58 protein-coding genes and 8 pseudogenes are annotated in these 54,361 nt (G+C 62.5%); 25 read left to right on the top strand and 41 right to left on the bottom strand.

All coding sequences use genetic code 11. The features are described 5' to 3' along the window. The first annotated feature begins 61 nt into the window (after positions 1-61). Positions 62-1,414: an aminotransferase-like domain-containing protein gene (locus tag DEM27_RS30685; RefSeq protein WP_109462049.1), complete on the top strand. Its 1,353-nt coding sequence runs from the start codon at positions 62-64 to the stop codon at positions 1,412-1,414. Positions 1,415-1,577: 163 nt separating this feature from the next. Here the strand turns inward: DEM27_RS30685 and DEM27_RS30680 are convergent, their stop codons facing one another. Together DEM27_RS30680 and DEM27_RS30675 are read right to left on the bottom strand one after the other, a co-directional pair. Continuing rightward, positions 1,578-2,444 (bottom strand): nucleotidyl transferase AbiEii/AbiGii toxin family protein, encoded by an 867-nt coding sequence (locus DEM27_RS30680; RefSeq protein WP_109462048.1) that lies wholly within the window; start codon positions 2,442-2,444, stop codon positions 1,578-1,580. Further along, on the bottom strand, positions 2,441-3,259 hold the full coding sequence (locus tag DEM27_RS30675; protein ID WP_109462047.1) for a type IV toxin-antitoxin system AbiEi family antitoxin domain-containing protein: 819 nt from the start codon (positions 3,257-3,259) through the stop codon (positions 2,441-2,443). Before DEM27_RS30675 ends, DEM27_RS30680 begins: the two co-directional genes overlap by 4 nt. A 143-nt stretch (positions 3,260-3,402) precedes the next feature. Between DEM27_RS30675 and DEM27_RS34835 the strand changes: the two genes are divergently transcribed. Then, on the top strand, positions 3,403-4,035 hold the full coding sequence (locus DEM27_RS34835) for a hypothetical protein (protein ID WP_245446233.1): 633 nt from the start codon (positions 3,403-3,405) through the stop codon (positions 4,033-4,035). Between the two features lie 6 nt (positions 4,036-4,041). After that, complete coding sequence (locus tag DEM27_RS30665; protein ID WP_109462046.1) at positions 4,042-5,121, top strand: helix-turn-helix domain-containing protein; 1,080 nt, start codon at positions 4,042-4,044, stop codon at positions 5,119-5,121. A gap of 37 nt (positions 5,122-5,158) precedes the next feature. On the opposite strand, the gene DEM27_RS30660 is transcribed toward DEM27_RS30665, so the two are convergent. Continuing rightward, positions 5,159-5,686, bottom strand: coding sequence for a hypothetical protein (locus DEM27_RS30660; protein ID WP_128755603.1), 528 nt, complete (start codon positions 5,684-5,686; stop codon positions 5,159-5,161). 233 nt (positions 5,687-5,919) lie between these two features. Between DEM27_RS30660 and DEM27_RS30655 the strand changes: the two genes are divergently transcribed. Together DEM27_RS30655 and DEM27_RS30645 are read left to right on the top strand one after the other, a co-directional pair. After that, positions 5,920-6,273, top strand: coding sequence for a hypothetical protein (locus DEM27_RS30655; protein WP_109462044.1), 354 nt, complete (start codon positions 5,920-5,922; stop codon positions 6,271-6,273). A gap of 324 nt (positions 6,274-6,597) precedes the next feature. Further along, positions 6,598-7,323, top strand: coding sequence for an IS6 family transposase (locus DEM27_RS30645; RefSeq protein WP_109462042.1), 726 nt, complete (start codon positions 6,598-6,600; stop codon positions 7,321-7,323). A 98-nt stretch (positions 7,324-7,421) separates the two neighbouring features. Here DEM27_RS30645 and DEM27_RS30640 read toward each other — a convergent pair whose 3' ends face one another. The 7 genes from DEM27_RS30640 to DEM27_RS30610 form a co-directional block, all read right to left on the bottom strand. Then, the gene (locus DEM27_RS30640; protein WP_109462041.1) at positions 7,422-8,033 is read right to left on the bottom strand and encodes a cupin domain-containing protein; all 612 of its coding nucleotides are present in this window, start codon (positions 8,031-8,033) and stop codon (positions 7,422-7,424) included. A gap of 50 nt (positions 8,034-8,083) precedes the next feature. Beyond that, on the bottom strand, positions 8,084-8,842 hold the full coding sequence (locus DEM27_RS30635) for an SDR family NAD(P)-dependent oxidoreductase (protein ID WP_109462040.1): 759 nt from the start codon (positions 8,840-8,842) through the stop codon (positions 8,084-8,086). A gap of 24 nt (positions 8,843-8,866) precedes the next feature. After that, positions 8,867-10,045: an amidohydrolase gene (locus tag DEM27_RS30630; protein WP_109462039.1), complete on the bottom strand. Its 1,179-nt coding sequence runs from the start codon at positions 10,043-10,045 to the stop codon at positions 8,867-8,869. After that, complete coding sequence (locus tag DEM27_RS30625; protein WP_109462038.1) at positions 10,042-11,910, bottom strand: dipeptide ABC transporter ATP-binding protein; 1,869 nt, start codon at positions 11,908-11,910, stop codon at positions 10,042-10,044. The genes DEM27_RS30630 and DEM27_RS30625 overlap by 4 nt, the downstream gene beginning before the upstream one ends. Next, a complete protein-coding gene (locus DEM27_RS30620) occupies positions 11,910-12,821 on the bottom strand; it encodes an ABC transporter permease (protein WP_109462037.1) in 912 nt (303 codons plus the stop codon). Before DEM27_RS30620 ends, DEM27_RS30625 begins: the two co-directional genes overlap by 1 nt. Before the next feature lie 8 nt (positions 12,822-12,829). Beyond that, the gene (locus DEM27_RS30615) at positions 12,830-13,819 is read right to left on the bottom strand and encodes an ABC transporter permease (protein WP_109462036.1); all 990 of its coding nucleotides are present in this window, start codon (positions 13,817-13,819) and stop codon (positions 12,830-12,832) included. A gap of 68 nt (positions 13,820-13,887) precedes the next feature. Next, positions 13,888-15,417 carry an ABC transporter substrate-binding protein gene (locus tag DEM27_RS30610; RefSeq protein ID WP_205908992.1) on the bottom strand — a complete coding sequence of 510 codons (1,530 nt, stop codon included), beginning with the start codon at positions 15,415-15,417 and terminating at the stop codon, positions 13,888-13,890. Positions 15,418-16,038: 621 nt separating this feature from the next. Here DEM27_RS30610 and DEM27_RS30605 point away from each other — a divergent pair. The 14 genes and pseudogenes from DEM27_RS30605 to DEM27_RS35045 all read left to right on the top strand — a co-directional run bounded on the left by DEM27_RS30605 (position 16,039) and on the right by DEM27_RS35045 (position 30,705). Continuing rightward, entirely contained in the window at positions 16,039-17,190 is a 1,152-nt protein-coding gene (locus DEM27_RS30605) for a transporter substrate-binding domain-containing protein (RefSeq protein ID WP_109462034.1), read from the top strand. Then, positions 17,191-17,895 carry an ANTAR domain-containing response regulator gene (locus tag DEM27_RS30600; protein WP_109462033.1) on the top strand — a complete coding sequence of 235 codons (705 nt, stop codon included), beginning with the start codon at positions 17,191-17,193 and terminating at the stop codon, positions 17,893-17,895. Between the two features lie 281 nt (positions 17,896-18,176). Next, positions 18,177-19,424, top strand: coding sequence for a transporter substrate-binding domain-containing protein (locus tag DEM27_RS30595; protein ID WP_109462032.1), 1,248 nt, complete (start codon positions 18,177-18,179; stop codon positions 19,422-19,424). 65 nt (positions 19,425-19,489) lie between these two features. After that, positions 19,490-20,359, top strand: a complete 870-nt coding sequence (urtB, locus tag DEM27_RS30590; RefSeq protein WP_109462031.1) for an urea ABC transporter permease subunit UrtB — start codon at positions 19,490-19,492, stop codon at positions 20,357-20,359. 27 nt (positions 20,360-20,386) lie between these two features. Continuing rightward, a complete protein-coding gene (gene urtC / locus DEM27_RS30585) occupies positions 20,387-21,514 on the top strand; it encodes an urea ABC transporter permease subunit UrtC (RefSeq protein WP_109462030.1) in 1,128 nt (375 codons plus the stop codon). Then, complete coding sequence (urtD, locus tag DEM27_RS30580) at positions 21,511-22,275, top strand: urea ABC transporter ATP-binding protein UrtD (RefSeq protein ID WP_109462029.1); 765 nt, start codon at positions 21,511-21,513, stop codon at positions 22,273-22,275. Before urtC ends, urtD begins: the two co-directional genes overlap by 4 nt. Then, entirely contained in the window at positions 22,268-22,963 is a 696-nt protein-coding gene (gene urtE / locus DEM27_RS30575; RefSeq protein ID WP_109462028.1) for an urea ABC transporter ATP-binding subunit UrtE, read from the top strand. Before urtD ends, urtE begins: the two co-directional genes overlap by 8 nt. Before the next feature lie 11 nt (positions 22,964-22,974). Next, positions 22,975-24,009: an aliphatic amidase gene (locus DEM27_RS30570; protein ID WP_109462027.1), complete on the top strand. Its 1,035-nt coding sequence runs from the start codon at positions 22,975-22,977 to the stop codon at positions 24,007-24,009. Positions 24,010-24,077: 68 nt separating this feature from the next. Next, on the top strand, positions 24,078-25,409 hold the full coding sequence (locus DEM27_RS30565) for a purine-cytosine permease family protein (protein WP_109462026.1): 1,332 nt from the start codon (positions 24,078-24,080) through the stop codon (positions 25,407-25,409). 58 nt (positions 25,410-25,467) lie between these two features. After that, on the top strand, positions 25,468-26,487 hold the full coding sequence (locus DEM27_RS30560; protein WP_109462025.1) for an alpha/beta fold hydrolase: 1,020 nt from the start codon (positions 25,468-25,470) through the stop codon (positions 26,485-26,487). Positions 26,488-26,532: 45 nt separating this feature from the next. Then, a complete protein-coding gene (locus DEM27_RS30555; RefSeq protein WP_109462024.1) occupies positions 26,533-27,345 on the top strand; it encodes a CbbQ/NirQ/NorQ/GpvN family protein in 813 nt (270 codons plus the stop codon). 7 nt (positions 27,346-27,352) lie between these two features. Continuing rightward, a complete protein-coding gene (locus DEM27_RS30550; RefSeq protein ID WP_109462023.1) occupies positions 27,353-29,560 on the top strand; it encodes a nitric oxide reductase activation protein NorD in 2,208 nt (735 codons plus the stop codon). Between the two features lie 90 nt (positions 29,561-29,650). After that, a pseudogene (locus tag DEM27_RS30545) lies at positions 29,651-30,250 on the top strand (transposase); the annotation flags it as partial. 326 nt (positions 30,251-30,576) lie between these two features. Then, a complete protein-coding gene (locus tag DEM27_RS35045) occupies positions 30,577-30,705 on the top strand; it encodes a hypothetical protein (RefSeq protein WP_280954545.1) in 129 nt (42 codons plus the stop codon). 11 nt (positions 30,706-30,716) lie between these two features. Here DEM27_RS35045 and DEM27_RS35040 read toward each other — a convergent pair whose 3' ends face one another. Together DEM27_RS35040 and DEM27_RS35035 are read right to left on the bottom strand one after the other, a co-directional pair. Next, the gene (locus DEM27_RS35040; protein WP_205908990.1) at positions 30,717-31,124 is read right to left on the bottom strand and encodes an SDR family NAD(P)-dependent oxidoreductase; all 408 of its coding nucleotides are present in this window, start codon (positions 31,122-31,124) and stop codon (positions 30,717-30,719) included. Then, the gene (locus tag DEM27_RS35035; RefSeq protein ID WP_205908989.1) at positions 31,121-31,597 is read right to left on the bottom strand and encodes an SDR family NAD(P)-dependent oxidoreductase; all 477 of its coding nucleotides are present in this window, start codon (positions 31,595-31,597) and stop codon (positions 31,121-31,123) included. The genes DEM27_RS35040 and DEM27_RS35035 overlap by 4 nt, the downstream gene beginning before the upstream one ends. A 129-nt stretch (positions 31,598-31,726) precedes the next feature. Between DEM27_RS35035 and DEM27_RS30535 the strand changes: the two are divergent. Then, positions 31,727-32,267: pseudogene (locus DEM27_RS30535) on the top strand (LysR substrate-binding domain-containing protein); the annotation flags it as partial. Positions 32,268-32,603: 336 nt separating this feature from the next. On the opposite strand, the gene DEM27_RS30530 reads toward DEM27_RS30535, so the two are convergent. The 10 genes from DEM27_RS30530 to DEM27_RS30485 are packed head-to-tail and all read right to left on the bottom strand — an operon-like array spanning position 32,604 to position 40,192. Further along, positions 32,604-33,245, bottom strand: a complete 642-nt coding sequence (locus tag DEM27_RS30530) for an ATP-binding cassette domain-containing protein (protein ID WP_109462022.1) — start codon at positions 33,243-33,245, stop codon at positions 32,604-32,606. A gap of 8 nt (positions 33,246-33,253) precedes the next feature. Next, positions 33,254-34,009, bottom strand: a complete 756-nt coding sequence (locus tag DEM27_RS30525) for an ATP-binding cassette domain-containing protein (RefSeq protein ID WP_109462021.1) — start codon at positions 34,007-34,009, stop codon at positions 33,254-33,256. Further along, entirely contained in the window at positions 34,002-34,835 is an 834-nt protein-coding gene (locus tag DEM27_RS30520) for an alpha-D-ribose 1-methylphosphonate 5-phosphate C-P-lyase PhnJ (RefSeq protein WP_109462020.1), read from the bottom strand. Before DEM27_RS30520 ends, DEM27_RS30525 begins: the two co-directional genes overlap by 8 nt. Continuing rightward, on the bottom strand, positions 34,828-35,820 hold the full coding sequence (locus DEM27_RS30515; RefSeq protein WP_109462019.1) for a carbon-phosphorus lyase complex subunit PhnI: 993 nt from the start codon (positions 35,818-35,820) through the stop codon (positions 34,828-34,830). Before DEM27_RS30515 ends, DEM27_RS30520 begins: the two co-directional genes overlap by 8 nt. After that, positions 35,804-36,379: a phosphonate C-P lyase system protein PhnH gene (gene phnH / locus DEM27_RS30510; protein ID WP_109462018.1), complete on the bottom strand. Its 576-nt coding sequence runs from the start codon at positions 36,377-36,379 to the stop codon at positions 35,804-35,806. Before phnH ends, DEM27_RS30515 begins: the two co-directional genes overlap by 17 nt. Then, positions 36,376-36,810: a phosphonate C-P lyase system protein PhnG gene (gene phnG, locus DEM27_RS30505; protein WP_165823696.1), complete on the bottom strand. Its 435-nt coding sequence runs from the start codon at positions 36,808-36,810 to the stop codon at positions 36,376-36,378. The genes phnH and phnG overlap by 4 nt, the downstream gene beginning before the upstream one ends. After that, a complete protein-coding gene (locus DEM27_RS30500) occupies positions 36,803-37,342 on the bottom strand; it encodes a hypothetical protein (protein ID WP_245446232.1) in 540 nt (179 codons plus the stop codon). Before DEM27_RS30500 ends, phnG begins: the two co-directional genes overlap by 8 nt. Beyond that, complete coding sequence (locus tag DEM27_RS30495; protein WP_109462016.1) at positions 37,339-38,085, bottom strand: ABC transporter ATP-binding protein; 747 nt, start codon at positions 38,083-38,085, stop codon at positions 37,339-37,341. Before DEM27_RS30495 ends, DEM27_RS30500 begins: the two co-directional genes overlap by 4 nt. Next, complete coding sequence (locus DEM27_RS30490) at positions 38,082-39,098, bottom strand: FecCD family ABC transporter permease (protein ID WP_109462015.1); 1,017 nt, start codon at positions 39,096-39,098, stop codon at positions 38,082-38,084. Before DEM27_RS30490 ends, DEM27_RS30495 begins: the two co-directional genes overlap by 4 nt. Then, on the bottom strand, positions 39,095-40,192 hold the full coding sequence (locus DEM27_RS30485) for an ABC transporter substrate-binding protein (RefSeq protein ID WP_109462014.1): 1,098 nt from the start codon (positions 40,190-40,192) through the stop codon (positions 39,095-39,097). The genes DEM27_RS30490 and DEM27_RS30485 overlap by 4 nt, the downstream gene beginning before the upstream one ends. 85 nt (positions 40,193-40,277) lie before the next feature. On the opposite strand from DEM27_RS30485, the gene DEM27_RS30480 reads away from it, so the two are divergent. Continuing rightward, the gene (locus DEM27_RS30480; protein WP_109462013.1) at positions 40,278-41,198 is read left to right on the top strand and encodes a LysR family transcriptional regulator; all 921 of its coding nucleotides are present in this window, start codon (positions 40,278-40,280) and stop codon (positions 41,196-41,198) included. Positions 41,199-41,503: 305 nt separating this feature from the next. Here DEM27_RS30480 and DEM27_RS34460 read toward each other — a convergent pair whose 3' ends face one another. The 5 genes and pseudogenes from DEM27_RS34460 to DEM27_RS30460 all read right to left on the bottom strand — a co-directional run bounded on the left by DEM27_RS34460 (position 41,504) and on the right by DEM27_RS30460 (position 43,883). Next, positions 41,504-41,764, bottom strand: coding sequence for an SRPBCC family protein (locus tag DEM27_RS34460; protein WP_205908988.1), 261 nt, complete (start codon positions 41,762-41,764; stop codon positions 41,504-41,506). Between the two features lie 9 nt (positions 41,765-41,773). Continuing rightward, positions 41,774-42,667, bottom strand: a pseudogene (locus tag DEM27_RS35030) (phosphoenolpyruvate hydrolase family protein). 10 nt (positions 42,668-42,677) lie between these two features. Then, a complete protein-coding gene (locus DEM27_RS35025) occupies positions 42,678-43,169 on the bottom strand; it encodes an ABC transporter permease (RefSeq protein WP_205908987.1) in 492 nt (163 codons plus the stop codon). Beyond that, positions 43,141-43,572, bottom strand: a complete 432-nt coding sequence (locus DEM27_RS35020) for an ABC transporter permease subunit (RefSeq protein WP_205908986.1) — start codon at positions 43,570-43,572, stop codon at positions 43,141-43,143. The genes DEM27_RS35025 and DEM27_RS35020 overlap by 29 nt, the downstream gene beginning before the upstream one ends. A gap of 2 nt (positions 43,573-43,574) precedes the next feature. Next, positions 43,575-43,883 carry an ABC transporter permease gene (locus tag DEM27_RS30460; protein ID WP_109462012.1) on the bottom strand — a complete coding sequence of 103 codons (309 nt, stop codon included), beginning with the start codon at positions 43,881-43,883 and terminating at the stop codon, positions 43,575-43,577. On the opposite strand from DEM27_RS30460, the pseudogene DEM27_RS30455 reads away from it, so the two are divergent. Beyond that, positions 43,870-44,376, top strand: a pseudogene (locus tag DEM27_RS30455) (type IV secretory system conjugative DNA transfer family protein); the annotation flags it as partial. The gene DEM27_RS30460 and the pseudogene DEM27_RS30455 overlap by 14 nt on opposite strands. Here DEM27_RS30455 and DEM27_RS30450 read toward each other — a convergent pair. Continuing rightward, complete coding sequence (locus DEM27_RS30450; RefSeq protein WP_109462011.1) at positions 44,357-44,785, bottom strand: hypothetical protein; 429 nt, start codon at positions 44,783-44,785, stop codon at positions 44,357-44,359. The pseudogene DEM27_RS30455 and the gene DEM27_RS30450 sit on opposite strands and share 20 nt — an antisense overlap. Positions 44,786-45,203: 418 nt before the next feature. Between DEM27_RS30450 and DEM27_RS30445 the strand changes: the two are divergent. Next, a pseudogene (locus tag DEM27_RS30445) lies at positions 45,204-45,473 on the top strand (IS5/IS1182 family transposase); the annotation flags it as partial. Positions 45,474-45,499: 26 nt separating this feature from the next. Here the strand turns inward: DEM27_RS30445 and DEM27_RS34815 are convergent. The 6 genes and pseudogenes from DEM27_RS34815 to DEM27_RS34810 all read right to left on the bottom strand — a co-directional run. Continuing rightward, a pseudogene (locus tag DEM27_RS34815) lies at positions 45,500-45,879 on the bottom strand (thiolase family protein); the annotation flags it as partial. A 48-nt stretch (positions 45,880-45,927) separates the two neighbouring features. Further along, the gene (proC, locus tag DEM27_RS30435) at positions 45,928-46,758 is read right to left on the bottom strand and encodes a pyrroline-5-carboxylate reductase (protein ID WP_109462010.1); all 831 of its coding nucleotides are present in this window, start codon (positions 46,756-46,758) and stop codon (positions 45,928-45,930) included. Positions 46,759-46,861: 103 nt separating this feature from the next. Further along, positions 46,862-47,584, bottom strand: a complete 723-nt coding sequence (locus DEM27_RS30430; protein ID WP_109462009.1) for a GntR family transcriptional regulator — start codon at positions 47,582-47,584, stop codon at positions 46,862-46,864. After that, entirely contained in the window at positions 47,581-48,636 is a 1,056-nt protein-coding gene (locus DEM27_RS30425) for an ABC transporter ATP-binding protein (protein WP_109462008.1), read from the bottom strand. The genes DEM27_RS30430 and DEM27_RS30425 overlap by 4 nt, the downstream gene beginning before the upstream one ends. Beyond that, the gene (locus DEM27_RS30420; protein WP_109462007.1) at positions 48,633-49,655 is read right to left on the bottom strand and encodes an ABC transporter ATP-binding protein; all 1,023 of its coding nucleotides are present in this window, start codon (positions 49,653-49,655) and stop codon (positions 48,633-48,635) included. The genes DEM27_RS30425 and DEM27_RS30420 overlap by 4 nt, the downstream gene beginning before the upstream one ends. Before the next feature lie 36 nt (positions 49,656-49,691). Continuing rightward, positions 49,692-50,333: a M24 family metallopeptidase gene (locus tag DEM27_RS34810; protein ID WP_245446235.1), complete on the bottom strand. Its 642-nt coding sequence runs from the start codon at positions 50,331-50,333 to the stop codon at positions 49,692-49,694. 100 nt (positions 50,334-50,433) lie between these two features. Between DEM27_RS34810 and DEM27_RS30410 the strand changes: the two are divergent. Next, positions 50,434-50,856 (top strand): annotated as a pseudogene (locus DEM27_RS30410) (MFS transporter); the annotation flags it as partial. Between the two features lie 457 nt (positions 50,857-51,313). Here the strand turns inward: DEM27_RS30410 and DEM27_RS30405 are convergent. The 4 genes and pseudogenes from DEM27_RS30405 to DEM27_RS35365 all read right to left on the bottom strand — a co-directional run bounded on the left by DEM27_RS30405 (position 51,314) and on the right by DEM27_RS35365 (position 52,335). Then, positions 51,314-51,802: a thiamine pyrophosphate-dependent enzyme gene (locus tag DEM27_RS30405; RefSeq protein ID WP_280954544.1), complete on the bottom strand. Its 489-nt coding sequence runs from the start codon at positions 51,800-51,802 to the stop codon at positions 51,314-51,316. After that, entirely contained in the window at positions 51,765-52,055 is a 291-nt protein-coding gene (locus DEM27_RS33745; RefSeq protein WP_128755601.1) for a hypothetical protein, read from the bottom strand. The genes DEM27_RS30405 and DEM27_RS33745 overlap by 38 nt, the downstream gene beginning before the upstream one ends. A gap of 144 nt (positions 52,056-52,199) precedes the next feature. Next, positions 52,200-52,265: pseudogene (locus DEM27_RS35370) on the bottom strand (hypothetical protein); the annotation flags it as partial. Beyond that, positions 52,246-52,335, bottom strand: coding sequence for a hypothetical protein (locus DEM27_RS35365; RefSeq protein ID WP_474176028.1), 90 nt, complete (start codon positions 52,333-52,335; stop codon positions 52,246-52,248). The pseudogene DEM27_RS35370 and the gene DEM27_RS35365, both read right to left, overlap by 20 nt. A 4-nt stretch (positions 52,336-52,339) precedes the next feature. On the opposite strand from DEM27_RS35365, the gene DEM27_RS35360 reads away from it, so the two are divergent. Further along, the gene (locus DEM27_RS35360) at positions 52,340-52,636 is read left to right on the top strand and encodes a hypothetical protein (protein ID WP_474176027.1); all 297 of its coding nucleotides are present in this window, start codon (positions 52,340-52,342) and stop codon (positions 52,634-52,636) included. Here the strand turns inward: DEM27_RS35360 and DEM27_RS30390 are convergent. From DEM27_RS30390 to DEM27_RS30380, 3 genes are all read right to left on the bottom strand, one after another. After that, entirely contained in the window at positions 52,633-53,199 is a 567-nt protein-coding gene (locus DEM27_RS30390; protein ID WP_109462003.1) for a hypothetical protein, read from the bottom strand. The two genes, DEM27_RS35360 and DEM27_RS30390, sit on opposite strands and share 4 nt — an antisense overlap. 249 nt (positions 53,200-53,448) lie before the next feature. After that, entirely contained in the window at positions 53,449-54,081 is a 633-nt protein-coding gene (locus DEM27_RS30385) for a Rossmann-fold NAD(P)-binding domain-containing protein (RefSeq protein WP_109462002.1), read from the bottom strand. Position 54,082: 1 nt separating this feature from the next. Further along, positions 54,083-54,361 (bottom strand): hypothetical protein (locus DEM27_RS30380; protein ID WP_205908984.1); only part of this gene is annotated, 279 nt, incomplete at its 5' end.

Raw genomic sequence — 54,361 nt, 5'->3', positions numbered from 1 at the left:
ATTACTGGTCGAAGCATCAGTCCCAGTGATACAATCATGACATTGATCACTGGAGATTACCGTGCCCGTATCGAAGCCCATTCAGCTGACCCTTTCCGAAAGCAAGGACCCATTGCATGAAAGACTTGCGGATGCGGTCGAGAAATTGATCGCTTCCGGCAAGTTGGGCCGCGGCGCGAGGCTGCCGACACATCGACAGATTTCGACAAGCGCCAACGTTGCCATCGGCACGGTGACCAAAGCGATTGACCTGCTGGAGCGACGTGGCGTCGTGCGTAGCGAAACGGGTCGAGGGACCTTCGTTAGTCTCGCTCCCGACGTCGAAAATGCTCAGATAGACCTTAATTTCAACGTTCCCCTTCCCGTTATCAGTGAGGATGAGTTTAGGGCGGCGGCAACGCTCGCCTCGGCTAGACTTGGAAGCGTTCCCAACGGCGGCTATCCCGAACCGGGAGGCGGGAGCGAGCAACGGGTGGTTATTGCCGATTGGTTGGCGACGACACGGCTAACGGTCGATCCCGGAAACGTCGTAATCACCGTCGGCGGGCAGCACGCGATCCACCTTGCTTTCGCCGATCTTGTCGGAAGAACACAGACTATTGCCACCGAGGCCGCGACATTCTCCGGCGCGATCGCCGCCGCTGCCAATCTCGGCCTGACGATAAAGGCCGTTGATCATGATGAGCAGGGTATGATCCCTTCCAGTCTAAAGAGCGCACTGCTCGAGACGGCGTGCAAAGCCATTTACCTAACCCCTGTCTGTCAGAACCCGTTCGGCTTCGAGATGGGGATGAAAAGGCGGCAGGAGATCGTCGAGGTGTGTCGCCGCGCAGATGCCTATATCGTTGAAGACGACATTTACAGCATCTACGGCCAAGCAAGCATCAGACCCTTTGCCGAGATCGCTCCGGAGCGGGTTTACTACGTCAATGGGCTGTCAAAATCCCTAACACCTTTGGTGCGTGTCGGCGTCTTGATCCCGCCAAGTGGGCAGCGAGGGACAGTAATCTCACGCGTTCGCGCCGAGCTTTGGGGCGCCTCACCTTTCGATATCGAGGTGGCCCGCGCGCTCACGCAGGCTGATGTCCTTATAAAAGCCAGAGACCTTCTTCTCACCGAAGCAAAAGTCCGAGTGGAGTTGACCCGTAGGATACTGAAATTGCCTGACGTCCCGATGCCACAAGGCGCGCCGCACATCTGGCTGCCTATGGCAGCTGCCCAGGCTGAGAAGTTCGCCCGGCTCGCCCTTGAGAAGGGCGTTCGCGTGACCCCGCCCGATGCAACCGCCGTAGGGGGTGAAAAAGCAGGGGGCGTGCGGCTTTGTTTGATGGCGCCGCCGCAAAGAGCCAGTGTCGAGCGCGCGCTACACCTGTTGGCGGACTTGCGAGATGGACCGACAGCGCAAGTTGTGTAGGGGGATAGTCTTTATCCAGACAACAATGAAGGCGGCGGCCATGTCCCGCTTGAATTCTATGCAAATTAAGGTCTTGAAAGGAGTCGAACCATCGACCCGCTCGTCAAGCGGCGCGATGACGGCGCTCAGCATAATTATTTCAATGTTTTAGGCTAACTGTCGACTACAGCAGAAGCTTGGGGAATTTCTTCGCTCGAAGTTGCTCTATTGCCTTCTCCGACGATTTCCATGGATCACCCTTAAGCAGGGGCAGGACATCGTTCCAAATCACGCCGAATGCATGAATGGCATCGTCGTCCGTGAACTCCACTCCTGGGGGAAGCAACGGCGCGATGTCCTCCGTCAAGCTTTTTGTCAGCTTTTCAAGCATTCGTTGCTCAGCGTTCGCGCGCGTGATTACATTCTCCTCGAGCGAAAGGTAGTGCTCGAAAGCAGCCACGAGCCGTCCAGCGTCGAGAGAAAGCTCGCGCCAGCCTTCATGTAGATCAAAGAGATCGCGGTTCTTTCGCCGCTGCAGGAGGGCCCTGAGCTTTGTGCCAAACAACTCCTCCTTGTCATAGGACACGATATCCGCGGTGCCGACGAACCACTCATTCTCTACCTTGAACGGGTACGCGCGAGTCCCAAACAACGATTTGTGCTCACGGGTATTGATCTCCACCTTCAGCTTGAGCGAGGTTTCAGGCTCCGCCTCCGGTGCGAAGCGGAAGATGAGGTGCGTAGAATGACCCGCCTGCTCTCTTTTGAACTTCCCCAACCATGAAAGGGCGTCGCGGATTGCATCGATCGTAGGCCCAATCGGTTCGGCCGTGATCTGAACCAAGTCGATATCTTCTGAATAGCGCAAGGGCCGCTTGAAAAGCAGTTTGTTGATTGCCGTTCCGCCTCGGAAGGCGATCTTGCCTTGGAGCTTCGGTGCCGAAAAAAGGTCACAGAGCGCGCGCGAAATAATGAGATCTTGTTCGATCTGGCGAGAATCCGGCCATGGTGCCTGCGAAGCCCAGGCTGTTAGATGCGCGTTCGGGATCAAAAGTCGATCTCCACGGTTTCATTGATGTCGAGACGCCACCGCTCATCCTTTGTTTCGGAGAAGGAAAGTCCCTCGATCAAGGGCCTCACTGATGGGTCGAGTGGCGTATACTTGTCGGTTTGCTGCGCGAATGGTTGTAACGCATCTGCCTGTTTTTTGTGGTTCGACAGATCGAGCAAATAGCCGAGACGTCGGACTGACGTATTTTCAAAGTGCTGCGCGATTACTGCTAATCTCTTCGGATTGGCTCGGTCGCCGATGTCCTTCGCAATTTGCGCCACCCCATTGATACCGGTGGCACGCTTGAAATAACGGATGCAGTCTAGGAGGGTTAGCTCCACGCCTGCAGCTTGGGCGTAGCCGGCATCTGTTTTAAGGGACGCCAGCCATTCCTTTCGATTGGTCTCGCTAAAGATGCCAGGTGCCAAATAGATGAACTGGATGCGGTGGCGCCCGATTACGATTGAACGGAACTGCTGCGGGACGACAACCTGAAACACCATCGCGGCCTGGTGCGACGAGCCGTGCATCGCGGCCGCGCGTAATAGCGATATCCGGTAGTCGAGGCCCAGATATTTCATCAACGGGTCGATCCAGCGCGCTGGATCCGGAGCGCCAGCAATCCTGTCCTCGGGCCGCAGGATGATGTAAAATCCATGCCTCGGGTTGGCTAATTTCTTTTTTGAAATTTGCCGCGTCAATGCTGCGGTGAAGGCGTCCGAGCTAAGAGGCAGTTCAGCCAAGGCCTCTTCGCGGGTGAACGTAGAGTACCCGCTTATCAGCTTTTCTTCGATGTAATCGTCCAGAGATGGCATCCGTCAATCATACGCAAAAACAAACGAAATCATAGGGATTTTGCATATGATTGACGACAACATTATGTTGGAAGACCGGTGCTTGACCGCGTAACTTTTTTCCCTCACAAATGAGGCGGAAAAAAGTTACGTGGAGATTCGGCATGGCTGCGGTGATCTATCAGGAAGCTCGCGATTGCGATCGTCGACTCTCGCAGTATTTCAATTCCAATCGCTCGCAATGGGTCGATATCGTCAAGGCGATGGTTGCCGCCCGCGGTTCTTGCACTGCGCACAATCCCAAAGCGTCTGCCGGCTTCTTTGCCTGGGATGCCGGGATCACTCGCATGCGTCAGATGTTTTGCCGGGAAGGCTGGAACGCGCTGGATGAAAGTGGCGTCGAACTCATCGTAAATCATGATTTCCGCCGCAAGGTGACGGTAATGAACGCTGACAAAGGCGTCTGCGACCCTCTGCGCTCTCCCCGCAATCGTACCGAAAAAGGCCCGATGGCGGAGAAGATTACCGACCTGAACAATCAGCTTGATCTCTTCCGTCGAGACAATCCGCGTGAGGTCAGGCGCGACATATACGATCTCTGGCAGCTGTGCGTGTTCGATGACGGGAAGGATGTCCGGGCAGAGCTTTCACGCCCCATTGAATTTCGTGGCGGCTTCTATATCGGCTACAGCGAGCGCATATGGATCATTCGTCCCGGCGAGTGGGAACGGATTGCTGTCGAGATGCCGGCCGAGGATGACGGACAGGATTTCGATATCACGGTGCGCAGGAAGTAAGCAGGTATGCTCACACCTGGTCGTCTCAGCCTCGCTCGGAAGCGGAGGGGGCTGACGAAGAAGGGATTCGCGGAGGTCTTGGGCGTAACGCCACACACGGTGTTACGCTACGAGAGCGGTGAAATGTCGCCTTCTCCTGAAACTCTGGAGCGGATTGCTCAAATTCTGAACTTTCCTCCTGCCTTCCTCTGTGCGCCTGATGTTGATGAAATAATCAGTGACGCCGCGAGCTTTCGCAGCCTTACGTCGATGACTGCGAAGGACCGTGACGCGGCGCTTGCCGCTGGCACGCTGGCCTATCTCTTCTCCGACTGGGTCGATGAGAACTTCAGCCTGCCAGAGCCATGTCTGATCGACCTGAAGGGTGAAAGCCCAGAAGTTGCCGCACGCTCTCTCCGGCAAGAATGGGGCTTAGGCGAGCAGCCGGTCAAGAATATGGTGCATCTCCTCGAGGCCAAAGGTGTGAGGGTCTTTTCGCTTGCCGAGAACACGCGAACCGTCGATGCGTTTTCGGTGTGGCGAGGCACCCGGCCCTTCATCTTTATGAATACAATAAAGACTGCTGAACACGGACGCTTCGATGCCGCCCACGAGCTAGGTCATTTGGTCTTGCACCGACATGGAGGTCCGAGTGGGAGACGAGCAGAGGATGAAGCAAATCGCTTTGCTTCATCCTTCTTGATGCCGGCCGCAGACGTCATTGCCCGGCTGCCTCGCATCCACACGCTCAATCAGATCGTTGAAGCAAAAAAAAGATGGGCAGTTTCGGTCATGGCCATGATCTATCGCCTTCATGCGCTAGAGATCATATCCGACTGGCAGTACCGTATGTTCTGCATACAAGCATCAGACCACGGATACCGAACGTCAGAACCATTCGGGATTCAACGGGAACAATCAGTCGTATGGCAAAAAGTGCTAACCGCACTTTGGACTGAACGGATCACGAAAAACGAAATTGCTGAGCGTCTGTCGATTCCAACCGCTGAGATTGAGAATTTGCTCTTTGGGCTGACAGGAGCTGCTTCAGCAAGCAGCGATAGAGGCGGTCGCCCTCCCTTGCGCCTCGTATCGGATCCAAATTGAGGCCATTCGGAGCACCCTTGGCGCAAGCACTTGACTTCTAGCTCAGCCACTCCTCTAGAAGGCGGGCAACGTCGTAAGCCATTGGTTCGCCGCGGTCATCATCTGCAAGCGCGGCCAATGCTGGTCGTAACGAGCCGGGGATGCGGTCGCGCAAGTCACCGACCCTTTCGAGAGAAGCATCATAGGTTGGCAACTGCTCTCCGCGTGGAATCCGCTGCGATGGAGCCAGAAGGTCAAGCGCAATGGCCACGTCTCGGGCCGCACCGCCGAAAGCTCCAAGCGGAACACATGGCAGGCCGGCTTCGAGGGCATAAATTGCCTCTTCGACAATACCCGGCGTGGCCCCCAGGAAAGCGTCTTGCGGATAGCCTAGCAAACCCATCTTGCCGCCGAGGATAATTCGCGCGTCGGAAACTTTGGTCATCGCTTTCCGCGCTGAGGAATAAGCCGTGACACTGTCAGCAGCCTTTCCAGCACTAAGCCAGCTCGCGAACTGTTCGCTGTCAGCAAGCCTGATCCTTGATTTACCTTCACCGATCCGCAAACCATCTTCAACGGCACGCACCGGAAGCAGCCTGTTTTCCAAATGAACCAGCGTCTGAACGACAGCCGCTCCCTCTCCCCGACGGCAAGCCTTGTGGGAGGCAGTTCAAGACCCCGAGGGTTCGGGGTCGAAGGTATGGCGCGACACTAAAGGCTGTCTACCGGAGGTAGCCTTATTCTACTCAGCTACTTCCTGAACCACGACTTAGGTCCGACCAAGCCATATGCTGTGAAGAGGGTGGTGGAGATCTGCATATGCATACTGCTCGCTTCATCGAGATCGGCGGCCAGAACTTGTCCGTTTCTAATAACGACCATTTCATGCGGCTCAATCCCGCTGTTGTCGATCAGGACAGCTTCGTCGGCAATCTTGAGAGCCTCGGAGAGTTTCCTCAAGGATCCGTCGTAGCGCCTGCGGATGTCGTCTTCTGGAATGTCGTGGCCGCCAGCCTCAACCCGCTGTTTGACACGCTCGATGTTCCTCTCGACGGAATCCAGGATCGTGTAATACAGGCTGACCGACCAAAAGTCACTTCGCCCGCTTACGCGGACTCTCGCCGGCCGCGTTGCCTATATGGGAGTGACGCGACCGCCAGCAAGGATTCCTAGCCAAATTTTAATTCATGCTGATAGACCGGCCCGAAATCATGATCCGTATTGTTTATCTAAACAACTGGATGCGGCTGGCATTAGCCGTGCAGTAAAACATCAGAATCTCAATATATCCGCCCTCAACATTCGAGCTTTCTTTGTCCGATAATGCTCGCTTATCGGTCATTTATTGCAACTCGGATAGCAGTCGGTCAAATCGGCAAGCACGAGGACGGGTCTGTCGTAAATTTTCCCAATTAACTGGCTGTTGACTAAGCTTGGAGAAACTCCGTTCACTGTGTAGCGGAGCTTCGCGTTGGTTCTGAATTCCATGGCGAAAAGCTGAAGTGCCAATCGAAGGATGATTTTAAAGGACGGCATTTCGAGGCGTGGCTGATTCTGCAGGCGGTGGCCAGGTACCTTCGCTGTCCGCTCAGCTATCGAGATATTGAGGAGATGTTCCGCGAGCGCGGCTTTGAGGTCGACCACAGTACCGTCAATCGTTGGGTTCTGGCCTACGCACCTGTCATCGAGAAGCGGTTGCGCCAGTTTCGCCGGCCCCATTGTGGTTCGGTCCGGATCGACGAAACCTATGTCAAGATTCGTGGCAAGTGGCGCTTTCTGTATCGCGCCATCGATAAATGCGGCAGCCCGGTCGATTTTCTGCTGACGGCCAAGCGTGATCTCGATGCCGTCAGGCGCTTCTTCCGCAAGATGCTGAAAGACGATCCATTATTGTCGCCCGGCAAGATCGGCACGGATGGTGCCAATACGTTTCCGCCGGCGATTAAAGCGTCGGTTGACGATGGGCTGCTGCACCCGGATCCCGTGCACGACGTCACCAAGCATCTGCAGCAAGGCATCGAGAGCGACCACTTCCGGGTGAAGAAGACCATGCCCAGGATCGGCGGCTTCCAATCCTTCAACACGGCACGTCGAACCATTGCTGGGTTCGAAGCGATGCTGTGGCTGCGGAAGGGCTTTGGCTTTGCCGGTGCGTGGACCGTCAGCGATCAGAACGATTTGCTCGCGCGCCTCTTCGGACTTCAAAAAGTTAACAAAGCGTGAAAAACACGGCTCTCTGGGGCGAGTGCGACCTGCCGAAATGATTGCGACACGCCCCCGCTTGAGACATCACCCTTGGATGTCGCGGAGCGAGAGAGACATTAAAATGTCGGGGGTGTGCAGACCCAGAGGATGCTGGCCGCGTCGTCCCCGATGTTCCGGTAGGAATGGGGGATGTTCGAGCGGAAGCAGAAGCCATCTCCGGTTTCCAGGCGAAATGTGTCACCGTTGAGGGTCAGTTCGACGGTCCCCGTGAGGACATAGCCGACTTCTTCGCCTTCATGCGTGATGGTCTCGCCACTCTGCCCGCCCAGTTCCAAGTGGTGGATGTTGCACTGGAGCAGGTGGCCGTCCTTGTAGGGAATGATGCGTTCGAGCATCAGGCCGCGGGAGGTTCCCTTATGCTTGTCAAGGGTGATGAAGGGCCGTGTACCCTTGCGGAAGATGACGGATTCATCATCAGCCGGCTCATCGAAGAGCCAGCTGATGTTGGTCTCCAACACCTGCACGACGCGGTGGATCATCGGGAGGGAGGGCAGGACCTTGCCGTTTTCCACCTTTGACAGGAGGCTCTCCGAGCATCCGCTGCTTTCGGCGAGTTCCTTCAGCGTCAGCCCCTTCATCTGCCGCGCAAGTCGCAGCCGCACCCCGAGGCTTTTCTTCGTGTCGCTGAGGCTGTCGCGCTGAGAGCCCTGGCTCTTCTCCCGCTTCATTCCGCTTCCTTCTTGGCCCTGGATCGTGCTGGGTTGCTTGTCGTTGAAACTCAATGGGCCATGCCGCCATCGACCATCATCTGCTTTGCAGTGATATAGCGGGATTCCTCCGACGCCAGAAACACATAAATCGGCGCCACTTCGTCCGGCGTACCCTGACGGCCGAGCGGCACGATTCGCTTGACGACATCGCCATGGGCTTCGACACCCCCCATAAGAGCGATGGCCGGGTTGTTGAACGGTGTGTCGATCCAACCGGGCAGGACGGAGTTCACGCGGATATTGTCCGGTGCCAGTTCCTGCGCAAGCGCGACGGTATAGGCGATCACGGCGCCCTTCGCTGCGGCGTAACCCGTCATTCCCGGCGCGCCGCGCAGGCCCGCCAGCGACGAGGTGGTGATGACGCTGCCGCCGCCCGCCCTGCGAATGAAGGGGACGGCATATTTCGTCGCGAGGAACGTGCCGCGGGCATTGACGTCGAACACCGCGTCCCAGTCGGCGGCTGCGAACTGCTCGGCATGGCCAAGCTTTTGCAGCCCGGCGAAGAAGACCAGCGTGTCGATCCCGCCCATCTGGCTCGCCGCGGTGGAGACGGCATCGCGCACGCTCGCCTCGTCACGCACGTCGCAGGTGACGGCTGAGGCGTGGCGGCCCGATCTCGCAAGGCTTGCGATCGTTTCCTCGGCGGCCGGCAGGTTGATGTCGGCAATGACGATGTCGGCTCCGTTGTCCACGAATTGGACGGCAGCAGCTCTGCCGATGCCGGTGGCGGCGCCGATCATCAAGGCTTTCTTGCCCGAAAGTCTCATCTCTTTTCTCCTCTGGTCAGGTCGTTATGCGGGGTGTTTCTGGCAGGCCTGCGCCAAGGCGACCCAGTATTGCGCGCCAAGCGGCAGAATCTCGTCGTTGAAGTCGAATTCCGGGTTGTGCAGCGCCGTCGAGCGGCCGTTGCCGATCCAGGCATAGGCGCCCTTGCGCGCGGCGAGCATGAAGGCGAAATCTTCGGAGGCCATGCTCGGCAGGAACTGCGTGATTGCCACGCCGCCAGCCGGCACCAGTTCTGCAGCATTCAGCATGATGCCGGCGGCGTCGGGGTCGTTCGCCGTCACGGGATACTGCGACCTGAGATCGAGAGCGATTTCGACCGCATGGGTGCGGGCGATACCCTCGATGATCTCGTGCATCCGCCTGTGTGCCGTGCGTGCGACGTCGGGATCGAAATAGCGCAGCGTCCCGCGCATCTCGACATTGTCAGGCAGTGCGTTCAGGGAATGACCGCCGTGGATCTGGGTGATCGAAAGCACGAGCTGCTGGTGCGGGTCGATGGAACGGCTGACGATGGCCTGCAAGGCCTGCGTCAGGGCGCCCGCCGCCACGATCGTATCGGTGCCGAGATGCGGCAGGGCCGCGTGTACGCCGTTCCCGGTGATCGTAATCGTGAAGAGATCCATGGCCGCCATCATCGGCCCCGGCTGCACCGCGATCCTGCCCGCTTCGATCGAGGGCCAGTTGTGCAGGCCGAACACGAGGTCGCATTGCGCATGGTCGAAAAGCCCGTCCTCGACTATCGCCCTGCCGCCGCCTGCCGCCTCCTCGGCCGGTTGGAAGATGAAATGCAGCGTACCGGCGAAATCCTCCTGCCGGGAGAGGTAGTCGGCAGCGGCGAGCAGCATGGCCATATGCCCGTCATGCCCACAGGCATGGGTGGCACCGGCGCGGGTGGAGCGGTAGGGCAGGGACGACTGCTCGTTCAATGGCAGGGCGTCCATATCCGCGCGAAAGCCTATTTTCGGCCCCGATCCCTTTCCGTGCAGGCTTGCCACCACGCCGGTTCCAGCGAAACCCTGCCGGGTCTGCAGCCCCATCTCATCGAGACGTGCCGCCAGAAAGGCGGCCGTGTCCCGTTCCTCGAAGGCAATTTCCGGGTTCCGGTGAAGATGGTGCCGCCAGGCGCGGTGGATGGCTGCGCGCTCGTCGAAGAATGCCGGCGCCCGTTCGAGGAAGGAGGTCATAGGCTGTCCATTTGTTTCAAATCCGATCCGGGGCGCCCTGGCGTCATGACAGAAGGCATCGGTAGGCGCTCCAGGCCGAGATGGCACGCGGCTGCACTTGTGCCGGCTCTGGTCGATAGCGGCGGCTCGACGCTCCGACAGGTTTCGATGACGAAGGGACAGCGGCTGCGGAAAGAGCAGCCTTCGGGGATATGGATCGGATCGGGCGGCTCGCCTTCGAGCAGGTAATCCTTCGGCAGGAATGGTTTTGCCTCGACTGTGCTCACCGAGCTCAGAAGCGTACGTGTATAGGGATGGGCGGGCTCATCGAAGATTGTCTCGTTATCCCCGATCTCGACGATCTTGCCGAGATACATGACCGCGATCCGCGCGCAGGCGCGCCGCACCATGGCAAGGTCGTGGGAGATGTAGAGGTAAGTGATGCCGTGTTTGCGCTGGAGATTGTCGAAGAGGTCGAGGAGCTTGGCCTGCTCGACCTGATCGAGTGCGGACAGTGTCTCATCGAGAATCAGCACGCTCGGTTCGAGAACCATTGCCCGCGCGATGTTGACACGCTGCCGCTGCCCGGCGCTGAGGCCGACAGGCAGGGCGTCGTAGAGGTCGGGCGAGAGCCCGACTTCCTGCATCACGGCGCAAACACGCTCCCTCAAACCGTTCCCGGAGGCGAGCCGGTGGATGCGCAGCGGCTCGGCGATGGTCGTGCCGATGGAAACATGCGACGGGATGGAATTGTAGGGGTCCTGCAGGAGGAGCTGGAACCGGCGGCGCATCGAAAGCAGGGCATCGCCGTGCAGGGTGGCGACATCGACACCGTTCACCTCGATCGCGCCGCGATCCGGCGGCTCGAGCGAGGAAAGGAGGCGCGACAGGGTGGATTTGCCGCAACCGGATTCACCGATGAGTCCAAGGCTTTCGCCGCGGCGAACCTCGAAGGATACACCGCGGACCGCCTGCACGCGGTTCTTCTTGAACAAGGAGGCGCGATCCTTCACCTCGTAGGTCTTGGCGACGTCACGCACGCTGAGGACGACGGGCTCGACATGGACCTGCGGCACGCCACTCACGCCATGCCAGAGACGCGGGACCTTGGCGAGCAGCTCCCTTGTATAAGGATGGTCCGGGCTCTTCTGGATCCTGCCGGTATCCTGCGCCTCCACGATCTTTCCCTTGTCGAGAACAACGACCTCGTCAGCGATATCGACGATGGTGCCGAACGAGGAGGAGACGAAGACAATGGAGGTACCGAAGTCCCGCTGCAGGTCGCGTAGCAGGCGGAGGATTTGAGCGGCGACGGTTACGTCCAGCGGCTGGGTGATGTTGTCGGCGACCAGCAGCTTCGGGTTGGAGATCAGCGCATCGACGATCATCGCCCGCTGCATCATGCCGCCCGAGAACTGGAAGGGATATTCGTCGAAGCGGGAGCGGGCAGAAGGAATGCGCACGGCATCGAGCATCGCAATGACGCGCTTCCTTGCTTCCTGGCCGGACAGGCCCGGCTCGATGGTCCGCAGTTTCTCCTCGATCTGGTGGCCCACCGGTACGGTCGGGTCGAGCGCGGTGGTCGGGTTGGCTCCGATATAGGCGATCTCGCGACCGCGCAGGCGGGCCATTTGCGTCTCCGGCAAGGCAAGTAGGTCAAGACCTTGATAGATTACCTTGCCGGCAGTCACCTGGAGCGGCGCACGCACCCAGTTCACCAGGGCGCGCGAGAGGAGTGTCTTGCCCGAGCCGCTTTCACCGATGATGCCGAGAACGGATTTGGGTTTCACCGCGAAGGTGATGTTCGAAAGCAGCGCGCGCGCGCCGTCCCCCGTGCCGAGGCAGATGCTGAGGTTTTCGACTGTCAGGAGAGGTTCCGTTCCCATCACGCTGCTCCCTGTAGAACGAGGTTCCGGCTTCTCTCCAGAACGCCGCCGATGAGGTTCAGGCTACCCAGCGAAAGCGCCAGCAGGCAGCCGGGTACGATGGTGATCCACCACGCATTCAGCAGGTACTGCGTACCGCCGGAGATGATCGTGCCGAAGGTTGGCGTCGGCGGCTGGATGCCGATGCCGATGAAACCGAAGATCGCCTCGAAGATCATCATGCGGGCCACGTCCAGGACCGCGACGAAGGCGATGGGTGGCAGGATGGATGGGGCAATGTGCCGAATCATGATGCGCAGGTCCGAGGCACCAATGATGCGTGCGGCGCGCACATATTCTTTCTGCCGCTCGGCAAGCGTCACGCTGCGTGCGACGCGGGCATAGATGGGCCAGCCGGAGAGGACGAGCACCGCAACGATGGTGAACGGGTTCGGCCGCGACATGCCGAGGATGGTGATGGCAAGGATGATGACCGGGATGGACATCTGGATATCGGTGATGCGCATCAGGACGACATCCGTCCAGCCGCCGCGATAGCCGGAGAAGATGCCGATGGCGCAGCCGAGCGCGAACATGAGGATGACGCTGACGACGCCGATCAGGAAGGCGTTGCGCAGGCCGACCAGCGAGCGGAGCAGGAGGTCGCGGCCGAGCTGGTCGGTTCCGAGGAAATAGGGGAGCCTGCCGCCGTCCATGAAGATGGGCGGCAGGAACTTGTCGGCGACGGAGATCTTCGTCGCCGACGCGTCGATGATGAAAGGGCCGAACAGCGTCAGCAGGCAAAGCGCCAGGAAGAGGGCGCTCGCCACCTTCATTTCAGGAGATCGCCAGGCAAGACGCAGGATGCGGGCATTGACGCTCTGGCTTCGAGCCGGGGCACTGGACTGCGGGATTGAGGATATGATGGCCATGATTTCCCTCAGAACTTCAGGCGCCGGTCAATCGTCGTCGAGGCAAAATCGACGGCGATGTTGATGAAGACGAGCACGGTGCTCGCGAAGATCGCGACCGTCTGGATGACAGGGAAGTCGCGCTGGAAGACCGCGTTGATCGTCAAAAGGCCGATACCCGGGAAGCTGAAGATGTATTCGACGACGAAGAGGCCGCCGAGCAGCATGCCGATCATCTGCGCGCCGAAGCTGTTGAGCAGGGGAACGGCTGCGTTGCGCAGCACATGCCGGAAAAGCATGGCCCTTGCGCTGAGACCGCGCACCTGGCCGATCTCGTAGAACGGGTCCTGCACATTCGTCGCAACGGCCACCGAGATAGAACGGATCATTACCGGCGCAAGCTCTATCGCGACGACGATCGCGGGGATGATCACATAGCCTATATGCCGATAACCGATGGCGGGCAGCCAGCCCGTACGGGCCGAGAGCAGGTAGATGAGGACGATGCCGACCCAGACATTGGGCAGCGAGACGAGCAGGGAGGAGAGGTAAAGGGCGACCTTCTGCGGCCAGCCGTTGTTTCTCACCCCCGCCATTATACCGAGCGGTATCGAGACGAGGCAGGCAAGCAGGAAGCCGCAGGCCGCGAGCAGCAGTGTATAGGGCAAGGCCTTCGCGATCAGCTCGATGACCGCGGCCCGCTCGACGGGTGGGGAGCCGGCGGCATCCTGGGAGCCACCTGTGGTGCCGCCCTGCTTACCGCGGATGAAGGAATTGCCGAAGTCACCCTTGGCGATATCGCCGAGATAGCGCAGGAACTGCACCGGGATGGGATCACGCAGCCCGAAGCGTTCGGCTGTCTCCTCCATGGCGCTCGGCGTTGCCATAGGGCCGAGGATGATACGGATCGGATCGCCCGGGGCGATGCGCAGCAGCGCGAAAATGACGAAGGCGACGGCCAGGACGATGAGAACGCCCTGACTGATACGCCGCAAGAAGAATTCCAGTGCAAAAGCCATAGGTGGGTATCCGGCGATACGGGAGCGAGAGCGGGCGATGCGATGCCCGCGCATCGCCCGCAGACGGTCTAGGACAGCGTCGCCTTGGACAGATCGATCGGCCCGTTCGGGTAGAACGTGACGCCGTCGAGTTTCGCACTCATCGCGCGCAGGAAGACCGAGGAGAACAGCGAAATGCTCGGCGCCTTCCCGGCGATGAGCGGCAAGGTCTCTTCCTGCAGGATCTTCAGGCGCTCCTCCGTGGAGGTCGCGCCGTGCTCCTTGTCGAGGGACGCATCGATCTCGGGATCATTGACGCCGTTGATGAGCGCGAACTTCGAGTGGTAGTTCGGCCGCAGAACGAGGTCCGGTTCGGGTGAGCCAGTGATCCAGCCGACGTCGATGATATGGCCCGGACCCTGGCCGTCGGCGCGGCGATAGAGTTGTTCTTCCCAAGCCGCGGGTTCCAGCGTCGTGAGCTTTATCGGGAAGCCCTGCTCCTGCAGCATGGCGGTGATGAGCTCGCCGTATTCGCGGGTCTTCGGATAGAAGCCGACCGACGTGATGTATTCGATTTCGGGCAGGCCCTGCCCATTCGGGAAGCCGGCTTCGGCAAGAAGCGCCTGCGTCTTTTCCGGGTCGTATTCCGGATAGTCCTTCACGTCGGTAAAGCCGAACTTCACCGGTGAGACATGGCAGTTGGACGCCTGGCCAGCTTCGCCGACGACGGCAAGGACCTGTGCTCGGTCGATGGCGTGGCAGACTGCCAGCCGGATGCGTGGGTCGTCGAAGGGCGGCTTGTTGCAACGGAAGTGGAGATACTTGTTCTCGCTGGAAAGTGAGCGGTCCGTCTTGAGGCCCGCCTCCTTGTGGAGGGAGAGATACTGCTCAGGCTCCAGGCGCTCGGTGAGGTGATACTGGCCGTTGAGGAGGCCGAGGACACGGGTATTGGCGTCCGGCACATAGGCCCAGACGATCTCCTCGATCGACGGCTTGCCTTCGTGGAATTTGTCGAAGGCGGCAAATTTGATCTGGTCGCCGACGGTTTCGACATATCTGAACGGGCCGGTGCCGTTCGGCTTCTGCTTGAGCGTGTCGGGATTGGCGACGTCGGCGGCCGACAGGATCGGCAGGAAGCTTGAAACGTACCAGAAGTTGATGGCCGGATAGCCATATTGTTTGGTGTTCAGCCGCACGGTGTAGTCGTCGACGACTTCGACATCCACGCGTCCCGGATACCAGGCGGAGGCGGGACGGTCGGGGTTGGAGGCGTATTCGTAGGTTGCCTTCACGTCTGCTGCGGTGAAGGGCTTGCCATCGTGGAAGGTGACGCCCTGTCGCAGCTTGTATTCCAGCGTGTGCTCGTCGATGACGGACCATTCAGTTGCGAGATCCGGCAGAATCTCACCCGGGTTGGCCTCGCTCATCGGGCATTTGGTCAGGTGGCCGAAGAGGAATCCCTCGGCGGTAATCTGCGGGGCGACCGTGTGCGAGGTCGGGTCCCAGCTGCTCGTTACGGTGCCTGCTGCCGCGAAGATGAGCGAGCCGGATGCGGCCATGGCTCGGCTGGCAATGCTTGGCAACGAAAGCGCGGCGACGCCGAGGGCGGTCGCCTTCATGAATTCACGTCGGTTTATCGTCACGATCAGATTCCCTCTGGTTGGCGAAAAGCACGCAAAGGGGCGCCGGCTCTCGGCCGGAAAGTGTTAATGAAATTGGTGCCCCTCGTGGAAGGCGGATTTCTTTTGGTTCCGCTTGCTTCCGTGATTTTTGTAAACACAATCGCAATTATGTTCAAGTGACTTGAATGTGAATGTGGTGTAATTTCTCTAAGCGACTCCCGACAAGGGAGCGTGGTCGGCAAATCCGCGAGTGGATTTCACGCTCTCAACCGGCATTTGCGGCGTGTTGTGGCGGACAGCGGGCGACACGGCGACGACATAACGGCTCGAAGCACCGCATGTTGACATTCCCCATTTCCCGATCTTATCGTAACGGGACGTCAATCCGGTGACGGGCGGCAAGGTTGCCGCCAGACTTCTGAGCGCAATGTCGCCTCCTGTGCCTCGCATCGTTCCGAGGCTGGGAGGTTTTTTGTTTTCTGGCGGGAGAAAGAAAACAGGCGCATCCGGCGGAACGCGGACGGACGGCACCTCGGCAAGCTGAAGCGATGAGGCGAAAAGACCTCACCAGCGCAAGCCGATCAAAAAAGGGGATCAAATACAGGATGAAACGAGACAATGGGAGCTCTCAACCGAAACCAGCGGACGTCTGCGCCATGGCGCGTCGGAGTGCTGTTCTCCAAGACCGGATTCATGTCGGTCATCGAGGAAACGCAGCTACGCGGCACGCTGATCGCCATCGATGAAATCAACGACCGGGGCGGCGTCAACGGCCGCCGGATCGAGCCGATCGTCTACGATCCGGGCTCGGAAATCCGTTCCTACGGACAATATGCCAAGCGTTTGATGGTCGAGGACGGCGTCAGCACGATCTTTGGCTGCTATACCTCGGCAAGCCGCAAGGCGGTCCTGCCGGTCGTCGAGCGACTGGGCGGCCTTCTTTGGTATCCGACACTTTACGAGGGTTTCGAATTCTCGCCGAACGTGATCTATACCGGTGCGACGCCGAACCAGAATTCCGTGCAGCTTTGCAAGGCGCTGATGAGCCAGTTCGGCAACCGCTTCTTCTTCGTCGGATCGGACTATGTCTATCCGCGCGAATCCAACCGCGTGATGCGGGAACTGGTGCGCAACAATGGCGGCACGGTCGTTGGTGAGCGATACCTGCGTCTCGAGGCTGATCGGAGCGAATTCGTGCCGCTCGTGCGCGAGATCAAACAGGCGCAGCCGGACGTCATCTTTTCCACGGTCGTCGGCGAATCCACCACCTTCCTCTATCAGGCCTATCATGATCTCGGCCTCAACCCGAAAACCGTGCCGATCGCCAGCCTGACCACGACGGAGGCGGAGATCCGCGCAATGGGCTATGACGTTGGCGAAGGGCATTACACGGCGGCGGCGTACTTCCAGGGCATCGAGACGGCGTGCAACAACAGCTTCGTCAACCATTACCAGAAGCGATACGGCGGCGACGAACCGACCAACATGTGCCTCGAAGCATCGTATTTTCAGGTCAACCTTTTCGCGCGGACATTGGAAGAGACCAACTCCCTTGACACCAGGCAGTTGCGAACCTTCGTCATGGGTGCGGAGTTCGAGGCGCCACAGGGAAGTGTGTCGATCAATCCCGTCTGGGGACATGCGGACGTGTGGACCCGCATCGGTCGGGCAAACCGGCAGGGCCAGTTCGACATCGTCTTCCAGTCGCAGACGAGCGTGAAGGCCGATCCCTATCTCATCGGTTATGGTCGTTGTCTGGAGAATTGCTGAATGCAGGGAACAGGAACGCGTCGTCCCGCGCGGGAGGAAAAGATGCCTGAGATGTCGAGGGCCGACTATGGACAGGACCGATGGATCGGCACTCAAAAAACGGAAAGCCGCGCGGCCGCGGAGGAACGCCCGCGGGCGACCGGCCTGCCGGCCGAATTCACTGTCGCCGTCATCGTCGAGCGGGACGACAATGGCGAGTTCCTGATCCGGGAGCTGCAGCGTCAGCGCGTAGCCGTACGGCACATCTGGCCGAAGCCGGCGCAGATACCCTTGCAGTACGACGCGATCTTCTGCCTGCTGTCGGACGATCTTCCCCAGCGCATACCCTGGGTGCCGGGGGAACCGTCCTCGGCGCTTATCCTCGTGGATGACGGCAAGGCGCCGCTCAACCTGAAGCTCGTGCACAACTGCGCGGCGCACGGCATGCTGCATTATCCGGCGACGGCGCGGATGATCCAGTCGGCGCTGATGATGGCGCGTGAGCATTTCCAGTATGAGCGGCGCCTTCGCGGGCGGATCGACAAGCTCGACGAGAATCTGCGCACCATGCGGGTCGTCGAGCGGGCGAAGGCGCTGCTTATCCGCTTGAAAAACCTGAGCGAAGAAGAGGCCTACAACTTCCTGCGCAAGCAGGCGATGGAAAAGCGCGTGACCATCGGTGCCATCGCTGCAGCGGTGATTGACTCGCATGAACTTCTCAGTTAGCATTTTGAAATTGTCCGCGGCAAAGACGCTGCGCACATAAAGGGTGACGAAACCCCGCGGGTTCGCTGAGAGCGGAACGTGGGGTTTTTTGTTTTTCTACATGGCCTGACGCACATCATCCGGTGAAAGCGCGCATCCGCGTTGCATCCGGACCTGCGCAGACGAAAGCGCATCCCCGCGGCGAGGACGCCGCAAACAAATCCAGAGGCGAAGAGGCCCCGAAACGATCTGCCATTCCGGCGGAGCGCTTCGGGGCCTTTGTTTTTTGATGGAGACAGAGGGTGAACAAGAACAGGCGCGAATTTTTGAAAATCGGGGCAGCTGCGGGTACGGCATCGCTGGTCGGCTTCCCCCACATCTGGTCGAAGAACTCCTCGCTGGCCTTTGCGCAGGACGGTGAGATCAAGGTCGGCGTGCTTTTCTCCCTGACAGGCACGACGGCGATCATCGAGGAGTCGCTCAACAAGGCGACGCTGATGGCGATCGAGGAAATCAACGCCAATGGCGGCATCAACGGGCTGAAGATCACGCCTGTTGTGGAAGACCCGGCATCAGATCCGGCGACCTTCGCCGAAAAGGCCCGCAAGCTGGTGCTCAGCGACCGCTGTGTTTCTGTCTTCGGCGCCTATACGTCGGCAAGCCGCAAGGCGGTGCTGCCGGTCTTCGAGAAACAGGAAAACCTGTTCTGGTATCCGACGCTCTACGAGGGGCGCGAGTGCTCCAAGAACGTCATTTATACCGGCGCCGTACCCAACCAGCAGCAGGATGATTTCATCCCTTGGCTCGTCGAGAAGTTCGGCAAGCGCTGGTATCTGATCGGCTCGAACTACATCTATCCGAAGGAAGAGAACAACTACTGCAAAAAGCTGCTTGAGGGGCTTGGCGTGGAGGTGATCGCCGAGGAATATGTGCCGCTCGGCCATTCGGAATTCTCTTCCGTCATCAACAAGTTCCGCTCGGAGAAGCCCAACGTCATCTTCTCGACGGTGGTCGGCGATTCCGTGGTGGCGCTGCATCGGCAGTATCGTGCAGCCGGTCTCGACCCTGCGACCATGCCGATGGCCAGCCTCACCACATCGGAGAACGAAGTCGCGGCCATGGGTGGTGATGCCGCTGCGGGCCACTTCACGTCGGCGCCTTACTTCATGGTCTTCGATTCCCCCGAGAACCAGCGCTTCGTCGAGGCGTATCGTTCCCGCTGGGGCGGCGACAAGGTCACGCATTTTGTGTCGGAAGCCGCCTACTTCCAGGTCCACCTGTTCAAGCAGGCGGTCGCCAAGCTCGCGGCGGGCGACATTGGCCCGCTTACCATCCGCGAGGCTGTGAAGAGCGAGGAATACAAGGCGCCGCAGGGCCTCGTGAAGGTCGAGCCGGAGAACCTACATTGCTGGCTGCGCCCGAAGATCGGGCAATGCAAGGCGGACGGGCAGTTCGAGATCCTGACGCAATCGGCCGACTGGCTCGAGCCCAATCCGTACAGCGCCTATCCCAACCAGAAGTGCACCGCCGAGGGCCTCAAGCAGGTCTGATCCCCCCAAGCAGCCGGTGGCCGTCTTCCGGACGGTCACCGGTCCAACCTGCGGAGAAGGTGCCGATGGACTTCGTCGTTTCGCAAATTCTGACAGGCCTCAGCCTGTCGTCGATCCTGCTTCTCGTGGCTCTCGGGCTCGCGATCATCTATGGGGTAACCGGTGTCATCAACCTCGCCCATGGCGAGTTCGTGATGCTTGGCGCCTATTGCGCCTGGCTGTTGCAGACCGAGTTCGGCTGGAGCCTGATCACGAGTCTCGCCGTGGTATTCGCGGCAATCGCCGCGCTCGGCTGGCTGATCGAGGTCGCGGTGATCCGTCATCTCTACGATAGGCCGCTCGACACGATCCTGGCGACCTGGGGGCTTGGCGTGATGACGCAGCAGATCGTCCGCCTGACTGCCGGCGGTGAGCTGCGCTACGTCCAGATGCCGCCGTCGCTTTCCGGCAGTGTCAGGATCCTCGGCGCGACGGACTCCACCTATCGGCTTTTCGTGCTCGGCGTGGCCCTCGGCCTCTTCGTGCTGACCTGGTGCATCTACCGGTACACGTCCTTCGGCCTCAAGCTTCGCGCCATCACCCAGAACCGCGCCATCGCCTCGAGCTTCGGCATCAATTCCGCCCGTGCCTACAGGCTGACCTTTGCTTATGGAGCCGGCATTGCGGGGCTTGCCGGCGCGCTGATCTCGCCCTTGAAGAGCGTGTCGCCGGAAATGGGAACGACCTATGTCGTCGATGCCTTCATGGTCGTCGTGCTCGGCGGCGTGCAAAGCCTTGTCGGCACTCTTGCGAGTTCCGCCGTGCTCGGCGAGGCCTCCGGGCTTCTCGCCTACTACAGCAACGACACGATCGCCAAGGCGCTCGTCCTCATCGCCATCGTCATCATCATCCGGTTCCGGCCGCAGGGTCTGTTTGCCCTGCGTGTCCGCGCCTGACCGTCCGTTCCAACGAGAGGTTCTGCCTTGTCTGGAAAAGTCTCCCGCCAAATCCTTCTCTACGGCGTCGTCTGCCTGGCGATCCTGCTCGTCCCCCTTTTGGTCGATGATGCCTACCTGCTTAACAAGTATGCGCACTACCTGATCTTCGGCATGCTCGCGGTCGCGCTCAGCCTATCCTGGGGGTACGCCGGCATCCTGAATCTCGGTCAGGCGATGACTTTCGGCATCGGCTCCTACTGCATGGCCATGTTCCTGAAGCTCAAGACCGTGCCGATCCACACCGGCAGCGACGGCCTTCCCGACTTCATGGTCTGGAACAATGTGACGGAGCTGCCGTGGATCTGGGTGCCGTTCCATTCCATGCCTGTCGCGCTGCTTGCCGGTATCCTGGTTCCCGCGCTCTTGGCCGCGCTGCTTGGCTGGTTCATGTTTGGCGGCCGCATTGCCGGTGTTTATGCGGCGATCATCACGCTCGCCGCCATGGTGGTGGTCAACCTCATCATCATCGACCAGCAAAGCTATACCGGTGGATTCAACGGCATCACCGACCTCGCGCAGTTCGATGTTTTCGGCCTGACCTTCGATGCCTATTCCGCCTCGACCTACTATCTCATCGCAACCTGCCTCACCGTCACGCTGTTCCTCGCGCTTGCCGTATCGCGCAGCAAGACCGGTCTCATTCTTCAGGCGGTGCGTGATCAGGAGGAGCGGGTGCGCTTCTTCGGCTACGACGTCGCGCTCTACAAGACCTTCGTCTTCGCGCTGTCGGCCGCCATCGCCGGCCTTGCGGGCATGCTCTACACGATCGTCATGGAGTTCGCCTCGCCGACCTTCCTCGGCGTGCCACTCAGCCTCTCCATCGTGATCTGGGTTGCAGTCGGCGGCCGGCAGAGCCTCATCGGCGCCATGCTGGGCGCGGTGTTCGTGACCGGCGTGCAGGGGGCCTTGTCGGAATCGGAGGCTTTCCTCGAAACCTGGACTCTCGTCATGGGCGGCCTCTTTGTCCTCATCGTGCTGTTCATGCCGAAGGGGTTGGCGGGCGCCTTCGAAGCCCTTGCGCGCCGTTTCCCTAAGACGGAACGCACGGGCGGCGCCCGCCATGCCACCGAACAACCATCCAAATCCCAGCCCCATCTCGGAGGTGCGCTATGACGGCCGCACGCGAACAGCTGCTTGCCCTCAAGCAGGTGACCGTCGCCTTTTCAGGCTTCATCGCGGTCGACCGGCTCGATTTCGAGGTGGCATCGGGCGAACTGCGCTGCCTGATCGGGCCGAACGGTGCCGGCAAGTCCACGACGCTCGACCTCATCTGCGGCAAGTCCCGCATCACTGCCGGTGAAATCGCCTTCCGGGGTGCACCGATACATACCCTAAAGGAGTTCGGCATCGCGCGCGCCGGTATCGGCCGCAAATTCCAGGTGCCGAGCGTCTTCCGCGAGCTGACCGTCCGGGAAAACCTAGAGATCGGCTGCTCGCGCGATCCGGGCGTCTGGCGCAACCTGTTCCGCTTCTCCGGGGGCGCAGACACCGAACGACTGGAACGCCTCGCCGTTCTCGTCGGACTGGAAGATCAGCTGGAAACCCAGGCGGCGCAGCTTTCTCACGGCCAGACGCAATGGCTGGAAATCGCGCTGATCCTCGCCCAGGACCCCGCCCTCATCCTCATGGACGAGCCGACGGCCGGCATGACGGCGCACGAGACAAACATGACCGCCGAGCTCTTCAACCGGTTGCGCGGCAAGCACACCCTGATCGTCGTCGAGCATGACATGGGCTTCGTGCGCGACATCGCCGAGACGATTTCGGTCATGCACCAGGGCAAACTGCTGGCGCAGGGTACCGCCGACGAGATTTCGGAGGATGCAAAGGTCCGCGAGGCCTATCTCGGTTCGGGAGGCATCGGCCATGCTTGAGCTTTCCGACGTCGACGGCTTCTATGGCCGCAGTCGCGCCCTGCAGTCCGTCTCGCTCTCGGTGCGGGAGGGAGAGTTCCTGACGGTGCTTGGCCGAAACGGGGTCGGCAAGACGACACTGCTGCGCACCATCCTCGGCCTGATGTCCCGCTGCACCGGCTCGATCCGGCTCGACGGTGCGGAGATCAATTCTCTGCCCACGCATGCGAGGGCGCGCGCCGGGCTTGGCTATGTGCCGCAGGGGCGCGGAATCCTGCCAAATTTCACCGTGCGCGAAAACCTGCTGCTCGGTACCTTCGCGGCGGAAAAGCCGGCGCGCACCATCCCCGACCATATCTTCGAGCTGTTCCCGATCCTCAAGGAGTTTCTTGGCCGGCGCGGCGGCAATCTTTCCGGCGGCCAGCAGCAGCAGCTCGCCATTGCGCGCGCCCTCCTGTCCGAACCGAAGATCCTGCTCCTCGATGAGCCGACCGAGGGCATCCAGCCCAACATCGTCGAGCAGATCGAGGACGTGCTGATCGACCTCAACCGCAAGCACGGCCTCGCAGTGATCCTCGTTGAACAGAACATCAAATTCGCGCGGCGGGCCTCGCACCGTTTCGCGATCCTCAATCGCGGAAGCGTGGCCCTGTCAGACGACATCGGCGCGCTCAGCGATGACCTCATCCAAAGCCATCTCGTCGTCTAAGGAGACTTGAAATGTACCATGGTGACATCAGCAGCAGCAAAGATACCGTCGGCGTTGCTGTCGTGAACTACAAGATGCCGCGGCTGCACACCAAAACCGAAGTGCTGGAAAATGCCCGCAAGATCGCCGCCATGGTGGAGGGCATGAAGATCGGCCTGCCGGGCATGGATCTGGTCATCTTCCCTGAATATTCGACCCACGGGATCATGTACGATTCCAAGGAGATGTACGAGACCGCCTCGCAGATTCCGGGCGAAGAGACGGCAATCTTCGCCGAGGCCTGCCGCAAGGCCAATGTCTGGGGCGTGTTCTCGCTGACGGGCGAGCGTCACGAGGAGCACCCGCACAAGGCGCCCTACAACACGCTCATCCTCATGAACAACAAGGGCGAGATCGTCCAGAAATACCGCAAGATCATGCCCTGGGTGCCGATCGAAGGCTGGTATCCCGGCGACTGCACCTATGTCTCCGAGGGACCGAAGGGCCTGAAGATCAGCCTCATCATCTGCGACGACGGCAATTATCCGGAAATCTGGCGCGATTGCGCCATGCGCGGCGCCGAACTCATCATCCGCTGCCAGGGCTACATGTATCCGGCCAAGGAGCAGCAGGTGCAGATCTCCAAGTCGATGGCCTGGGCGAACAACGTCTATGTGGCGGTTGCCAATGCCGCCGGCTTCGATGGTGTCTACTCCTACTTCGGCCATTCGGCGATCGTCGGCTTCGACGGGCGCACGCTCGGCGAATGTGGCACAGAGGAAAACGGCATCCAGTATGCCCAGCTCTCGGTCTCGGCCATCCGCGACGCCCGCCGCAACGGCCAATCGCAGAACCACCTCTTCAAGCTTCTGCACCGTGGCTACACCGGCACGATCAATTCCGGTGATGGCGACCGCGGCGTCGCGGCCTGCCCGTACAACTTCTACTCCAAGTGGGTGAACGATCCGGACGGGACGCGCGAGATGGTCGAGGCCATGACCCGCGGCACGGTCGGCACGGACGAATGCCCGATCGACGGCATTCCGCACGCCACCACCCACCGCTGATGCCAATCGGGCCATCCGGTCTCGAAGCCGGGTGGCCCTCTTCAACAAACAGACATGAGGGGAAAAACATGTCTACACACTCTACAGGACCCGGCGATCTGTCGCCGCTCGATGCCGACCATGTGCTCGGCGAGGAATATGAACATTCGCCGGTGCCGCTTTCGGCCCGGCACAGCCTGTTTTCCATGGTGACGGTCTGGGCCGGGTTTCCGGCGATCATCACCGGCTCGATGACTGGGTCGATCCTTGTGCTCGGCATGGGCTTTTCCCGCGCTTTCGTTGCGATGGTTCTCGGGAACCTGATCATGTTCGCCTATGTCGGCGCGCTCGGCCTGTCTGCGACGAGGAGCGGCAGAAACTTCGCGCTGATCGCCTCCGGGGTCTTCGGCACGAAGGGTTATGCGCTCGCCTCCGGCCTGCTTTCCACGCTTCTGCTCGGCTGGTTCGCGGTGCAGACCGGCATTACCGGCGCACTCATCGCCAGCACTTACGATATGAACTACGTCGCCATGACCATCGTGGCAGGCCTGCTCTATATCTGCATCACTTTCATCGGCGTGCGTGGCCTGCATCTGATCGGCCTCGTCTCGGTGCCGCTGTTCTTCGTGCTGGGCCTCTTCGTGGTGATGCATTCGGCCTCGACCACGACCTTCGACGCAATCTGGAACTATGCCGGCAACAACGGCGTCGCCACCATGTCCATGGGGGTCGGGCTGACGGTCGTCATCGCGCTTTTCATCGATGCGGGCACCGTTACGGCCGACTTCAATCGCTGGGCAAAGACCGGCAGCCATTCCCTCATTGCGACATTCTCGGCCTTTCCCGCCTCCAACCTCGTCGCCATGCTGGTCGGCGGGATCCTGACGGCGGCGCTCGCCGTACCCGACGCCAACCCCTTCGGAGCGGACAACATGTTCGGCTACATGAACAAGTTGCAGATCGGTTGGCTGAGCGCGCTCGCTTTCCTGTTCCTCTACATCAATCTCGGCTCGGTCTGCTCGCATTGCCTCTACAACGCTGCAACGGGCTGGTCACGCATCCTCGGCTCCAAGATGCGGCTGCTCGCCGTTGTGCTCGGCATCCTCGGCATCGTGATTGCTGCGGGCAATGTCTGGGCCTTCTTCATCCAGTGGCTTTCGCTGCTTGGCATCGTGGTCCCGCCCATCGGCATGATCCTGCTGGTCGAGGCTTACCTCGTCAGGCGTGGGGATGCAGCCGAGAAGGAATGGCGCTCGATGCCCTTCCTTTCCTGGGCGCTTGGCTCGGCGGTCGGTTTCCTCGTCGAGTTCTATGTCCCGCAACTCTCGACGGCCATCAGCGCCGGCATTGTCGCCGGCATCGCCCACCTTGCGCTCTCCTCGCTCAGGAATCGGCGCGCTGCTGCAGGCGCATCGGTCTGAAACCGGAGGCGCGCTTCGGCGCGCCCCGAACATCCATTTTCAATCAAGGAAACAGAGAATGACGCTCGACTACGAAATCTTCGACCTCGGCGATTTCGCCCTGCAGAATGGTGCGATCCTGCGCGATGCCAAGCTCGCCTACAAGCTTTTCGGCACCCTCAACGCCACCAGGGACAATGCCATCCTCTACCCGACCTGGTATTCAGGCCAGCACTATGACAACGAATGGCTGGTTGGTCGCGGCATGGCGCTCGACCCCGACAAATATTGCATCATCATTCCAAACATGTTCGGCAATGGTCTGTCCTCCTCGCCGAGCAATACGCCGGAGCCGTACAATGCTGCCCGTTTCCCGAAGGTGACGGCCTATGACAATGTCCGCGCCCAGCACCGGCTGGTGACCGAGCATTTCGGGATTTCGCATCTGCGCATGGTGACGGGCTGGTCCATGGGTGGCCTCCAGACATTCCATTGGGGTGCGATGTACCCTGATATGATGGACCTTCTTGCGCCCTTCTGCGGTTCGGCGAAATGCGCGCGTCACAATTTCGTTTTCCTCGAAGGCGTGAAGGCGGCGCTGACGGCAGATGGGGCCTTTCAGGACGGCTGGTACAGTGAAAAGCCGCACAAGGGCTTGCGTGCGGCTGCCCGCGTCTATGCCGGCTGGGGTTTTTCGCAATCTTTCTACCGAGAGGAGCTTGACCTGAAGACACTTGGCTACGCCTCGCTCGAGGATTTTCTCGTCTCCTTCTGGGAAGGCTTCTTTCTGCCAAAGGACCCGAACAACCTGCTGGCGATGCTCTGGACCTGGCAGAACGGCGATATCTCCGCAAACGAGCTTTACAACGGCGACTACAAGGCAGCGCTCGGTGCGATCAAGGCCAAGGCCTATGTCATGCCGGGCGGAACCGACCTCTATTTTCCGCCGGAGGACAGCCAGAACGAGGTCGCGCACATGCCGAACGCGACCTATGTGCCGATTCCTTCCATCTGGGGACATTTTGCCGGGGGGCCGGGGACCAATCCGGTCGATGTCAAGTTCCTGGACGACAAGCTGAAGGAACTGCTGGCGTCCTGAATTCCCCAGCGCCGCGATGGCCGGGAGCATCGCGGCGCCAACTCCATGAGGTCTATCGTGACGAATCTGGATGCCTATCGCATTTCCAGCGAACCATTCTATCGGCCTGTCGAAAGCGAGATCACGCTGTTCGAAGCCGCTCACAAGAGCCGCATGCCCGTCATGCTGAAAGGGCCGACTGGCTGCGGCAAGACGCGCTTCGTCGAGCACATGGCCTGGCGGCTGGGCAAGCCGCTGATCACCGTCTCTTGCCACGAAGACATGACTGCTTCTGATCTTGTGGGGCGTTATCTGCTCGATACGAACGGCACGGTCTGGCACGACGGGCCGCTGACGCTTGCGGTACGCGAAGGGGCAATCTGCTATCTCGACGAGATCGTGGAAGCGCGGCAGGACACGACCGTCGTCATCCATTCCCTGACGGACGATCGTCGCATCCTCCCGCTTGAGAAGAAGAACGAGGTGGTGCGGGCGCATCCGGATTTTCACGTCGTCATTTCCTACAACCCAGGCTATCAGAGCGTCCTCAAGGATCTGAAGGAATCGACCAAGCAGCGCTTCGGTGCGATCGCCTTCGGCTATCCTGCGCCTGCAATCGAGGCACAGATCGTCGCCCGGGAGGCGAACATCGACCCGCGCACGGCAGAGACGCTGGTGCGCATTGCGGAGCGCTCGCGCAACCTCAAGGGACAGGGGCTGGAGGAGGGAGCTTCAACCCGCATGCTCATCAATTCCGGCTTGCTGATCGCCGCCGGCATCGCCATCGAGGCGGCTTGCCAGGTCGCCATTGTCGTGCCGATCACTGACGACCCGGACCTGCGCGAGGCGCTGACCGGCGCGATCGCCGCCTGCATTTGAGGCTGTCATGCAGGAGGCCGCAACCCTGAACGCATTCGAAGGATTTCCACCGGAATGGCGGGAGCGCTGGAGTGCTGCACATGGCCGCATCGATCATGCCGGTTATGGCGATCTCGTCGCGAGCGCCTATCGCCGCGCCGGGCCGAGCCTTGCCATGCATGCCGGCCCGGCCTTCGCGGTAGAGCTCGCATCCGCGATCTCCATGGTTGCGATCCGTTCGGGCAGGCTCGCCGCCAGCCTGGTCCCGCAGGCGGCGCTTCTCGCCGCACGCCGTTTCGACGCGACGGCGATGCGTGCCTGGGCGGCGGCTGTGGAGGATGTTGCCCGCCGTGCGCCGGAGGCAGCCCTGCCGCTCCTGGAAAACACCGGCCGGCTCGTGACGGCGCTGCATGCGGCGGATTTCATTGCCTTCGTCCGCATGGGCCTTCATCTCAGCGGTGGCAACGTGGATCGTCGGCGTGCCTTCTTCGCCTTGGAAAGTGGGGAGGCGATCCGTCTCGTCGAGGGCCGTTCTGCGGATGGCGGGCTTGCTGAATGGCGTCATGGTCTCGGGCTCTACCTCAGCGCCCTCTGGGGCATCGCGCCGCCGATCGCCGAGGCACCGCCGGACGCGCCGGAGCAGATGCGGCGCAGGCCCGGTTTCGGCGGCGGCGGGGTACGGCTGCCGGCCGTCTTTGCCGGCTTCGAGGCAGACGAAGCAAAACTTCTCTACCGCGCTGCCGTTGCTCATATCGGTGCGCATCACCGTTTTACGCGGACAAAGTTCGCTGCCGTAGGCCTGAAACCGCTGCAGATCGCCCTGGTTTCTCTTGTCGAGGATGCGCGCATCGAAACGCTCGCTGCCCGGACGATGCCCGGTCTGGCGTCGCTCTGGCGCCGCTTTCACGTCGCCCGGCCGGACGGCCCGCCAATCGCGATCGCGCTGATGGCGCGTCTGTCGCGAGCGTTGGCGCAGCCTGACTATGCTGATCCGCATGGCTGGGTGGAAAAAGGGCGGACATTGTTCGCTGAGGCCATTGCCGATAATATCGGGGACCAGCAACTCAGCCGGCGGATCGGCGGGCTGCTCGGCAATGACATCGGCCAGATGCGCCTGCAGTTCGATGCCAAGGCCTATATCGTCCAGCCGGCCTATCGTGACGACAGTATGGGGATCTGGGATTTCGATGCGGACGAGAGCCAGGCGCCGATTGAAATCGAGGCCATGCTGGAAGGGGCGCGGATCGAACAGCACGCCGGCGACGACGGACGTCGCGAGGAGGGTGATGACGGCGAGACGGCGACCGGCCGGCTGAGCGAGGCGCGCGACGACGATGGCCTGCTCGTCGCGCGTTATCCCGAGTACGATCACGTGATCGGCCGCTACCGGCCCGACTGGTGCCGCGTGCGCGAGATGCCGGGTCAGATCGGCTCGGCCCGCAGTGCGACGGCTTTGAGCGAGGTACGGTCCGACCTCGTCGACCGGCTCTCGGCGCTCATCAGGGCATCGCGGATCAGCCGCCAGCAGCGCGTTCGTGGCCAGACCGAAGGCGAATTCCTCGACATGGACGCCAGCATTGCGGCGATGATCGCACGCCGTACGGGGGAAGTGCCGGATACCCGCATTTACGGCCGCTACGAACGCCGCTCTCGCGACATGTCCGTGCTCGTGCTGATCGATGCATCGCGTTCTACAGCGGAGAGCGTACACGGTTCGGAAAGCTCCGTACTGGAGATGGAGCGGCTTTCGACGGCGTTGCTCGGCCGGGCGATGTCGGCTGTCGGCGACCCCTTCGCTATCGCCGCGTTCTGCTCCAACGGGCGGGAGGATGTGCGCTATACGCGCATCAAGGATTTTAGCCACTCTCTCGATGGCTTCGCTTTCGCTCGTCTCGCGGGGATCGCAGGAGAATACTCGACCCGTCTCGGTGCTGTCATCCGTCATGCCGCCAATGACCTTCGCCGACAGCGCAGCCACCGCAGGCTGTTGCTCATCGTCACCGATGGCGAACCATCGGATGTCGATGTCGATGATCGGCACTACCTGGTGGAAGACGCGCGCATGGCCGTGCATGAACTTGGCCGGGATGGAATCGATACTTTCTGCGTTGCCCTGGATTCCGAAGCGGAATCCTATGCTTCGCGCATTTTCGGCCCGCGCGGCGCGATATCGATCAATTCGATTGATCGGCTCGATAAACTGCTGCCCGCGGTTTACATGAAACTACGTTCCTAGATTGCTGATTGACCAAGCGAACGTGGCTTAAGATAGCGTCCGTCAAGATTGTGTAATTTCACATGTGGACCGGGCCGTCATGACCAAGCGGCTGACATTCTGTCGGTTGCCGCGGAAACGATCCTGGCGCACGCAAGCTGGAAGAAGGTCGGTTGGCGGCGTGGCACAAAGGGCCGCCTGACGGCACGCTTTGCAGCATTGCGCGTCCGGATCGCCGACGGCACGCCGCAACGCATTCTTGACAAGGGACAGCAACACATCCCGGGCGAGGAAGCCTGGTTGGTTAGTGAATGGCGATCAAACGACGAGCGCAAATACTACCTGTCCAACTTGCCGGCCGATGCGACATTGAAAGCGCTGGCGGTCGCCATCAAGGCGAGATGGGTTTGCGAGCAGGCGCACCAGCAGATGAAAGAGGAGCTTGGTCTCGACCACTTCGAAGGCCGATCATGGCAAGGACTGCACCGACACGCTCTGATGACGATGATCGCTTATGCCTTCCTCCAGCATCAGAGATTGCAGACTGCAGCGCGGGAAAAAAAGAAACGACGAATTCGTCGTGGACCACCTGAGCCGACATTACCAGCTGTGCGGCGAGCGGTCATCAACGCCCTTGCCATACCGACAGCACACATCCGATGTCCGCACTGCGAACCTCTCTTTAAAAGCGGAAATTCAATTCCGCCATAGTAGTGATAGTGCTATAGATCAGGAGCAAAGCTCCCAAGGGGCAAGGCGCTGCGCCGAACGCGGGCGGTTCAAGCTGCAGGACGACCACCGCGCTCACGGCGCCGAGGGGTAAAACCGATGCACAGGCGGCTCAGCATGTAGCGGACGAGCGAAGGCATTGGACGCACTCCGGGGTTCACAATGACGAACAAAACCGACCTTGCAATGTTCCGTCATCAGCCGCACACGCCGGCGTAGAAGGCTCGATGGCCGCCTGGAAAAATTCTACGCTTAGAGATGGACTTCGGACTGTTCGGATGTTTCATTCCCCTTCCCGGAGGTGAAGTATGGCGTATGAATGGGATGCGGGCCGTGCCCGGCGGATGCAGTTGATCAAGTTGGCATCGATGCTCGCGTTGACCGCATCGGCGATTAGCGCGCCGGTCGCGCTGCTGCTGACCACCTCGCCGTTCTAAGGCCCGAGCCGTCAGTTCTGAATGTTCGCGCTTTCGCCGGCAGTGATCGAGTAGGTGCCGCCGGAGGCCATGCGCGCTTCGTCGGAGGCGAGGAAGACCACCATGGGCGCGACGTCGTGTGGATCGATCATGGGTGTGCCCAGCGGCGACTTCTTCGCCAAGCCCTCCATGGTGGTATTTTCGTCCTTCGCTTCATCGCCGGTGGGTTTGCTGCCGGCAACCTCGATCGCCTGCGCATAACGATCCTCATGGCGGGTCAGCGCCGTGTCGATGAGGCCAGGAATGAGCGCGTTTACCGTGATGCCATATTCGCCGAGCTCCATGGCGGCCGACTTCATTAGCCCGATGATGCCCCACTTCGACGCCGAATAGGCTGCGCCGTTTTTGGTGCCGTGCTGGCCCTGCGTGGAGGACGTCACGATGATCGATCCGCCGCCGCCGCCCTTGCCATTGCCGGCGCGAAGGCGCGGATCGCATTGGCCGTGCCCGTCAGGTTGACGTCGATCTGGTCATGCCAGTCGGCATCCTCCATTTCGAGGATCGACTTGAACGCCTGGATGCCGGCATTGGCGAACAGAATGTCGACGCGGCCGAATTCTTGCTCAATGTCCGCGGCCGTATTCCGAAGCGCGGCAAGATCACGCTGGTCCAGCCGGTAGGCTATCCAGCGACGGCCAAGCGCCATAATCTCCCGGCCGGTCTGCTCAAGGTCGGCTTCGCTCGCGGGTTCATAGTCCAGCGTCGCGCTCACCGGCCCGGCAATGTCGATGCCGACGATATCCGCGCCGGCAGCGGCAAGAGCCGTGGCTGCGGCGCGGCCGATATCGCGCGCGGCGCCCGTGACCACAACCACCTTGCCTGACAAGTCGAATGGTCGCTTTCCGTCCGTCATCAGAATTCCTCTTCCTGTCGCCACGCAGCATCAATGCATTGAGGCGAAATCAGTTCAGCCACAATTCGAGAACTCCGGAGCGCGAGCCGGTTCGCCAACGGCTGAGCGCCATAACCTACGCGCAGCAAGCGCCTTCTGGCGCGCACGACACGGAGCGTCTCCACCACCGAGGCCGGCGAGCGGCTGCGGCAGGCGCTCGCCCCCCGCATGGCCGAGATCGAAGCCGACATCGCGTCCCTGACAGCCCTTCGCGACCACCCGTCGGGAACCGCGCGGATCACGGTTGCGGACCATGCGCTGGAAACCCTGATCTGGCCGAAGCTGCGACCGGTGCTGCTTGACTATCCGGATATCGGGGTCGAATTCAGCCGCGACAATGGGCTGCGCAACATCGCGCATGCGCGTGGATGGCCAGCTCGCGTCCAATTCGACCCTGCCGATGGTCGATGCCGCCATCGCCGGCTACGGCATCGCCTACATACTCGAGGATACCGTTGCCGGGCATGTCGCATCCGGCCGCTTGCAACGCGTCCTCGACGACTGGTCACCGGAATTCGCCGGCTATTACCTCTACTATCCGAGCCGGCGGCAGAATGCGCCTGCCTTCAAGGTTATCGTCGATGCACTGCGCCATCACGGGTGCGGCGAAGGGCGCGCCTGTCTGAAGTGAGGCATGACCCGAACGCTTTGCAAAGAGCGGGATTGGAACTGCTGTCCGATCCCCGAACCGAGGTTTCTGTGGCGTCCAGTTCTTTGTTCATCCTAGGGAGGAAATAGTGTCCTTCGCTGCGATACCCTCAAGAAGGGGGCTGTTGACACACATCAACAGTTCCTTGCTCGTTCCTATGTCTCGCGGCCGACCGCCAGCGGCGACCAACACCGCGTAGCATCAACTCGCGCCAATGCGATCCGCCAGCAAGACCGTGCCCCTCCGATCAACAAGCTTCCAGTTGTGTTTTCCCAGGCGCCTGCCCACCCTGATCGCAAATCATCTGTGCTAGCCGTTTCAGCCCTTCGCCGGCTGGTTCAGCGAAACCAGCGTCCTCGCCGCCGGCAAACCATCTTCAGCGTGGTGCAGGGCTATCAGCAGGGCCGTGCCCTCCTCCGCCAAGTCGGTCAGGAAGCTGCGCAGGACGGGGTGGAGCGCGCGGTCGAGCGCGGCGAAGGGCTCATCGAGCAGGAGGAGCGGCGGGCGGCGCAGCGCGGCGAGCGCGAGGTTGAGACGCTGCTTCTCGCCGCCGGACCAGGACGAGGCGGGCAGGTTCCATATCCGCGGCGGGAGCGCCAGCCGCTCGAAGACCGCCTCCGCAGCCACCGACGGGGCCACCTGACGGGCGAGGTCGAGGCCCGTCCGGCCGGGGATCGCCGGCAGGAACTGCGTGCAATAGCCGATGGCCGCGCGCCGCGCCGCGACGAGCTCCGGCACCGAGAGATTAAAAAGGTCGCGCCGCCAGCCGCCGATGTGCAGGACGGCCGCGCCGGCGCTCGCCCGGCGGGTGCCGTGGATCAGGTCGAGCAGGGTCGATTTTCCCGAGCCGGAGCCGCCGAGCACCAGCCCCGTCTCGCCCGCCGCCAGCATGAAGCTCACCGGGCCGACGGTGCGCGCGCCGTAGCGCTTCTCGATGCCTTCCGCATGCAGGATCGCCATCGCCGCCCTCAGATCATCGCCGCGACGAGATCGCGCGCCGCCGGATGGCGGGGATCGGCGATCAGCCGGTCGGGCGGGGCCTCCTCGACTACCCCGCCCGCCTCCAGCACGAGGACGCGGTGGGCGATCAGCCGGGCGATCCTGAGATCGTGCGTCACGAGCAGCATGGCGACGCCGGTGCAGCGCTGGAGGTCCGAAAGCAGCGTCAGCAGCCGCGCCTGGGCGGCGGTGTCGAGGCCGTTCGTCGGCTCGTCGAGGAAGAGGATTTCCGGGCCGTGCACCAGCGCGCGGGCGATCTGCAGGCGCTGCCGCATGCCGCCCGAGAAGACGCCAGGCCGGTCGCCGAGCCTCGCCGCGTCGAGATCGAGCGCCGCGAACCAGCGCCGCGCCGCCGCAAGCGCCCGGCCGAAATGGCGCTCGCCATTGTCGAACAGCGGCTGGGCGATGTTGGCGGCGGCGCTCGCGGCCATGTCGAGCGTGTCGCCGGCATCCTGCGCGACGAAGCCGAACCGGCGGCGGCGGAGCGACACGAGCACCTGCTCGGGCAACTCGTAGAGGGACACGCCGCCCGGCAGCAGCGCCCGGCCCTTCCCCGGGGGCAGCAGGCCGGCGGCGATGCGAAGCAGCGTTGACTTGCCGGCACCAGATTTTCCGACGAGACAGAGCACCTCGCCGGGATAGAGCGAAAGCGAGGCATCGTGCAGAGTGCGCGGGCCGTGCGAGACTCCGTCGAGCGTCAGGAGGGGCGGCGGCAGCTCAAGCATCGGCGCGCTCCGCGCAGCATTCCGTGTCGGAGCAGACCCATTCGCTCATTCCGTCGTCCCTGAGCAGGAGGTGGTCGAGATGGCTTTCGCCGCAGCCGCAGACGACGCAGCGCCGCCCGTCTTCCGGCAGGCCCGGATCGAAGGGCACGTCCTCGAAGGCGATGCTTTCCACGCGGGTATAGGGCGGCAGGGCATAGAGCCGCCGCTCGCGCGCTGCGCCAAAAATCTGGATGGCGGGGCAGTCGTTCAGCCGGACGTTGTCGCGCTTCGGCACCGGCGAGGGCGACATCAGGTAGCGGCCTTGCACCAGCACGGGATAGTCGTAGCCGGGCTGGACGGCGCCATGGCTTCCCGTCTTCTCCTCGAAGAGCCGGGTATAGACCCGGCCGTAATCGGCATGAGCATGCATGCGGGCGGCTTCCACGGCGCTGTCGACGAAGGCGCGCAGCGGGTCCGGCCGTGGCACCTGGTAGACGACGACCTGTCTCTCGACGAGTTCGGCCTCGGGCACGCGCTGGCGCACCTGCACTATCGTCGCCTCGCGGGTGCGCGTGGTGGTGCCGATGCCGGCGGTGCGGGTGAAAAAGGCGCGGATGTTGACGGCGTTCACCGTCTCGTCCGAGCCGTGGTCGGTGACCTTCAGGCGGTCGTCCGCGCCGAGCAGGCTCGCCGTCACCACCATGCCGCCGACGCCCCAGCCGTAGGCGATTGGCATTTCCGGCGCGATGAAGGGCACCTGGTATCCGGGCACGGCGAGCGCCTTGAGGATCGTGCGGCGCACCGCGCGCTTGCTGTCCTCGTCGAGGTAGGCGAAGGTCTCAGTCATCGGCGGCAAGCCTCCGGATCGTTTCGAGATCGGCCTGGAAATCGGAATAATGCGGCAGCTTGAGATGCGAGACGTAGCCGCCCGCCTCCACCCCGTCGGCATGCGCCAGCACCAGTTCCGAGTCGAGCCCGGATTTCAGCGCCTGGTCGACGGCAGCCATCGCCACGGCCTTGCGCTCGTTGCAACCGAAGGCGACGCCGAAGCCCGGCGACAGGTGCGATCGCGGCCCGTCGAGCACCGGGGCCACCATGCGGCAGGCCGTCAGCTCGATATCGCCGATGGAAACGGTGAGGCCGATATCCTCCAGCGCCACGGAGACCTCGACCTCGCCGGCGACGAGGTCCTCGACATAGGGATGCGCCGCGCCGGCGGTGCGCAGGCGCGTATAGGCAAGGCCCGTCAAAAAGCCTTCCTCGCCGCGCACCAGATGGCCGAGCGTCTCGGACGGCCCGTAGGGCGGGCGCAGCGGCACCCGCGTGATGTCGACGGGCTCGTCTTCCCCTTCCTCGCCTTTCGCGCGCGGGAAATCGGGGGGCATATCGTCGAGGCCGCTCGCCGCCTCGGGAAACGGCGCGGCCTTCCCCATCAGCGAGAAATCCAGCAGCCGGTGGGTATAGTCGCAGGTCGCGCCGAGAATCTGGCCGCCGGGCAGCTCCTTGGCAGTCGCGGAAATGTGGCGGTCGGGGCGGATGGCGGAAAGGTCCAGCGGCTCCGAATGGCCCATGCGCCGCAGCATCGCGCGGTGGGCGCGCAGAAGGAAGGTCGCCTCCGCCACGTCGCCCTGCGCCTGCTTCAGCGCCAGCGCCGCGAGGTCCCGGTCGTAGAGCGCGCCCTCGGTCATCACCCGGTCCACCGCGCCGCGCATCTGCTCGCGGATCTGTGCCACGGTGAGCTCCGGCACGGCGGGATCGCCGCGCCGGGCGCGGGCGAGCGCCTTGCGGCTCTCGGCGATGGCGGCCTCGCCCCCCTTAACGGGAACATACATCGGTCGTCTCCAGCTTTGTCTTGCGGGGAAGGCATGCGCAGAGCGGCCCCGCCGTCAGGATGAGATCGACGCCGCACGGATAGGCCGCGTTGTTGCGCGCCCATGCGGCGGGAAAGGCCTCCGGCAGGCCAAGGGGAGCGAAGACGCGGCCCTCAGGCCCGACGCCCGGCCCCGAGAGCGCGAAGGGCGCGCCGCCGGAAAGTGCCGCGACCTCCGCCACGACGGTCGCGGACAGATGCGGATCGGCCAGCGTTCCCATGGCGAAGCCGTCGAGGCAGCCGAGCGCCTCGACGCGACAGAGGGCGAAGGCGCAACAACCCTGATCCGTCAGCGGCCAGCGCGCGGCCGCCGCCCGGTCCCGGATCGCTTCGAAGCCGTCCTCGATCCAGAGCGGCGTACCGGCATCGGCGAGCGTTTCGAGGACAATGGCATGCGCCGGCCGCCCTTCGGCCAGCGTGACGATCCGGCCGGGATAGGCAAAGGCCTCCAGCAGGCGGCGGAAAGCCCGCTGGTCTTCGTGGATGCGCTCCCTGCCGCGCCGGTCGAGACCGATTCTCATGGCGTCCGCGCCGCGGTGAAGAAATGCGCCGCCGTCGCCTGTGCCGCGCCGGCCTTGCGCCGCCGCCGTTCGGTGATGGCCGCCGCGGCCGGCTCCAGCAATTCCGCCGCAAGGGTGGCATGGCGATGCGGGTCCTGCAGCAGCGCGTCGAGGACGGCGGCGAGCTCCGCCCGCTCGGCATCGCTGCCCAGCACCACCGCATAGCCGTGCCGGCCGTCGATCTCGACGACGCAGCGCGTCACCGTCGCCTCGCCGAGATGGAAGGGGGTGCCTGTCACCGGCGCGGTCGCCCGGAGCTGGATGCGACCCACCTCCGGGCCGACGAGCCGGCGCGCTTCGGGACGCCGGCCTTCGACGCTCGCGCGCAACAGATCGAGCGGCGCACGCGCGAGAACGCCCATCCAGTCGCGGCGGTCTTCGGCCTCAGGCACGGCTGACCTTGGCGTCATAGACCGTCTCGGGGGTGAGCGGCACGAGGCGGTCGCCCATTTCCCGCTTCAGCGCGGCGAGCTCGACCTCCTCCTCGGCGGTGCGGCCCTCCTTGCGGGCGAGCGCAATGAAGTCCGGGCGGACATGGCCGGGGCGGATCGTCACCTCCACCACCGTGCCGCGATAGGTGAAGCGGAAATAGTACTTTCCCTTCGGGCTCTCCTCGATGCCCTCGCCGCCCAATGCCCGGTCGACATGATAGCGGCCCTCGCTCAGCGCGCGGGTGACGAATTCGATGGCGTCGCGACCGCCGGGGCCGGGGAAGGCGGTATCGATGCGCACCTCGCGGCGCTCGATCGGCCGGCCCTCGTCGAGCAGCGGGAAGGCGCGCTGCATCACCTTCAGACCGTGCGCCACGCCGCCGGGAAAGCCGGTACCGTGGTATTTCAAAAGTTCCGCGAAGCTGACGGTGAAGGCTTCGCCGTTTTCGAGATAGGTGATCGTGTCCATGGGAAACTCCTGTCTTTCGGTCATGGGATCGCCGCCCCGAAGATCGGGGAGACGACGTCGGGCCGGCCGGGGCCAGCGGTGTGGCGGGCGAAGGGCACGCCGTAGAGACGGGCGAGCTCCGCGTCGGTCATCACCTCCGCGGCGCGGCCGTAGCGGACCTCGTCGCTCGCATGCATCATCAGCGCCCGGTCGGCGAGGAACAGGCCATGCTGCGGGTGATGGGTGGTGAAGACGATGGTGTGGCTGCGCGCCTCACGCAGGCGCATCAGCACGCCGAGCAGCAGGTCCTGGTTGGCGAGGTCCAGCGAGGCGGCCGGCTCGTCCAGCACCAGAACCTTCGCCTCGGTGGCGAGCGCGCGCGCCAGAAGCACGATCTGCCGCTCGCCGCCGGAGAGGCGGCCGAAGAGCCGCTCGGCGAAATGCTCAGCGCCGACGGTCGCCAGCGCCGCGAGTGCCGCCGCCTCGTCCGCCCGGCCCGGCAGGCCGAAGAGCCCGAGCCGCCCGGCGCGGCCCATCGTCACGATGTCGAGGCAGCGGTGCTCCTCGCCGCCGTTCTGCGATTGCGGCACGTAGCCGACCACGGGCGGCACGCTGCGCGCGCCCTCGGTCAGGGGCAGCGAGCCGAGCAGCGTGCGCAGCAGCGTCGTCTTGCCCCGGCCGTTGCGGCCGAGGATCGCCAGCACCTCGCCCTCGGGCAGGTCGAAGCCGACATGGCGGAAGATCCAGCGGTCGCCGCGTCTCAGGCCGGCGTTTTCGAGCGCGATCATCGCACCGGCCCTCCCCGCGTCCGGCGCGTGCAGAGCAGGTAGATGAAGACCGGCGCGCCGATGACGGCGGTCAGGATGCCGAGCGGCAGTTCCGCGCTGGTCACCGTGCGGGCGAGCGTGTCGACCGCCACCAGGAAGGCGGCCCCGAGCAGCGCCGCGGTGCCATGGAAGCGGCGGTGCCCCTCCCCCACCAGCAGGCGCGCGGCATGGGGAACGACGAGGCCGACCCAGCCGATGACGCCGGAGACCGCCACGCAGCCGCCGACGATGACCGAGATGACCGTGAAGACCAGCCAGCGCGAGACCTGCACGTTGACCCCGAAGGAGCGCGCCTCCTCCTCGCCCATCGACAGCACGGCGATGCGGAAGCGCAGGCGGTAAAGCACGGCGATAGCGAGGAGCACGATCGGCCCGTGCCGGGCGACCTTCTCCCAGCTCGAGGAGGAGAAGCTGCCCATCAGCCAGAAGACGATGGCCGGAAGCGAGGTCTCCGGATCGGCGACATACTGGGTGAGCGAGATCATCGCGGAAAAGAGCGCATCGATGACGATGCCGGCGAGCACGATGGTGAGGATCGTACGCCCCGCCACATGCGAGATCGCCGCCACCAGTACCAGCGCTGCCAGCGCCGAGGCGAAGGTGGCCGCAAAAAGCATCACGGCGCCGCCGCCGACCAGCAGGGTGAGCGCACCGCCGAGCGCGGCGCCCGAGGAGAGGCCGAGCACGCGCGGCGAGACGAGCGGATTGCGGAACAGCGCCTGCAGTGCCGCTCCGCAGAGCGCGAGCCCCGCCCCGACGATCGCCGCGAGCAGGATGCGCGGCAGGCGCACGTTGACGAGGATGCGCTCCTCCATCGTCTCCGGCGAGAGCGCGCCTGTCAGCCAGCGGCCGAGGATCTGCCACACGTCGGCGAGCGGGATATGGAACCGGCCGACGGTAGCAGAAGCGAAGGCCGCCGCCACGAGCAGGGCGAGAAGCGATAGCCAGTGGAAGGCGGCCGGGACGGGCGTCATTTGCGGGCGAACTGCCCGTAGCCGGCAGCGGCGGCGTTGAGGTCGAGCTTGAGCACGGCGTCGATCTCCTCCTTGCTCGGCGTGTAATTGTAGAGCCGCTCGAAGCCGCTCTTCACCTCGGCGCGCAGGTCGAAGTGGAAGAGGTCGGGATGGGCGAGGTTGGCGAGCCACATCCAGGTGAAGGGGCTCTCGTGGCTCGCGCTGTCCCAGACATAGCCGCCGTTCGGCGTCTTGTAGACGCGGCCGGCCTTCGCCGCCGCCGTCTGCGACAGCACCTCATCCTCCAGGATCGTCTCGCGGCCGGCATCGGCCTCGTGCGCCGTCAGCATGATCAGGTCCGGGTTCCAGGCGGCGATCTGCTCGGCGTTCACCTCGGCCTGGACGCCGAGCCCCGCGCCGACATTCTCACCGCCCACCAGTGTGATGAAGAAGTTCTGGTAGCTCTTCTCGCCGGTCGCCGTGAACTTGCCCTTGGAGGAGCGCAGGTGCAGGATCTTCGGCTTCACGGCCCCGGGATGGGCGGCGAGCGTCGCCTTGATCCCGTCGATCACCTCGTCGCGCCACTTGAACAGCGCCTCGGCCTTGTCCTGCTTGCCGAGGATGTGTGCGACGAGGCGGATGTTCTCGCGCGCCAGTTCCTCCGTGCCGCCGTTACCGCCGCCGACCATCAGCGCGACCGGAATGCCGGCATTGCGCAGCGGCGCGACCAGCTCGTCGCCGCGTCCGCCCCACTGGATGACGAGGTCCGGCTTCAGCGCGGCGATGGCCTCGACATTCGGCATCCAGCCGTTGCCGCCCTCCGCGACGATGCCGCTCTCGATCGACGCGGCGTCCGGGAACATCTTCTTCAGCAGGCCGCTCTCGAAGGCTTTCCGCGAGCCGGGATTCATCCCGACCAGGTGCTCGGAGGTGCCGTCGACGGCGATGACGGTCGCGGCGGCCGGCTGCGGCAGGGTGACGATGCGTTTCGCCGGCCCCGGCAGCGTCACCTCCGCGCCCGTCACGTCCTTGAAGGCGACGGGGTCGGCGAGCAGCGGCGGCGGGGCAAGCGCGAGCAGCAGAAGGGCGGCGGGCAGGCGGAATCTCGGGGCCATCGGCATCCTCATGAATTTATGAGTTTTAAATTCATGTTTTTAGTATAGAGGGGATGGGGTCGTATCAAGACGAACAAATCGGACAATGCGCGAAGAGATTTCGAACAGGCTGGCTTCCCTTTCCATCCGCGACCTGATGCTGGTGGCGGCCGTGGACCGTTGCGGCGGCTTTCGCCCGGCGGCCGAGGAGATGGGCATCAGCGTGTCTGGCCTCTCGCATCAGGTGCGCAAGGTGGAGGCCGTGCTTGGCGTCACCATCTTCGAGCGGGGCGCGCGCAATGTGATGCCGACCGAGGCCGGGCGAGAGATGCTGCGCCACGTCGCGGGCTTCCTGCGACACGCCGCCGACATGGGCCATGCGGCCGACCGGCGAGCAGGGCCCTTCGGCGGGCGGCTCAGGGTCGGCGTCATCTCGACGGTTGGGCCCTTCCTCATGCCGCATGTCGTCTCGCTGGCGCGGGATTGGCACCCGCGCCTCGAACTGGCGCTAATGGAAGGAAAACACGAGGGGTTGAGCCGGCGGCTCAGGGACGGCGAGATCGACCTGGTGATCACCGCCTGCCCCCATGCCGACGAGGCCTTCGACCGGGCGGAGCTCTTGAGCGAGCCTTTCTGCCTGCTCGCCCGCGCCGACAACCCGCTCGCCGCTGGCGGGCCGATCGAGCCAGAGCGGCTGGCGGGTCTCGACCTCCTGCCGCTGAGCGAGGACGATTTCCCGACCGAAACGGCGCCGCAGGGCGCGCATCGCGCCGGCATGCGGATCTTCCGCTCCCACGGGCTGAGCATCGAAACGCGCGTGCGCCTCGTCTCCACCCACGGCTATGCCTGCCTGGTGCCCGCCTTCACCTGCGGCGAGCTGACGGCCGGCGGCAAGCTGGCTCTGGTCGAGATCCTGAACCGACCAGTCGGCCGGCAAATCTTCGGGCTCTGGCGGCGAAGCTCGCCGTATGCGGCCGAACTCGGAAGGTTTGCCGCTGCGGTCTCCGTCTTCATGCGCGCCCCGTGACGTATTGCGCAAAGCTCTTGAACGGATCTGAACCTACGACCCGCGCTCAGCCTCGCATTTCGGCCCAATCGCTTTGAGAAAGCGGAGGCGTGTTTACACCCGATCAACTGGCACTCATGCAGCCGAATTTACCCGGCTACCTTCTTCTGGAGCGCTGCCCAGCCGGCAGCGAAGACATGCGTCCGAGATGATCTCCACATATTTTCCGGAATCCGCCGGCTCCTCGTCGAAGGTCGCGGTCCATTCGGCGAAGGTCCGGTTTCCGTCCGTGACCGGAAGCAGCCTTATGCCGGCGATGTAATTCGTCACGGGGAAAGCGGCTTCACGAAACTGTAGGTCAGCGCGTGATCGCTATCGCTGAGCGAAAGAAGCTGCTCGCGCACATGGGCGCCGTCGGTCAGGTAAAACGAGCGGATGCAACCGACATCGCTGCCGCTCAAGCCATCTTCGATCTCGCTTCTGGCGATTGCCGGATGCCAGTTCGGCAGGCCATTGAAATCGCGGACCATCTTCCAGACGGTTTCGATCGGCGCGTCGAGGACTGCACTTGCATAAGCCTTGGCCACATTCTTCTCCTAATGCTGGATGACAAGATTCTTGAATGCCTTCGTCTGGTCGACGAGGGCCTTTTCGACGGGAAGGCGTTCCATGCTGGAGGCGCCGTAGAAGCCGTGGCAGCCCGGGCACCGTTCCAGGATGAAGCGGGCATCCTCCAGCTCAGCGATGGGGCCGCCATGGCACAGGACGATGATATCGGGATTGACGCCATGGGCGGCCGTGGCGTCAGCGCCGTGTCCGCCCCGATCGATCCGCCTGTCGTCAGTTCCATATGGGCGACAACGATATCGGCGCCGGCCTCGGTCATTGCGCGCGCATCCTCGACCGAGAAGACATAAGGCGTGGTCAGCATATCCTTGGCGCGCGCCAGCCGGACGAGATCGACTTCGAGGCCGTAGCCCATGCCGGTTTCCTCCAGATTGGCGCGAAACGTGCCGTCGATCAGGCCGACCGTCGGAAAATTCTGGATGCCGGCAAAGCCGACCGCCTTCAGCTCATCGAGAAAGCGGTCGAAATTGCAAAAGGGATCCGTCCCGTTCACGCCGGCCAGAACCGGCGTGTGCGGTACCGACCGGCAGGACGCGCATCGCCTGCGTAACCATCGCCGTGCCGCCGGAGCCGCCGAGACCGATCATGCCGCCGACATCGCCGCGCGAGAGGATGAATCGTTCGAACGCCAGCCCCATGGCGGAGACCGCGGAACCGCGATCACCGGTAAACACGGCCGCGACGCCGCCTGGATGGAAACCCGCGACGGCCTTCGCATCGATATCCGCATCCCCAGCCGGCGTCGCCGTCGACAGGTCGACAAGCGTTGCCGCCAAGCCCTGCTCCCGGATTAGCCGCGCGACATAGCGCAGTTCGTCCCCCTTCGTATCGAAGGAGCCTGCCACGTAGATTGTCTTGCTCATTCTTTCCTCCTCAAGCATTCCTCAGTTTTTTCGCCGCTCCGCGCAGGCCGAGGCCGATCATGGCGAGCAACGTTATGGCGTAGGGCGCGATGTCGGTGATCTGGTTGGGCAGTCCCTGCCCCTGAAGCCGCAGGCCGACGGCATCGGCAAGGCCGAAACCGAGGCAGGCAAGCGCAATGCCGAACGGATGGGCGCGCCCGAGCATCACGGCGACCACGGCAATCCATCCGCGCCCGGCCGTCATGTTTTCGGCAAACAGCGCCACGGAACCGAGCGCCAGCACGGCCCCGGCCAGCCCGCAGAGACCGCCGGCCAGGATGACGACCGCCGTCTGGTAGCGGCTGACATTCGCCCCCATCGCGGCAGCGGCGGAGGGAACCTCGCCGATGCCGCGCAGGCGCAGGCCCCAGCGTGTGCGGAACAGGTAGACATGGATGGCGATCACCAGCAGCCACGACAGATAGACAAGCGCGTTATGGCCGCCGAGGATCGCGCCGAGCACGGGAATATCGGCAAGCGCTGCAAGGCCGAAGCGCGGCAGGGCGGTGACAGCCGGATCGACCAGCGTGCCGGTGACGCCGAAGAGCGCTCAGCAGATAGGTGGTCAGCCCCGAGGCAAGCAGGTTCAGCCCGATGCCGATGACGATGGGATCGCCACCGAACCGCGCGCCGCCCAGCGCCAGCGGCAAGGCGAAGATCGCCGTGCAGACGACGGCGGCCAGCACGGCCAGCACCGGCGAACCGAAGGCGATGCTGGCGGCAACGGCCACGAAGGCGCCGACCAGCATCTTGCCTTCCAGCGCGATGTTGAACACCCCGGCGCGCTCGCACAGGGCGCCGGCCATGGCAGCAAGCAGCACCGGCATCATCAGATCGAGAACCTGCGAGAGAAGCATGTCGATCATCTCTATCGCCTCCTGAAGAGAATCGGGCGGGCGGAAAGGCAGAGGATGATCAAGGCCTGCAGAACCCAGGTGAGAACGGCGGGCAGACCGAGCGTCCGCTCCATGGCGAAACCGCCCACCTGCAAGGCCGCAAAGAAGACGGAGACGACGACGGTCGCGACCGGGCTCGCCATGGCGAGCACGGCCGCCATCAGCCCCGACCAGGTATAGCCGGGCGCAAGCAGGGCGCCGTCGGTGAAGCGGTATTGCTGGCCGAGGATGAGGAGCGCACCGACGAGGCCGGCGACAGCGCCGCTGAGAGCCCTGTTCATGCTCGATGAAGTGGACCTCCTCGGCTATATGCGCGTACTGGAAGAGGCACGCTACCGTGGCCGCCAGTATGGCATCAGCATGATGCTGATGTACCAGTCGGTCGGCCAACTGGAACGGCATTTCGGGAAGGACGGCGCAGTGTCATGGATCGACGGCTGCGCCTTTGCGAGCTACGCCGCGATCAAGGCGCTCGACACGGCGCGCAATGTCTCGGCGCAATGCGGGGAAATGACCGTCGAGGTGAAGGGCAGCTCGCGCAATATCGGCTGGGATACGAAAAACAGCGCGTCGCGGAAATCGGAGAGCGTCAACTTCCAGCGTCGGCCGCTGATCATGCCGCACGAAATCACGCAGTCGATGCGCAAGGACGAGCAGATCATCATTGTGCAGGGGCATCGCCCGATCCGCTGCGGACGGACGATCTATTTTAGGCGCAAGGAGATGGATGCCGCAGCTGAGGTCAATCGGTTCGTCAAAGTGGGCAGGCCGTAATGGCGCTGCAGGGATCAGCGCCAATCGGTACGGCGATACCGGCGTGGTCTTCCGTGCCAGGCGGCGCAATCCAGTCGACAAATTTCGAATAGCCCATGGAGACGCTGACGAAGCCTGCGGCCATCAGGAGGAAAACCCAGAACGGCGTCCCGTTGGCAGCCTCGGGCTTTACGAAGGCGACGAACGCCACCAGCGGCATGATGAGGCCGCCGAGCATCAGCACGTTGACGACCGGGCGAAACAGGCAAAGCAGCGAATAGGCGAGGTGCCAAATAAGATGGAGGATGCCCCCGAGGATGCCTAGCACGAGGGCAGGGAGCGCGCGGGCGATATGCCGGATCAGCCGCCAAAGCGGGTTCCGCTTATCGGGCCGTCCGTTCACTTCGACAGTGGCTTTGTCTTCGCTCATCGCGACAACACCCTTGTTCTGTAGGAATGCGCCGTCGACCGCCAGTCGGCACGTACTCTCGGATTTCAGTGAGTTTAGTCTTGGGGAATTGGGGTGGCAAGCGACGATCGGTTGGGTGATCGTCATTTCCAGAAGCGGAGAACCAATAGTATCGTCGCTGCAGGGGCCACGCCTATGCGACGCAGAAGGCCAGCGTGAACGCCTCTCTGAGGAGCGCGAGCCCCCTTGCGGCGACGCGGCCGGTCGATCCGGTCGTTTCGCCCCGCGAGAGTGAGCGTCACCGAAGGACGAGACGGCAACGCCGGCTCGGGGAGCGCCGGAACGGCGCGAGTAGGGAGCGGTCGGATGAAGGCCGGCTCGCCCAATTCACCCGTTATCCCAAGCCGCCAACCATCACGAAGATGAATCGGAGCATCGTATCGCCAACGGTCTGGAGAACAGGGGCATCCTCGGCGTCACCGGCTATCGCAATCCGACACCACCCAGGGATGGGATGATGCGCAAATCGAAATTCGCCTTCGAGACCGGGGCGGACACCGAGACTGGCGGCTATCGCTGCCCGCAAGGCCAATTGCTGACCTATGCCACCACGGACCGCAACGGTTACAGGCATTACACGTCCGACCCGGGGATCTGCCGCGACTGCCCGCTTCTGGCGTCCTGCACATCGATCGGCAAGGCGACGCGCTTCGGCCGGACGGATGCGCTCGTTACCCAGCCGATCGTCGTATCGTGGATCTCTGCATGGCATGTCTCCGCCTTGCGCGTCACGAAGGACGCGCGCCAGTGGCGACAAGCTCTGCCTCGCCGGAATTGATGGCGCGGCGGCGGCGACAACGGCATTCATGCCCGAGCCGCAAAGCCGGTTAATTGTCGTGCCGAACACCGACCAGAAGACCCGCGAGGAGCGAGGGCAAAATCGCGACATTGCGATTGTTCTCGTCCGCCTGGTTGGCGCAGCCGAAGATCACCTCGCCAACCGCTTCCTAGACGATGCCCGCGTTCCTCGCCATCAGGGCTTTCAGTGGGATGGCACCGAAATCGCCGGGGCGGACGGAGGACTCCGCGGAAGGCTCGTCGAAGTTGCATCGTATGAACTGGGGGCCCTTTCCTGAAACTCTCCGCCCCTGCCCACGCTGTTCTCATTGATCGCTGATCACTTTGGTCAGTTCAGTGTCGATCTCCAACGATCTTTTTCGCGCAGCCGAGACCGTTGCGTGAATCAGTGGAGACAACCCGTTTTCCGTATTCATCAATTCGGCGAGGCCCGCGGCAGTGGTCCCGTTTGGGCTCGTTACCTGCATCCGCAGTTCCGATGGGGTAGTGCTGCTTTGCGCCGCAATCGTCGCTGCACCTAGAACGGTTTGCTTGGCGACTTGGAGCGCAATATCGGGCGAAAGTCCATTCGCTTCGGCGGCGCCAGCAAGCGCCTCGATGAAGTGAAACACATAAGCCGGGCCGGATCCCGCGACAGCAGTGAAACAGTCCATCAGCGCTTCGTCCGCGATGATTTCCACTATTCCGAGGGACGACAGAAGCAGAAGCGCACTATCGGCCTGGTTGGGGGTTACCAGGTCGTTAAGAAAGCAGGCAATCACGCCCAGCCCTGTGGACACCGGCGTGTTCGGCATGCAACGGACAATTGCGATAGCATTGCCGGTATAGTTTTGAAGTGTTCTAACGTTTACCCCTGCGGCAATCGAAACGATGAAGCCGCCGGGCTTCAGGAAGGACGCGTAAAGCCGCGCGACGTCGCCGGCGATCTGCGGTTTGGTAGCAAGCACCACCGCGTCCACGCGCAGATTGTCAGGTAAGTCCTCGTAGGCAGCAAACACCACGGCGCCGTGCGCGCGAGCCCTGTCGCGCAAGGCCTCAGTTAGTTCGACGACCGAAAACCTATGTTGCGTAAATTCGGTCCATCGCTTCAGCAGGGCAAACCCCATATTCCCTGCGCCGATCAATAGGATGTCCATGCCCTGCTCCTCAAATTCTGTCAAATGGGTGGGAAAAGCGTCCCAGCGCGGGTGCAAGCGCGATTCCGACGAGGGGCCGTGTCAGATTAACAATGTCTAAACACTATATGATTCCGCGCTTGACGATCATATTTAGCGAATATTCCACATGCTCTCTCGCCACATCACCAGCTCGTTCAGGATCGCGGGCTAGGATCGCGTCGATCAAAGCAGCGTGCTGTTCCGAGGATGTAGCCATGTGCTCGGTGCTGTATAGGGCCTCGACAGAATAGTTGAACGCATAGAGCCGATTGGCGACGATCAGGCCGGCGAGGCGGGGATTGTTAGCTGCCCCAATGATGAGATCGTGGAACTGTTCGTTAGCCCGTATTCTCTCTAACCCGATCAGTGAGACGGCGGTCGCCATCGGGCGCGCGCCTTCCAGTGCGTCGAGCTGTTCCTTAGTTGCACGCGTGGCCGCCAATCGCGCTGCGTAGCTTTCCAAGGCGGCCCTAATTTCGTAGATTTGGATGATCTCCCCACGGGTGTGTTCATACACGAACCAGCGCCGCCGCCGGGATACGATTAGACCTTCCGAAGCGAGGATCTGCATGCTTTCCCTAACTGGCGTCCGGCTGACATTGAGGCGTTCGGCAATTTCCGCCTCGACCAGCGCCTGGTTGGGGCGCAGAATACCGTGTAGGATTTCCCCGCGCAGTGTCTGGTAGACATCATTGGACAGATGGGAGGAACTGCCTTCGCTGAAAGCAGAGCTTGCCTCCTTGTCGGAAAAGTCAGATAGCCGGCCCTCGCTGTAGTGTGCATTGGCGACTTTTCGCTGGATCATGATCGCCTTCCCTCGTGCATTAAAACTGTGTCTTGGTGAATTTTCCAAGCAGTAGCGACATCGTTCGCCCGATGGCAAGCGACAAAGTGGTTGTCTGCGATGGATCGATTCTCGGGCGTCACCTGCGCGCAAATAGCTTCAGCATAGCCGCAACGTGTCCGATAGCGACAGCCGATCTCCGTGCGAGAATCGGCATCGACGTTGGGGGCGGTCTGGCTGAGCCGGATTTTCGCGCCTGGCGCTGCAGACAAGAGAGATTGCGTGAAGGGATGCGAAGGGGCAGCGATTAGCCGCTTCGCTTCGCCCACCTCAACGAGCCCACCTTGATAGAGGACCGCAATGCGATCGGCGATGTAACGGGCTGCCGCGAGGTTGTGGGTGATAAAGATATATGTGAGGTTCAATTCTTTACGCAGGTCCTCGAACAGCGTCAGAATCTGCGCTTGAATCGACACATCGAGTGCCGAAATCGGCTCGTCAGCGACGACGACTTCAGGCTGCATAATAAGTGCACGTGCAATGCCGATACGCTGGCGTTGCCCCCCTGAGAATTCGTGCGGATACTTGCCGAGGGCGGAACCCGGAATCCCGACCAGATCGAGATAACGTCGCACGAGGCGATTTAAGTCTCCCCGCGGCACTAGTCTGTGAGCGCTCGGCCCTTCGGCGACGATGTCGCGTATAGTCATGCGCGGATCGAGCGAATCTGCCATATCTTGGAAAACCATCTGCACCTTACGGTGATAAGCGCGCCTTTCTCGCCGACCGAAATCGGTAAGACTTCGGTCGTGGAATTCCACTACCCCGCTTGTTGGGCTTAGCAGGCCGACCAAAATGCGGCCAAGCGTGGATTTCCCACTACCCGATTCGCCAAGTAGCGCTAGTGTTTCGCCGCGTCGCAATACGAGGTCTATGCTGTCGAGCACCCTGACGAATCCAGCCTTTCGTCGAAAGGCACCGGTTTCTACAGGATAGTCGAGGCAGACATTATTAGCCCGAAGCACTACCGGTGGATGGTCGTGGGTAGGGTTCGGTTCAAGCACCAAAGTCATCGTTGCAATCCCCCCTGCGAACGCGGCTGCGCCTCATCGTAGAGCCAACAGGCGACTTCGGCGCCGGCGTCACCAGCGAATGTTGGTGGATATTCGTCCAGGCACCGCCCGGTGACAAATTCGCAGCGGCTGGCGAACCGGCACCCCTTCGGCCATGATCGCGCATCCGGCACGCTACCCGGGATCGGCCTCAGTGTCGCTTCGGTATCAAGCGTCGGCATGGAGGCTAATAGCGCACGGGTATAGGGATGGCGTGGCCGCTGCAGCACTTCCGGGACTGGTCCACGTTCCACGATGCGGCCGGCGTACATCACCGCAACATCGTCGCAGGTTTCCTCCACCACGCCGAGATCGTGGGTGATGAGCAGTATGGCCACGCGCAGCCGTTTGCGCAGTTCGGCGAGAATAGTCAGAATCTGCGACTGCACGGTTACATCGAGTGCGGTGGTCGGCTCATCGGCCAAAAGCACGGCCGGGTCACAGGCCAAGGCGATGGCGATCATCACCCGCTGGCGCATACCGCCGGAAAGCTGGTGCGGATAGTCGTCCGCCCGCCGTGCGGCATCCTTGATTCCGACGAGGTCGAGAAGCTCAATGGCGCGCTTCTTCGCCTGCGCCTTGGTCATGCCGAGATGCAGGATGAGCGGTTCGCCGACCTGCCAGCCAACGGTGTGGACCGGGTTGAGGGCGGTCATCGGCTCCTGGAATACCATGGCGATGCGGCTGCCGCGTAGGCCCGCCAGTTGCTTGCGGGAAAGATTGCCGATGTCCCGACCCTCAAGGCGGATCACAGACCCCTCCTCGATCCTGACCGGCTCGTCGATTAGACCCATTATAGAGAAGGCGGTCAGGCTCTTGCCGCTGCCCGATTCGCCCACCAGCCCCAGCGCCCGCCCGGCTTTCAGCTTGAGATCGACTCCATCAACGGCGCGTACCAAGCCGCGCCGCGTATGAATGTACGTTCGCAAATTGCAACATTCGAGGACGGTTTCTTGCTCAAAGCTAGCGGTAGTCTGCATCTTCTTCCCTTGCCGTTGCGGAAACGGTCGATCGCGTTACTGTTCAATCACGATCATGTCGCGGCGAACCCGAGAATCCACCTCGCAACCCGTATCCGTGACGATCACCGTGTTGCAATGGCGGAAAGCACCTAGCCCGAAGACGCCGAGCATTGGCTCGATGCTGAAGGCCATACCGGGTTCTATTTCCAAATCGTTATAGAGACGGACGTCCAGCGGCAGCGCGCGATGGCCACCTTCGTAGGAGACGATACCGCGACCCATACCCGAGCCGAATTGCGATGGCTCGTAACCGTTCTTCTCCAGGATCTTTTTCGTCAACACATCGATCTCCGACATGCGCACACCGGGCTTGATAGCGTCGAACGCCGCCTCGTTGGCCTCGATCATGATGTCGAAAGCCCGCTTCACCTCGGCGGAGGGCGCGCCGACGGAAACCGTACGCTCTACGTTGCCCCAGTAACCCCACAGAAAACAATCGAAGATAGAATCGAGGATCATGCCCGGCTTCGCTGTCATGAAACGGTTCCAGGTGCACCATTCGCTGCTGCCGGCGCGTCTCGTTGCGTCGATGATGCCGGATGAGGTGTGGAGATAGAACGGCTTGTCTGAATGATGGTTGAGTATATGCGCAACCATGGCGGAACGGCACATTTCGTTGATTTCCGCCCCAGACATGCCGATCCGCAGGTTGTCGATGAGGCATTGTTGACCGACATCCGTCACCTCATCGGCCGCCGCAGCATACGCCGCCGACAACAGTTCCCCGACGAACAGGCGCCAGGCCATCGGCATCCTCAGCGCCGGCCTTGGCCTTGGCGGTATTATCGGGCCGGGCATTTCAGGGTATGTCTCCGACATTTCGCTCACGGCCCCGATCTGGCTGTCATTGATCCTTTCGGCAACCAGCGTCGTCATCACCACGTTTTGGGTGAAGGGCGCGAACGCGCCCGGCCAACTCGACGGCGTGGCTAAAAGTGTCGATATGCACGAAAGAGTGTCGTTCAGGTCGATCATCGCAGCGCCGGCCATCCGCGTGCTCATCATCGTCCTTCTCTGCCACTATTTTTCCTATGGCCTGTTCACCTCCGTAAGGACGATCCCGAAGCGATTGAGTCCCGAACCAAGCCGTTCGCGCGGCGGCCGGTCGACGATGGCGGAGCCACGCCATAGCGCCTCAGAGGCTGGTCCGGCCGTATAGCTGGTCGCTCGGTGCCGCCACCATCCATCTTCGAGAACACGATGCAGTACGCCATCCTGCGGGAAGAGTGAGGCACAGGAGCGCCGTATGTCGGCGCCCCTTGACGGTGAAAGGGCCACCGCAGTCACCCTGGTGGTCAGAATGTTGGCAAGTGCTGCAAGAAGACCGTACCCGGCCGGAAGCAGCAACTGATATGGGTCGGGAACCGTAAATCCGCCTATGCTCAGAGCTCCGCAGATAACGACACCGCCGCGAAGACCCGCGCCGACCGGAGACACCTTCTTTTCCCTGGAGCGCGCCAATAAAGGCCGACTGAATTGACGGAATTACCCCGGCGATCAATTTTACGCTGGCGTTGCTGAGCAGACGCCTTGTGTTGTTCTGTCTGCCATAAGTCGCGTTTCATCCTGGTTAGAGCCGGGGCAAGCCATGCCGCCCCGACCCGTGGGCGCTGCCGTCACATCGGATCGGTCAAGGCCCCCAGCTTGTCCGTCAGCTTCATGTTTTCTGAATAATCGACCGGGCAGCAGATGATGGACACGCCGTCCTCGGCCAGCGCCTTTTCCAGGGTGGGAAGCAGGTCGCCGGCGTTCTCGATCCGGTAGCCCTTCGCCCCGAAGCTCTCGGCATATTTCACGAAGTCGGGATTGCCGAAGTCCACGTCGCGATGGTGGCCGAGTTCAAGGTCCATCTTCCACTTGATCAGGCCATAGGCCTCGTCTTCCCAGATCAGCACCTTCAGCGGGATCTTTTCGCGCACCGCCGTTTCGATTTCCTGCGAATTCATCATGAAACTGCCGTCGCCCATCGCGGCCCGCACCTTTCGATCGGGCCTGGCCAGTTTGGCCGCGATGGCGCCCGGCAGCGAAAACGTCATGGTGGACAGGCCCCGTTCGAGATGATGCAGGTCAGCGGTGCCCGGGCAGGATAAAGCCGCGCCATCCACATCTTGATCGCGCCGGTATCGGCCAACACGATATCCTCGTCAAGCCCTTGGCGCACAGGCCGCCGCGCCTGGCATAGCGCTCCGCCTCGGTAACGCGTCCGCGCATATAGAGGAGCCATGCCTTGTAGCCCGCCAGGTCTGGATGGCTGAGCACGGTGGCGTCGCCGAGCTGATCCAGCCAGGCCAGAAGCTGCGCGAACGCACCCGCCGACAGCGCGCCATCGACATGGCGGCGCAGGAGAGCGACCGCCATTCCGGGATCGTCCGCGGCGACGGCATGGCGGATCGCCAGTGTCGGATCGCCCTGCGCGGCAAACCAGGCTGCCGCACGACGGTTCAGAACGACCCGCTCGGCGGGCGCCAGCCGGCACAGCAGGAATTCGCGGAAGAGATCATGATAGCGGAACCAGTCTCCGCGCGCGTCGAGCCCGTTGAGGAAAAGATCACCCCCGCCGGACCCGATCCGGCAGCGCCGCGCTGTCGGTCCGATCGCACAGCGCGTCGCACAAGGGGGCAGATAGCCGTTCCAGCACCGAGGTGGCGATCAGGAAGTCCCCGTATCTCCGGCGGTTGACTGTCCAGAACCTCGGCCGCGAGATAACCGGTGAAGAAGTGATGCCGGCCGTCCAGTTCCGCGAAGTCGGCGCTGTGGGTCGCGTTGTCTCCCCTTTGCAGCCAGAGCGCCGCCATTTGCAGCCCGGCAATCCAGCCGCCGATCCGGGACTCCAACTGGCGCGCCTGGTCCGGATCGATCGGCGCGGCCATGGTGCGGGTCAGGAACTGTTCGGCTTCAGGCGGGCTGAAGCGCAGGTCTGTCGCGTCGATTTCCGTTAGCCGCCCGTCCGCCCGCCAGCGCCCAACGGCAGATCCGGTTCGGTCCGCGAGGTCATGATGACATCGACATTGGCTGGCAGGTGATCCAGCGCATAACTCAACAGGCGCGACGTCGCGGGGCTGCCGGCGCGGTGCAGGTCCTCGAGAACCAGCGCCCAGCTGTCGGCCGTGTCGCCCAGATCGTTAAGCAGCCGCGCCATCACGGCGCGGGGATCGACCGTCGCCGGTTGCGCCAGCGCCAGCGCCGCCGCCTCGGCCCGGCCGGCATCGTTGGAGCGCAGGGCGGCCACCAGGTGGCTGACCAGGGCGAGGGGTTCGAGGTCGTCTTCTTCCAGCGCCAGCCAGACCGGATACCGCTGGGGCGGCTCGCCGCTCAACCAGCCCCTGAGCGCGGTGGTTTTGCCAAAGCCTGCCGGCGCGACCAGAAGCGTGATCTGGCGGCGCGCGTCCAGCATCCGCGAAAGTCGCGGGCGCGGTTGATGGTATGCCGGTGGCGCGGGCAGGCCAAGTCGCGTGCTGGCCAGGACGGTGTCGTTTCGCCCGGCCCCGGTGGATTTCGGCATGCCATCCCCTCTGTCCGTCGCGGCCAGCTTTTCACAACGCCCTAACTTTGGATAGGGGCAATTTTTGCCGTCCGCGCCGACATTGAATGCATTGCCGCGCCGACCGCGCATCCCGTCGATCAACCGGTGCCCGGCCCGGAGGGAGACCTGCCGCCCGACTGGATGGATCATATTCACCAGTAAAACAACAAATCCCGTCGGGAATGCCAGATGGTTTCAGACGGGCAGGCTCCGGACCGGTGCCGGCATTCAGGCCATTTCCGCCGAGCCGATGATCCTGGTTCCCATCCGGTCCCCGAGGGCGGCGTCGAGAAGAACCTTCGCGATTCTGGCAGCAGGATTGATCCGCCATGCCCTGGGCAGGACCGGCCCCAGCCGTTTCAGGACGAGCAGCGCGAGGTGTTCGCCGGCGCGTCGTTCCGTTCTGTCGCCGCCGATCAGCCCGGGTCGCAGGATCGTCAGCGACGGGAAGGCGAGCGCCGTCAGATCGGCTTCCGTCTCACCCTTCACGCGTGAATAGAAAACGGGCGAGTTTCGGTTCGCGCCCTTGGCGGAGACGACGGCAAAGCGCGGGGTTCCATGCGCTCTGGCGAGCCGGGCGACGGCAAGCGGATAGTCATGATCGACCTCGCGAAACGCCTCTCGCGAACCCGCCTTGCCGATCGTCGTTCCGAGGGTGCAGATGGCTGCGTCAGCCTTCCACCAGTCGGCCTCTTGCGGCAGGTCGTCGAAACGGACGATCGGTGCGACCAGTTTGCGATGACTGGTACTGAGAGGACGGCGTGAGGGGGCAATCACGGTTTCGACCCGCGGATCTTCGAGGGCTTGCGTCAAGACCTGGTGGCCGACGAGACCGGTTGCGCCGATCAGCAGAAGTTTCATGTCAAGCCTCCGAAGCTTTCCGGTCCCAGATTTCGTTCTGCTCCTTGCGAACCATGTCCGCCGCGCTCGCAGGGCGGACAGTGCGGTAGGCCGGGTTAACGGCTTCGATAACCTCGATCATCGCTTCGATCATGTCATCGGGATCGTGCTGGCGGTCGAGTTCGCGCACCGGCCAATGCGCGATCACGCGCTCGCCCTGGCCCCACCATTGGTCCATGCTCTCCATGCCGGTGTCGTTGAAACCGGTGCGGAAGGCGCCGGGATTGACGGTCACCACCTC

This window comes from Rhizobium album (assembly GCF_003122325.1).
In the GTDB taxonomy this organism is placed as follows: Bacteria; Pseudomonadota; Alphaproteobacteria; order Rhizobiales; family Rhizobiaceae; genus Metarhizobium; species Metarhizobium album.
Note: the sequence above shows the minus strand (reverse complement) of the source record. Positions and strands in the feature narration are given on the sequence as shown.

Excerpts from the sequence above, each read along its gene's own strand:
- DEM27_RS35035 (WP_205908989.1), bottom strand. The coding sequence starts at position 31,597 with ATGACGGACGGAAAGCGACCATTCGACTTGTCAGGCAAGGTGGTTGTG.
- DEM27_RS30420 (WP_109462007.1), bottom strand. The coding sequence starts at position 49,655 with ATGCAGACTACCGCTAGCTTTGAGCAAGAAACCGTCCTCGAATGTTGC.
- DEM27_RS30560 (WP_109462025.1), top strand. The coding sequence starts at position 25,468 with ATGACGCTCGACTACGAAATCTTCGACCTCGGCGATTTCGCCCTGCAG.
- DEM27_RS34810 (WP_245446235.1), bottom strand. The coding sequence starts at position 50,333 with ATGTCTGGGGCGGAAATCAACGAAATGTGCCGTTCCGCCATGGTTGCG.
- DEM27_RS30565 (WP_109462026.1), top strand. The coding sequence starts at position 24,078 with ATGTCTACACACTCTACAGGACCCGGCGATCTGTCGCCGCTCGATGCC.
- DEM27_RS30425 (WP_109462008.1), bottom strand. The coding sequence starts at position 48,636 with ATGACTTTGGTGCTTGAACCGAACCCTACCCACGACCATCCACCGGTA.
- DEM27_RS30665 (WP_109462046.1), top strand. The coding sequence starts at position 4,042 with ATGCTCACACCTGGTCGTCTCAGCCTCGCTCGGAAGCGGAGGGGGCTG.
- phnH (WP_109462018.1), bottom strand. The coding sequence starts at position 36,379 with ATGAGAATCGGTCTCGACCGGCGCGGCAGGGAGCGCATCCACGAAGAC.
- DEM27_RS30515 (WP_109462019.1), bottom strand. The coding sequence starts at position 35,820 with ATGTATGTTCCCGTTAAGGGGGGCGAGGCCGCCATCGCCGAGAGCCGC.
- DEM27_RS30490 (WP_109462015.1), bottom strand. The coding sequence starts at position 39,098 with ATGACGCCCGTCCCGGCCGCCTTCCACTGGCTATCGCTTCTCGCCCTG.
- DEM27_RS30640 (WP_109462041.1), bottom strand. The coding sequence starts at position 8,033 with ATGAAGCGGGAGAAGAGCCAGGGCTCTCAGCGCGACAGCCTCAGCGAC.
- DEM27_RS30460 (WP_109462012.1), bottom strand. The coding sequence starts at position 43,883 with ATGAACAGGGCTCTCAGCGGCGCTGTCGCCGGCCTCGTCGGTGCGCTC.
- DEM27_RS30635 (WP_109462040.1), bottom strand. The coding sequence starts at position 8,842 with ATGAGACTTTCGGGCAAGAAAGCCTTGATGATCGGCGCCGCCACCGGC.
- DEM27_RS30630 (WP_109462039.1), bottom strand. The coding sequence starts at position 10,045 with ATGACCTCCTTCCTCGAACGGGCGCCGGCATTCTTCGACGAGCGCGCA.
- DEM27_RS30615 (WP_109462036.1), bottom strand. The coding sequence starts at position 13,819 with ATGGCTTTTGCACTGGAATTCTTCTTGCGGCGTATCAGTCAGGGCGTT.
- DEM27_RS35045 (WP_280954545.1), top strand. The coding sequence starts at position 30,577 with ATGGCGTATGAATGGGATGCGGGCCGTGCCCGGCGGATGCAGTTGATC.
- DEM27_RS33745 (WP_128755601.1), bottom strand. The coding sequence starts at position 52,055 with ATGGCGGTCGCTCTCCTGCGCCGCCATGTCGATGGCGCGCTGTCGGCG.
- DEM27_RS30610 (WP_205908992.1), bottom strand. The coding sequence starts at position 15,417 with ATGAAGGCGACCGCCCTCGGCGTCGCCGCGCTTTCGTTGCCAAGCATT.
- DEM27_RS30385 (WP_109462002.1), bottom strand. The coding sequence starts at position 54,081 with ATGAAACTTCTGCTGATCGGCGCAACCGGTCTCGTCGGCCACCAGGTC.
- DEM27_RS30485 (WP_109462014.1), bottom strand. The coding sequence starts at position 40,192 with ATGGCCCCGAGATTCCGCCTGCCCGCCGCCCTTCTGCTGCTCGCGCTT.
- DEM27_RS30600 (WP_109462033.1), top strand. The coding sequence starts at position 17,191 with ATGCAGGGAACAGGAACGCGTCGTCCCGCGCGGGAGGAAAAGATGCCT.
- DEM27_RS30550 (WP_109462023.1), top strand. The coding sequence starts at position 27,353 with ATGCAGGAGGCCGCAACCCTGAACGCATTCGAAGGATTTCCACCGGAA.
- DEM27_RS30620 (WP_109462037.1), bottom strand. The coding sequence starts at position 12,821 with ATGGCCATCATATCCTCAATCCCGCAGTCCAGTGCCCCGGCTCGAAGC.
- DEM27_RS30495 (WP_109462016.1), bottom strand. The coding sequence starts at position 38,085 with ATGATCGCGCTCGAAAACGCCGGCCTGAGACGCGGCGACCGCTGGATC.
- DEM27_RS30390 (WP_109462003.1), bottom strand. The coding sequence starts at position 53,199 with ATGCCGAAATCCACCGGGGCCGGGCGAAACGACACCGTCCTGGCCAGC.
- DEM27_RS30500 (WP_245446232.1), bottom strand. The coding sequence starts at position 37,342 with ATGACCGAAAGACAGGAGTTTCCCATGGACACGATCACCTATCTCGAA.
- DEM27_RS30675 (WP_109462047.1), bottom strand. The coding sequence starts at position 3,259 with ATGCCATCTCTGGACGATTACATCGAAGAAAAGCTGATAAGCGGGTAC.
- DEM27_RS30530 (WP_109462022.1), bottom strand. The coding sequence starts at position 33,245 with ATGGCGATCCTGCATGCGGAAGGCATCGAGAAGCGCTACGGCGCGCGC.
- urtD (WP_109462029.1), top strand. The coding sequence starts at position 21,511 with ATGACGGCCGCACGCGAACAGCTGCTTGCCCTCAAGCAGGTGACCGTC.
- DEM27_RS30570 (WP_109462027.1), top strand. The coding sequence starts at position 22,975 with ATGTACCATGGTGACATCAGCAGCAGCAAAGATACCGTCGGCGTTGCT.
- DEM27_RS30555 (WP_109462024.1), top strand. The coding sequence starts at position 26,533 with ATGAGGTCTATCGTGACGAATCTGGATGCCTATCGCATTTCCAGCGAA.
- urtB (WP_109462031.1), top strand. The coding sequence starts at position 19,490 with ATGGACTTCGTCGTTTCGCAAATTCTGACAGGCCTCAGCCTGTCGTCG.
- DEM27_RS30655 (WP_109462044.1), top strand. The coding sequence starts at position 5,920 with ATGCATACTGCTCGCTTCATCGAGATCGGCGGCCAGAACTTGTCCGTT.
- DEM27_RS30525 (WP_109462021.1), bottom strand. The coding sequence starts at position 34,009 with ATGCTTGAGCTGCCGCCGCCCCTCCTGACGCTCGACGGAGTCTCGCAC.
- DEM27_RS30520 (WP_109462020.1), bottom strand. The coding sequence starts at position 34,835 with ATGACTGAGACCTTCGCCTACCTCGACGAGGACAGCAAGCGCGCGGTG.
- urtE (WP_109462028.1), top strand. The coding sequence starts at position 22,268 with ATGCTTGAGCTTTCCGACGTCGACGGCTTCTATGGCCGCAGTCGCGCC.
- DEM27_RS30605 (WP_109462034.1), top strand. The coding sequence starts at position 16,039 with ATGGGAGCTCTCAACCGAAACCAGCGGACGTCTGCGCCATGGCGCGTC.
- DEM27_RS34835 (WP_245446233.1), top strand. The coding sequence starts at position 3,403 with ATGGCTGCGGTGATCTATCAGGAAGCTCGCGATTGCGATCGTCGACTC.
- proC (WP_109462010.1), bottom strand. The coding sequence starts at position 46,758 with ATGGACATCCTATTGATCGGCGCAGGGAATATGGGGTTTGCCCTGCTG.
- DEM27_RS30430 (WP_109462009.1), bottom strand. The coding sequence starts at position 47,584 with ATGATCCAGCGAAAAGTCGCCAATGCACACTACAGCGAGGGCCGGCTA.
- DEM27_RS35020 (WP_205908986.1), bottom strand. The coding sequence starts at position 43,572 with ATGATCGACATGCTTCTCTCGCAGGTTCTCGATCTGATGATGCCGGTG.
- DEM27_RS30625 (WP_109462038.1), bottom strand. The coding sequence starts at position 11,910 with ATGGGAACGGAACCTCTCCTGACAGTCGAAAACCTCAGCATCTGCCTC.
- DEM27_RS30480 (WP_109462013.1), top strand. The coding sequence starts at position 40,278 with ATGCGCGAAGAGATTTCGAACAGGCTGGCTTCCCTTTCCATCCGCGAC.
- DEM27_RS30450 (WP_109462011.1), bottom strand. The coding sequence starts at position 44,785 with ATGAGCGAAGACAAAGCCACTGTCGAAGTGAACGGACGGCCCGATAAG.